Below are 57,671 nucleotides of genomic sequence, written 5' to 3'. Positions count from 1 at the left end.
CACAATTTAACTATCAATTTATGAACAAGACAATTTTAATAACAGGGTCCTCATCGGGGATTGGTAAGGCGGCGGCAAAACACTTTGCCGGCCAGGGCTGGAATGTTATAGCCACAATGCGGGAATTAAATGAAGATTCCGAGCTGGAAACCTATGAAAATATACTTCGAACCAAGCTTGATGTACAAGATCAGCAAACGGTCAGTTCTTCTTTTAAAGAAGGTATAGCCAGATTTGGTTCCATTGATCTACTCTTAAATAACGCAGGGTATGGGGAGTTTGGTCTATTTGAGGCATCTACGCAAGAGGATATTCACACACAGTTTGATGTCAACGTATTTGGTGTTATGCGTACTATTCGCGAGGTACTGCCACATTTTCGTGAGCGAGGATCTGGCATGATCATCAACGTTAGCTCGGGTGCGGGCCGTTTTACCCTTCCTCTAATATCGCTTTATGCTGCTTCGAAATTTGCTTTGGAGGGATTCTCCGAGGCACTATATTTTGAGCTCTCGGCACTAAATATTAAATTAAAGATAATAGAACCGGGAGGGGCATCGACAAACTTCAGCAATGTAACAGCGGAGAAGTCCAGTAAAAGGCCTCAGTTTCCTGACTACGATAATTTTAGCCAGGCTGCGGGAATGATGTTTAACGATCTTCATCAGATGGAGCTGGTCTCAGCTGAAGAAGTTGCAGCAGTAATCTTTCAGGCCGCAACGGACGGAGCAGACACCCTTAGATATGTGGTAGGCAATGAAGATTTCACTACCCGCATTAATGCACGGCAGCAATTGCCCGATGAAGAATACTTAAAATCGGTTAAGGATGGTTACCTGAAATATCTTCAATAGAATACAGCGGATATCAGAATTGCCCTTGTCTACTAATTTTGACAAGGGCTTTTTTTGCTCTGTATGCTGAGAATGAATTAATTTAATGTGGCGTTTGTCAGCAGATGTCTAGCATTAGCAGGCAGGTAAATTACATTCCCAAACATAAAAACTGATTGCACGCTGATAATTAATGGGCATCGGTCACAATGTTTGCGTTTTTCTTGAACTTTTGAAGGTAAAGCAATGGAATAGAGCATAACATTATCAACCCTGCCACCCAGTACGCATCATTATAAGTTAGCAATAAGGTTTGTTTGCTTAAGGTTCCTTCTATAACTTTCATGGCCATGAGTTTGGCGTCGATTTCAGAAGCCCCTTTGGAAGTGAAATTATGCACAAGACTGTGTAATCGCTCAACAAAATCCGGGTTATATTCACTAATATTTATTAGAAAATTGCTTCTGTGAAATCCTTGACGGATATGAATCAATGTGGTCAGTGAGGCGATGCCAAAGGATCCTCCCAATTGTCTTGCCATATTGTTCAAGCCCGATCCCTGACCAATTTCAGTACCGGACAGATCCTGCATTGCAAGAGTTGTCAATGGTACAAACAACAAAGCCATTCCAGTTCCTCTAATGACCAAGGGCCAAAAGAAATCACCAGTTCCCGATGATAAAGTTGACCTGCTCATCATCCAGCAGAACACGAAGAACAGAAACATCCCCCCGGTAGCAATAAATTGGGCAGGAAATCCCTTTTTCAGAATAATACCCACAAACGGCATTGTCAGTATTGTACAGATTCCCCCGGCAATAAACAGCTTTCCAGTCTGTAAAGGCGTAAAATCCAGCAACGTTTCAGCAAATATCGGAAAGACAAATACCGAACCGTATAAGCCAAAACCCAGTACAAAAGATGTGAACATCCCAATTGAAAAACTCCGCTTTTTCATAATCAGAAAATTCACAATTGGATGGTCGGTGCTCGTTTCTCTCCATATAAACAGAAGTATGCCAAAAACAGATAAAATTGCAAGCGCAACAATATATGGGGTAGAGAACCAGTCTTCACTTTCACCCTTTTCCAATAAAGTCTGCAGACTTCCAACAGCAACTGCAAGCAACCCGATACCCCACCAATCGACAGGCTGTCCTTTTCCATCTTTTGGCGTAGCCCGTATAAATGTCAAGGTGAGGTATGCCGCGAGTATCCCTACAGGGATATTAACGTAGAAAATCCATGGCCACGAACTAATCTCTAAAATATATCCCCCTATAGTAGGTCCAACCGTTGGGCCAACAACGGCACCCAAGCCAAACAGTGCTGTAGCAATACCTACGTCTTCTCGTGGCCAGCTTTCTATCAATATGGCCTGTGCGGTAGAGATCAGCCCACCGCCTGCCAGGCCTTGGATAATTCTGAAAAGAACCAGTTCGCCAAGAGATGTGGCATTGCCACATAAAAATGAAACCAGGGTAAATACAATGATCGAAGTCAAAAAATAATTCTTCCTCCCAAACCGGTTTCCCAGCCATCCCGACATAGGCAGTACAATAACGTTAGCTACGGCATAGCCTGTCGATAACCAGGCGACATCCTCAAGTGTTGCGCCCAGATTTCCCTGTATCTGGGGTATAGCAACATTGACAATAGTTGTATCGATTAACTCCAGCAGTGAGGCGGTAATCACTGTAAAAGTTATCACCCATTTTTTTAAACCTGTTTCAGCCATTTTTCTATTTATTAATGATTACCGATGCTTTAACACTCATGCCCGGGCGCAACTTTGCCAGAAATTCTTTGGTGGTCTTTATTTTAATTTTTACTGGAATGCGCTGTACGACTTTGACAAAGTTGCCAGTAGCGTTGTCCGGCGGGAGTAAGGAACCTTTGGCGCCCGTTAAGGGAGAAAAATTATAAACTTCACCTTGGATTCTATTGTCCGGATAGGCATCTACCAAAACTTCTACCTTACAACCGATCGATATTTTCTCAAGTTGTGTTTCTTTAAAGTTGGCCGTTACGAAAAGACTTCCATCATTAACTATAGAAAACAATGATTGTCCTGCTTGTACAAGCTGACCAGTCTGGACATTCTTTTTAGAAACAATACCCGATGAGGGTGCTTTTATATTGGTATAGGATAATTGAAGCTTTGCAAAATTAATATCGTTCTGCCGCTGGCTAATCTCGTTACTGCTAACGGCCAGTTGAGAATTTGTAGTGCCGACCTCCTTGACTGTAGCATCATACTTGTCGCGTGCGGCCTGATAAATTGCCTGGACTGATTGGCTTGAAGCTTCCGCTGATTCTTTATCCGCCTTTGCCTGATCAAACGCCTGCCGGGTTATTGATCCGTCTTTAACCAGGTTTTCATATCTGTTATAATTTTTTCGCGCCAAACCTGCTTTCACGATTGCAGCTTTAACATTTGATCGGGCAGCATCTACATCCGCTTCTGCGGTATTGGTATTTGCTCTAGTGGCTTCGATCTGCGATTTTGAAACCCCGACCCCAGCCGTTGCGCCTTTTCGACCGGATTGCGCCTGAGCCAATTTCAATTCGTAATCATCATCATCCAGCTTTACTAGTATTTGCCCTTGGACAACGTGCGTGTTTTCTTCGAAATTGATATGTTCTACATAGCCGCCAACCCGGGCAATAACAGGGCTGACCTCTCCGTCAATCTGGGCATCATCTGTATCAACGTGTTTACTGTAGTATCTCCATTCGGTTACAGCAAATACTATCCCGATTAATAGTAATATCCCTAGAAGGATGGGCACTACCTTGCTTGATTTTTTAGTTTCACTTGTCATCATTTCGTGGATTGGGTTATTGTTCCTGTTGATTTAAGAAGCGCATAATATGCCAAGCCCGCATCTGCTTTGGCGATTTCCAGACTTATTTTTGCCTGGTAGAGTATGGATTCTGCATCGATACGATCCGTAACAGAAGCAACATTGTTTTTATATTTGGAGGCCAATAATTTGTCGTTTTCAATCGTCTGTACAACGGAGGTTTCTAAAACCTGTATCTTGTTTACTGCGGTCAGATAGTTTTGATACTGCCGGTTTACATCGGATTTTATCTTATCGCTTTCAAGATCCTTTTGAATGGCTATAGTTTTTTGCTCAATTCCTGCTTTTGACACTTTGTTTTTATTTGTGTAAATGCTCGCGATATTCCATGAGAGTGACGCCCCAAGTGTGAGCGGGACTATATACCTGTTCATCATCGGGATAAGACTTGCTGAAGGATTGAAGTAATACAAATTTGCATTTAGGGCTAGGCGAGGCAACGCGTTTGCCTTGATACTTTTTACCTTTAAGCCGGCCACTCTATTTTGAACCGCCATTTGCTTTAGTTCTTTACGGTTTGCGATGGCCAAAGCGATATATTCATTTAGTGTAACAGGCTGAATCAATTCTCGTCCCGGATCGCTAACCATGATTTCTGTTTCTTGCGGAAGACCCAGTAAAATTGCCAGATTATAATTGATTATCGCACGGTTGCTTTCCATATCAAGTTGTTCCAGGACAAGGTTTGCCTTTCTGAGTTTGAAACGCAGAACGTCATTTTTGGTTACAAGGCCCTGCTCAAAAAAACGTTCCGCCTGACTTACCTGGCTCTTCAGAGATTCCAGATTCTGATCAACAACTTTTAAGCTTTGAACCAATTTATATAAGGAATAGTATGTGTTAATTATCGCATAGCTAACCTCCTCTAAATCCATATCTGCATTCAGCCGCGCAACTTCTATCAGCAATCGCGTCGATTCTTTAGCGTACTTAAGCTTGCCGCCTCCGTAAAGGACTTCTTTAAGTAAAACAGTCCCGAAGATGGCATCGGTCCTTTTTGGTAACTGGTATGCAGAAAAATTTTCGCCCCAGTTAAATTCACCGCTAAGAATCTCATTATGGGTATACATCAATCCTGCTGTTGCGGTGGGCAGGATTTGATCTTTGACAATTTCCAAACGGGCTACTGCCTGCTTGATCTCATTTTGTGAGAGCTTTAAGTTTTTACTATTTGCTACTCCAAGTTCAATGGCCGATTTTATCTCTATCTCTATTATACCTTGTGCAAATAGGACAGGTGACATCATTAAAATTGTGAGAAGTAATATGATTAGTTTGAATATCATTTTGTATAATTTAAATCAGTCATTGTTGTTCATATATTATTTCTCCTAATTGATGTCGGCCGCCAAATGCTGATTTTCTAATAAATGCATCCTAACCGATAATCTCTAAATTCTATATCGCTCTCGTTTATCTATTAAATTATCATCATTAGTTTCACCAACGTGAAAATGTTTGCTCAATAGACCTAATCACAATATCATTCCATTTTTAATTATCTGTAAATCAATAATTTAAATAAGTTTTAAAAAAACTTAGATGTGATATATCACTGTTTTAAAGTCCTTTATTGAAATTTCAAACACAGTAAATTGCTTCGGCCATGAATTACTGAGTTCTGGCTAACAGAGGTAAGTTGAGCTGATATTTTGTCTATGGTAATCCTTCATGTTGTCAAAAATTTACTTTCCCTGATGAACCGTTTTAATATCAACCGCACGTAATCCCAGTGCAGTCATCTTTATCTCAAAGTAAACCTTCAATCCGGTCGATAAGTCTTCAGGAGCAAGGAGCAAGTCAAATAAAATATCTTGGTCATGTTCATCTATTATCTTCCCTTTATTGAGAAAAGGATTTATCGCTACTATTTTTCCTGTCCTGTGCATATTTCATCCTCTATTAAGTTCGTTATTAATCTATTTATTGAATTCTACCATTGTTGAAATTTTTTAGTTGATGAGAATTACCTTCAAAATTTTTTCTTTTCTAAGCCGCTAATAAAACTGTACATTTTCGTGATTTTTTTGTCTGTGTAAGATTACAATTGGCCTGCCCTTATTAACTAGCTGACTATTAATTAACTAAGTATGGACCTGTGCATTTACTCACAACGGTATTTCGCGAAAAATTTAAGATTTGGTGATATCTAATTACATGAAGGATTTTAGTAATTTGACTCTATGAACTTTTTGGGGATTTCACCCTCTCGCTGGATCCAACTCGGTTACCCTAGCCAGTGTTCGAAATTTTACCGGGAACAACAAAATCAGTTCTTTTATAAACTAATGGTTGTTTGCCTTCCTGCATACCTGTTTTATTCCAAATCTGAATCCTATAGATGTGAGATAATATTTCTTATACTAAAATAAATTGTGTTGTAGCATTTGGTTTGGAATGTACGTTTCAGGTGTAATGAAAATCCTGACTGCTGCACTCCTAGCAATACTTTGCCTTGGGGGATGTAAGAAAATAAAAGTTCAACAAATTGAATCGTGACCTAATTGCCGACAAATTGACATCCTGTCCTTTGAAGGGATGTAATTACGTTTACTCTAATTGGGCAGATCTGCAGGGAGATTCATATAACCTGGAGACCGGTAAGTTCCGCTTGTTCAGATTGGGATTAATGGAAAATGATTTGAAATATATTTTTTTCATAAAGGCGCCTATGCAGGGAGTAGCCTTTAAACTGGATAAGGCTGATCTTATCGATGGAATGGGAATATGGCAAGCCCAGTTCAGTTCATGTCGGATATTTAACCTTCGCCCCTCTAGTGGCACGGTGAGGGGAGCACGTGTGATAACGGATGATCACTCAACAGTTGAAAGATGGGTTGTGGAGGTCAAAATAGTTCTATCAGATGGTGGGGGCATAGAAAAAAAACTTGATGTTAAACAGATTTTTTATCCGGATTCATACAACTCTGATCCCTATAAAGAGTATCGTTGTAAAATGATCCCTCGTTAAGAATGCAGCTGTAACGTATTACTTCGACAGATATGGTCGGTTTTATGGGAAAGGCAGGTACTTTAAAAATCTGGAGTTGATGGATTTTATTCAAAACACAATTGAAAAAGTAGAATAATCTTCCCTTCCAAAGTAAATTATCAGATGAATATTAAGGCTCTAAACATAGCTTGCTTCAACTGAATCCTGAAGCATTTCTGCCGATGTAAATTAGCAGATGATAGCGTTAATTTAGAGCCTATTACCGCTATTTAATGTATTTAAAAGTAACTACATTCAGGGCTTTAATTCCGCTCACCGCACTTGAATTATACGAAACTGTATATTTTTTTCCAACCTCCAGTTGATAGGCATTTAACAAGTCCAAATTAGCTGAAATTGTATCCTTTGGCTTTACAACCAAATAACTCTCAGCGGGAGGGGGCATAATTCTTTTTGCCATCGGGCCTTTATAAGCAACTTCAATTCCATTCTCATCCCTTATATCTAGATATTTACTCATCAGGGGTTCAAAAGGGGTGTGCCATTTACAAAAGGATTTTTCGGCAGAATGTTCATTATGAACAGTAAATTGTAATTTTGGCTGCTCCCCCGTCTTGGTAACGTCATTGATTTTTAGAACAACAAAGAGGGAATCGCTCGGAATTCCGGAAGCACCTTCTCCTTTAGGATTGTAAACTTTTTGGTTACAGCTTGCAATTACGATCAGTACGGCAGGAAGGATAAATTTTAGTTTTAGCATTTATTGTAATTTTTTATATAAACGCGTGGCAATAGTTAAATGCTACAACGTATTTTTAACCTCTACATTTACAGTGTTATAAAATCATTTCTGGTAATTCCTGTATCAGTACTTAGTAAATATCTAGACTAGTGGCAACTGTACTGTACGGGTAATTTCATTTTCCTGCCCTTGCTTGTTTGGTCCAATTAGCAATCACAATGCAACTGGTTCATCTCTTTGGTCAAGTCTTTATCTGCATCTTTCAATAAATCATTAAATAAATGCGATATATCATGACCAAATCAAAGTTTTTATATAATTAACTTGCTGGTTAACAGGTTTCTGCTTCTGGTCTTAGTTTTGATTTAAACATCAATAAAAATTTAATATTTGTCCTTTGGCTACTTCAAGGAAAAATTATAGGAGAAAACGGACAACTAATTCATCAATTTAAATTGAGACTTATGTTCAGGCAAAATCAGTGGATCCTTTATATTTTACTGGTACTTTCAGTGGGATTCAGTACCAATTCAAGACTCTCTGGCTCAGAGGGCTTTGCGGTTGTTGAGCTATTTACCTCTGAAGGCTGTTCGAGCTGTCCTCCTGCAGACGAATTAATCGCAAAGATCCATAAAGAGTATACAGGGAGGCCTGTTTACATACTCGGTTATCACGTAGATTATTGGGACAGGCTTGGATGGAAAGATAAGTTTAGCAATGTTAGCTTCTCGAAAAGACAGCATCAGTATGCACACTGGCTAAACCTGAGTAGCGTCTACACACCCCAGATTGTAGTCAACGGAACCAGAGAATTCATTGGATCGGAAGAAAGTACCTTGCGCAGTACGTTACAAGAGGCTTTATCCCAGCCATCTGGTAATCAATTGGAGCTTTCTTTGAAACAACAAACAGCAAAGGGCATAACCTTAACTTATCATACAGTTCAGCAAACAAAAAATGAAAATCTGGTTATCGCAATTGTAAATCCCTACGCAGTAAATAAGATTGAGCGTGGGGAAAATCAAGGACGTACCCTTAGCCATATACAAATTGTTACCTATCTGGAGACCTTCAACATCGGAAATAAAGTACAGGGTGATATCAATCTACTGGTTGACAATTCCAAAAAAGATCAGCAAATAGTCGCATTTCTGCAAAATACGCTTTCAGGACAAATATCCTCGGCAAGCAATATAGACTTGAAGGCTTTCTAACGGGAGTAATGGTGGAGATTTCGCTGAAATTGACCACCCCGTTTCGGTTTAAACTGACCACCTGTTCCGCGGGAAACTGACCACCGGATTTCGGACCAAATTGACCAGTCCGAACGATCGGCAAATGTTATAGTCGGTGGTATTCTGCACCCTTGCCCCTTTGATGGTTTCTTTAATGTCCGTTATGATCCTTGCAAAGGCTGCCTTTATATTGGTGATCGATGTTTCTCGGTCTTCGCTTGGTAAGTACAAGAGATCGATATCCACAGATAATCTTGGGAATGGGCGATAGAAAAGGTTGATCGCCGTTCCGCCCTTTAGGGCAAAGCAGGCTTCTTTGTCGATAATTGGCAAAAGCCTAACTAACAGGCGTACCTGTTGGGAATATTCCTCTTTTTTACTCATAGCTTTCTGGGATGGTGATCTGGTAATTCTTGTCAAGCTTTCCGCCTTCTACGATGACACGGTTGCCCGAACCAAAATCCAGTGCCGCTTTGTCCAGCTTGGAAAGCCAGGGATGGTTGTGCCTTTCGGAAAGATAGAAGAATAGACGACGCACTTTCATGTTTTTGCACAGTTCCAGTAGTTTTTGCATTGATCTAGGTGGTAATGTATTCAATCCCTGCATCAGTTCATCAGCATGTTCAAAGGATATAGTATGTGGTACCTGATAGAGCACTTCAAGTATCGCCCAAGCCGCAGACCTTTTGGCGTTTCTCCAGGGGTAGGTCGTAATGAAGTTGTCGAGCTGGGCTGCGTGCTCCTTTGTGAAGCCTGCACCGAGGATCCCTCCCTTACTGTGCTTTTTAAAGGAAGCTTGTTTTGAGACGATATTTATCCAGACCGGGACGTTATCAAGCCCATATAGGTGAATAGTCCTGCGTTCGGAAAGTGATAGGTAGTGCGACAGCTTTTGAAGTTCCAGCGATGAGATCCCACCCACGATAAAGTCTGAACCATGAACGCTTTGTAGGAAATACACGACATCGCCCCATTCTACATCGGCACCTTCACGCTTATATATGCCATTTTTTATGGTTTCCAATTGCTTGCTCTTGACAGAATTGTCTATAGCATGGGAAGATAGATTCTGCAATCTCAGCCAATTACGGCTGGTCAGCGCCCCTTCTGGCACGAGCCTGTACAATTCTTTTCTTCTTTGTGGATCTATGGCCATGTTTACGACGACGTTAGTTATCGGCGTTCATCGCCGATAACTCAGAATAGTATAAATAACTAAGAGGTATTTTATTTAAGGTAATAATGTTGATAATTTACTGACAACTAAAGCTAATTTTATTAGTAATTTAGTATTCTTAAAAGATGTAAGGGAGTACAATAAAAGATGAAAATTGTAGCTCATAATGATACATTTCAAATTAAATAAATGCACATTTGAGCCAGTGAATCATCAAGATGTTCGTAATTCGAACCACCTGTAAATCAATATCTTACAAAGTAATCCGGCACCCGAACATTTCGGAATGATTCTGGTTTTGATACTTCAATCAATCAACTAACCTACAGTGTTTTACAAAAACTCATCAGTTTTCGACTCACCAAATTTAACCATTCAGAATGGTCGAAAGTGAGTGTTAACGTGTTATAAAAACCAAAAGCCCTGAAAATCAGAGATTTGCGCGGCAATGTTCTGGTTTGAATCTAAGGAAGTGGTCCCGACGATAAAAAATTCGCCTTTTGAACATATTTAAAGTGAGTCATAATGACCCAAAATAAAGCATTTTGATTCAATTAAGTTTCCCTTTTTTTTACCCTAAAATTTAGATCTTATTTGTAAATTTAGCTATAGGGCCATAATAAGAAAACGCTATGTTAAACGTGAATCTGTCAGATGGTTTTATCTCACTCCAATTGAAATTTACATCTTCATCATATCTACTTAAAAAAATCATATCACCCTCTATATCTCTTTTTATATATGCGAAGGTTGCTAATACAGTTTTAAGTTGACCTTGAAAGTCACGAACTTCACCATCATCTTTAAGCCAATAACCCTGAGCCATGCCTTTTATTTTAGGGTCGACTTTTGCTTTCTTTAATTCTTCGAACATTTCTTTGGCCAATTTAACTTCACCAGTAACATATAAATATCTCGCATACCAGAATTTAGGGATATATCTGCTGTCACCCATAGTGAACGATCTTTTTAAATAATATAAAATATTATCAAAATTTAACTCATTTTGTTTAATCAAAAAATTTGCCATTTGATAGTTTAAATCCCTATCTCCTGGCTTTCCTTTGAGAGCCTCTTGGATAGTATCAATTGATTTGCTGACATCAATGCCCTCTCTATCATATAAATTACTTAACCTTATGGCCAAATAAGGTGATGACTTATTTATAGAGAATGCTTTTTCTAAAAGTTTTAGCGCATTGGGAGAATCATTAAGGAGCTCTTGAAAACGAGACTCTGCCTCAATAAGATAGTCGTGGTTTGGGAATCTATCATTTCCTCTTTGAATAAATTTTTCTACTTCCTTAACTAACCTTTCTATCGATGCCGTATCCTCATCTTCCTTCTCTAATACAAGCTGCAACCTGAAAGTCAAAACTTTGACAATGGTATGGTAAGGATAAATATTTGGAGGGAAGTTCTTAATGATATTCTCACAGATTTCTTTGCTTGTATTCAGGTATTTGAAAGCTTCAATTTCGTTCTTAGCTAACTTTGCCTTTGCAAGAAATATCTCAGCCTGCGTATGTAATATTATGGCATTCTTGGGCTCAAGTTCATTTGCTTTTTTTATGAATCTTTCAGCTAAATATATATCCCCGCCAGATGATTTAAATTCATAAATAGCACGCTGTTGAAGGAGTTTTGCTTCATTACTGTTATACTTTTCAGATAAATCATAAATATTCCTTACCAACTCTGCATCGGGTAAAGTATCAATTAAGTTTTGTGCGTTAGTTATAGATAAAAATAGTGATCTATCGCTATCATAATCTATATTAAGTTCTGAAATTATTCTTATATATTCATCATACCTATTTTGAGGATTAAGTAGAATATGTTCAAAAATAATTTCTGCAATCCTCGGATGACGAGTTTTATAGACATAATCATTTATTCGATAATTACGTTCGTCAAAAACTATGAATTCTAATGGCTTAAAGAATTTTTCTCTAAAATCCTCAAAGTTTATATCATGCATCCTAGATATTAGTCCAGCTCGTGCGTACGTACCTAATCTACTAAAAATACAAACTGTTAGATATAGAGACTGAGCAATTGGATCCGAAATATTATTATATTCATCTAAGATAATAGTTTCAAATGGCTTCCCTTCAGTTGCCTCATATAATGCAACTAATAGTTCTTTCCCAGCCGTTTCTTCAAATGCTCTTTCCTTTTCACTCTGTGTTTTAGTCTTTAAATTATTTAACGAGTCGTGAAGCTCAAGAAGAACCAAAAGATCTTTAATTTCCCTAGAGTCTAGATATGTGATTTTGAAATTTCTTGTCAAATAAGGATACAAAGCCTTACAATCAGTATTCCATATATTAGTCCTCTCAGTTCCTACAATAGTCAAGGGAATTTTGTCCTTTCTAGCTTTTTCTAATATGTTTTTGATAGCAATGTCACTCTTATGAATATTATCAACTAGGATAAAAACTCTAAGTTTTAGAAGTGTATATATTTCATATACAGATTCATAATTTAAAACACCATCTTCTTTAAGATAAAAACATAACTTGTTATGATTTATTGCTGCATTAAAAAAAAGCCTTTTCGCAAAAATACTTTTCCCAGAACCAGCAAAGCCTTCAACAAGGTAGAAATTTTGATTTTCTGAATCATGATTTTCATTTAGAAAAACTTCAGATAAAATTAGATTTAAGTCTTTTCGCAAAACATCCAACTCATCAATTATTGGATCCCATTGATAGCTATAACCTTTGTAAAACTCTTTAGGATTTGTGTTGAGGCTAATCATATACGAGCCTATCAACTCATAATCAAGTTTCAAAGATAAAATTAAAGAGTCGGTTGGTTTAATTCCAATATTTATTGGCGTGAATAGGGAAAATAATGGGCTAACTGCATTTTCAAAATGTACATTATTTCGGTCTTTATCAGGAATAAGTTCAACTAATTTATCCATAAACTCTTTTAAATTAGATAAAATTGGTGTGATCTTTCTTGACTGCCACATTCTAATTTCTGCATCTCTGAGTTTCGGCACTACCAAATAAGATCGAGCTCGATTATCTCCAAGTTCAGTGTAGATTTGGTTTAAATACGTTCTTATATCTAAGTCTGCCAAGCTATAACCAACAAAAATAATTGTGTAATTTTTAGCATCTTCAAGAAAGTGTTTGAAAAGTCTATCCCTATTTTTACTATGGTTTATATACTGATCAGGCGTGAGAATTAGGGGTAAATCAGCATTATTAATTTCACTTAGGCATCCATGAAGCTTAAAGTAAGGAAGAGTGGTCTCAGGATCCGTGATAATTTCTTTCTCATTTGTATTCTGAATTATCGGATTTAATTGTTGAACCGAACTAATATTCTCTCTAAAAGAATCTTCTATAAGAAAATCATAATTAGTGGTATAAATTGAGCGCCATCGAAAATTTGTAATTAGTTTGTGTTGAGAATTGGGTTTGAATTGTATGAAAATTTCATATATGAACTCTTGAACCTCACGTAAACTTGTTTCAGAAATAGCCAATTCTGAAATAACCTGAAGTGGTTGACCATAATACGTTTCATCCAAAAATTTTTCCGCTATTAAATCTGAGAGTTCTTGCCCTCTCGGAACCAATTTATGTAGATCGCTTAAAGCATCAAAAGAGGCTCCCGCCCCTAAAAACAAAATAACATTACCAGCTGATATTTGGTCTATTAATGGCTTGGGGATTATTGTATCCATAAATTCTCGGGAGTGTTAACGTAAATTTAAAAGTCTTAAGGTATACAATTTTAGGAACAATTTTTAATCCACACATTAGATTCTATAACTATATTCACATTAGACTACATTTCATTTTTTAACAACCCGAAAAATTGTTTTTAGCAGAACAATAAATTTATATGCAAAGCAAAATTATTGCCCGAGAGCAATGATAAGTTTAAACCTGGAACTTACCCTGAATTAAACTACAATCGATCGCCTCGGCAAAGAAAACGCCACTAAAACGGGAAAATTAATTCTGAGTCAATCCTCATTTTTATTTCAAATGAATTAGATTAGTTCTATGAGAGATAAGATTTGTGCTATATAATTCTTCTTCCTGTCTGATTATGATCTTTAGGAAAAGCATCAGGCAACTGAACCAAAAATTAATGAGCTAGCAACTTTTGGATTGCTCCTAATCAACTTGGCACTTGCGATTATTCAACTCAGTAGCTTCAAACCTCGTTGTTCAAGTGGTGCTCTTGATCATTGATTCGTAATTACCCATAACACTACATCAAGGATTGGTCTTGCTCACTCTTATGTTAAACATCAGGTTCTCTTTCAAATAGGCTTTTGGCCATTGTTCATTGTCATCAATACATTAATATACAATATTCCTATATACCTGTTAATAAGAGTCCTTTACCCTCAGCGGGTAAAGTACAGTAACTCTGATTTCGAATTTCGAACACTGGCTGTATATCAGCCAGAATATTCTCACATAATGCGAAGTTTTCATCAAGCTCCAAGAGAAAAATATTTTTATTCGTACAGAAAAAAGTTTTCTTTGGACAAGTAGGAACTGCTTTGATTAAGTGAAAAAGCATTGGATGAAAACAAGCTTCTTTGGGATGATTAAGTTATTTCCCAACCTAATAAATAAAATCTTGTTCTTCAAAGGTTGAACTCTGATAATCAAACATTTGTTTTTATTATTCTTTGAAAGAATCACTTGTTGAAGATAGAATTCTTGGAAGCTTTGATATTCAGGGGTTGTTTTCTTTTTGCTCAGAAGATGTTTTGAACAAGATATAGCAATTACCCTTATTCAGATAGCCTGATGCTTAATTGAACACAAGGAAGCGAAACACAAGGAGACATATCACTACATTATACACCAACATCCAACTCCTTTCACCCCCTCACCCCTCTTTCCTCTCTAACTGGGGTTAAAATAATCTGTTTTTTAGTAAAGCTTTCTTCAAACTATTTGACCTTGGGCAAAAGAACGATACCTCCAAGGTAAGCCACTTGAGCTTTAAACTTAATTCCTTTGATAAAGCAGGTTTTTGATTTTGTCAGTTCATTTGTTTCTTTTAAAACTGCTTGGCAACCATGACCAGCGGACGTAGTGTTGATAAATTGCAATGCTCTTCCCTTACTGTCAACCGCTTTTAAAACACATTTATCACAAGCATAATCTGGATAGCGGGTTGAATGTTTAACATATCTACTACAAGCCGGACAGTGTTGTTGTTTTGGGTATTCTTTTTTTATATTCATTCTCTAGTAGGATGGTTTTAACATGAAAATTTTGTCCGAGAGCTACTTTTTGTTTTTAGTCAGCTCGATAACCATTAGTGATCAGCTTCCTTTGCCTAAGGCAAGGAAAAGCATCAAAAAAGCTTAATTCTTTATTTCAGAATCAGGCTAATTTTTTCTTTTGGTTTATTAATTCATTAAACTGGTATTTTCCTTGATCCATTCGTTGACCTCAGTCACATCAAAGAATTTTGCGCCAGCTGGATCTAAATGGTAGGGTAGACCCAAAGCGATTCTTCTGTTCAGTGTCGACCTGCTCCAACGGTACATCTTTTCCATGTCTTCATGCCTCAACAACGACATTGGCGCATTAGCATTTTGTTGGTTACCATAACTTGTTGGTTGATTCTTTGAACAATTAAACTCTTGCGAAACTTTTAAGAATTCTAGCTCTGCATTTATCCACAAGGCTGGGTTAAACCTTCGGCGATCTTGGTCATACTCAAATTGAAACGCGTCATAATGTCCTTGGTCAACAGGCCGTTCGATTTGAACCACCAATTTTTTAGCATAGTGCAGAAATAAAATTTTATGCTCAGTTTCTTGGATATTTATTATGGTTTCCTCAAGAAAAATAATCAAATCTTCATTGAGGTTTAAAGACTTGATCTTGGCCTTAAGAATTTCATCATTTGACATCTGGAGTGTTTTTAGAATTATAGGATCTAGATTTGCGGTAATTTTCATTGTTGTTGAATTAGCATTTACATGGTTAGTGATTAGTTCCAAAGCACATGGGTTTACACCGTTTAATTTTGTATTAATTACTTAGCCCACATGTTTGTTGACATGGTGATATTTTTCGTTGAGGTTGTTCATTGAGTCAAAGAGATTCCCTACAATACTCTTAGCATAGATCATTGTCTGCTCAATTTTCTGATGGCCCAAAAGGTCCTTAACATATAAAATTGGGGTGTTCATTTCTACCAAATTGGAAGCAAAGCTATGACGGGCACAGTGGAAACTGATACTTTTCTTTATCCCTGCCAACATCATAATTTCTTTTAAATTGCGATTTACAACTTGATTTGCCTGTTGAGGAAGTGCTTTTAGACTATCTGTTTTAATGGTTAGTTTCGAGTATTTATTAAGAATATCTTTAGCTTTTGAAATCAGTGGAACTAATAGTGGTTTTTCTGTTTTTATGATCTTTATTTCGATCCGATCTGGGTTTTGCTTGATATTGCCCCAGGTTAAGTTCACTACGTCAGAGTAGCGGAGGCCTGTAAAACAGCTGAAAAGAAATAAATCCTTTGATTTTTGCAAGAAAGTATTGTCTTTTGAGATCTGAAGATCATCAATGGCATTTACTTCATCAATCGTTAAAAACATCCTCGTCCCTTTAGTGCTTCTTACTTTAAAGTGTTCATACGGAGATTTGTCCATAAAGCCTTTGCTGATCGACTCTTTGATCATGTGCTTTAAGCACTTGTGCTTGACAAAGCATCCATTTGTTGCATTATTTCTTTCCTTGCGCAAATACAAATCAAACTTCTGAATGCAGTCATAGGTAAGGTCACCAAAATTCAGCTTGTTATTAAAATGCCTTAATATGTTCAAGGTCGATTTATAAGATTTAATTGTGGCTGGCTTTTTTTCATATTCCCAAAGCCTTAATTGCTCTTCCCAAAACCCAAAAAGTGTTACTTCCGCATTGCCTTTGAAATAACCGATCGCAATATTTAGGGTTGTTGGTTTGCCTAATGATTGTTGATGAAGCATAAACATTTCCCAGTTGCTAATTTTGCTGTTGATGTAAGCTGACAACGCCGTGTTAAACGCATCTGTTTTCTTAACACAATTAGCTTTTGTGTCCTAAAATTCAGGTTGCAAAGATTTTCCTGATGAGATTCGCATTGTGTATGGGCCAACCCGTATTGAGAAGTGTATTGGGCAAGAACCATCCAATTTTTTCTTATCCAACCTAAGCACAGGTTTAATACTATAAGTGAGTTTCATTGTATTTGTTATTAGGCTGGAAAGTTCCAGCGAGTTTTTTGTTTTCTAAAATTTTATTGTATAAATATTTTATAATCAGACAATTGAATAACATTAATTTTTAGATTTTACCCTACTTATTAATACATTCAGGGCCCTAACGTTCCCTTGCTTGACTTTTTTCAGCAGCTTACGTTCAGCAAAGGCTTGCATAGACTTATAAAGTTTTAAAACTTTTCTCTTAAAATTTTCATCGGTTTTTAACCAAATCAACGTCCTTGACTTCGACAGGCTTCATCTATGTTACAGATACTGACTCCAGAATTCCTTTCAAATACAAGGTAGCCTATTCAACAGATGAGAACGGGAATTACCTTTCAAAATATAAAGTTCTTATCTATGGTGATTACAAATTTGATGTTATCGCAAAACATATAAAATCTGAGAACAAGGTTATAGTTGAAGTACACCAAGCTGGGGGTGGAATTTTAAGTTTGGTTAGTAAACAAGAAACAACTTATTCAACCCCATCAACATCAGGCTTTGGATCCAAAGGTGTTGGTCAAATTCTTGGTGGAAATCGGGTGCCAAATCAAATAGCGGTAAAGTTTTTGGCCAAATCTTTCGCCTATGTAAAAGTTATTGACGTATTGGGATATCATGGTAATGATGGAGCGGAATATTACGCATTTAACTAGAAATCTTATTTCATATAACACAAAAATCCGCCCTATTACTTTACCTATAGAGCGGATTTCTTACGAAATAGGGTTTCTAGTTACCACTAATTGCATTTAATTCTAGTCCTAATTCGACTATAGCTGTTTAGTATACTATGTCATCTCAAGATTAGAAATGTTATCCGATTTAGTATGAAGAATTTTCCTAAATCACCAAGACCAATTAGCAGGCTTATTGTAAAAGGGCGATTCCCGATCTGTATATTTGGTGGAAACATCAAATAGATCTAATTTATTATATAAAACCTAATCAAGCATCATGGCAACAAATCTGGAACAATTCAGAAAGGTTATTTTTTTGCTTATAAATTTACAAGGTTCAGTAAACATCAAAGAAATTTATAAAGCAGCTTTAGCGGAACTACAATTTGATGAACATGACCTTTCCTATACCAAAGTCAATGATGTAGAAACCAGCGAACAGAATTGGAAACGGAATTTGCGAAATGCGCTTCAGGGTTTGAAGGACCGAGGTGAATTAGTCAACTCTCCCAAAGGCGTTTGGCGCTTACCGTCAAAAGGTACTATAGAATTGCTTGATGCGGAGATCGCATGGGAACTAATTATAGAAAATGCAAAAAATGCCCTACTTTATAATACAAATTGGGAATCTGTTAAACAAGGTCAGCTTTATAATATTGAGGCTGTGGAGCATAACAAAATATTAATCAGAAGGAATTCGAAAGATACATTAGAGCAACTTTACAAACGTGATGTGATTCGTGGTATTCAATCACTTAATGCAGCAGGAGGGACAATAGGTCGTCGAGGTATGAATTATACTGTCGCGAAAGAAGTAACTATGGTATTCTTACATCCGGATTTAATATGGGCTAACGATTTCGAGACAATTCAGGTGCATTCGATAACTTCAGGAGCTCTAAATACATTCGTAAAGCAATTTGAAGAGGCAAATGATGATGATATTAATAGCTTTCAACAAATTGCCCGACGAGTGCGAAAGGGACAATCGAAACTAAGAAAAAATCTTTTGATTGCCTATCAAGCACAATGCTGCATCTCAAAAACTGGGCCGGAGAATGTCTTGCAGGCAGCCCACATTGATCCTCATTCGGAGAGTGGAAGCAACATCTCGACGAATGGCATTCTTCTTAGATCTGATTTACATGACCTTTTTGATGATGGTCTCTTAGCTATTGAACCAGAGTCTTTAATTGTTAGAATTCATCCCACCCTTGCCAACACGGACTATTACAAATTTGATGGAACTAGATTATCGGAGAGAATCGATATTCTTAAACCAAATAAAATTTGCCTTCAAAGAAGATGGTTAAAACACAATTGGACTTCGTGATAATTTTTAAACACAGCATTTTAATATATCACAAAATCGTACATTAGGTAATCTTTTAACGACAACGATAAACCAAATGCAAACTAATTACGATTGGCTACTAAAAAAAACCCCCAGATCTGTGAGAAATCTTCATTTATGGGAGCAAAACCCTCGCTTAGATCCTGAGAACACTTACACTCATTTAAAGGAATTTGCAGAAGAAATGACGATTGAGGACTCTGATAGGAGAGATTTTATAGGTTTAGCAAGATCAATTGTAAAAAAGGGCTTTATTCCTGCAGACCCTATAGTTATTTGGCAAAATCCCGACAATAAAAAGTTTTTTGTAGCAGAAGGAAATAGGCGTATATGTGTACTAAAACTACTGCAAGAGCCTCATAAGTCCCCAAAAGGCATCAAAAATGCTTTCACGAAGTTATCAAAGGAAATCGATTTGACAACTATAGAAAAGATTCATGTTTCTATAGCACCGACATTTGAAGATGCTGAATGGTATATTTCCCAACGAAATAGTATTACCTCTCTTCAAAAAAGATGGCAACGAGAACAACAACAACGGTGGGTAGCAGAATTATATGATAAATATGAAGGAGATATCAATATCATTCGTGCCCAGGCCGGAGTCGACGAAAATGATTTAGAAAGTATTTTGCGCACGTTAAAACTTAAAGGCCTTGTTAAGGAGGTTGAAGACAAGTTGACAGATGTCGAATATACGCAAGCATCATCTCATCGCTTCCCAATTTCATCTCTAGAGAGATTTTTTAATAGTAAGCGAGTGAAAGATGATTGGGGACTTGAATTTGACGGTGTTGAAATCCGAATTCTAAGTAAAAAAGATAGTTTCTTAAATGCATATGCGGCATTAATTAAGCGAATGCTACTGCCGAGAGGAAATGATAGCAGGATAGATTCTCGATCAATTACTGAAAAACTAGACCAAATTTTAGATACTCTTCCAAAAGTCGAATCTGCCAATAATGAAGATCAGACTGTAACGAGTGAATCAAAAGCATCCTTAGAGAAAAATGAACAGACAGTCCTTGAAAACCCAGCATCGGTGGAGGATGAGCCTGCTCAGTTAGTGAAACACTCTAAGAAAGATTTAAAAAACGATCCGAATCGGTCTCGGCTTATTTTAGAATGCTACCAACTACATACTGACAATTATCGATTAGCCGACCTGTTCGATGAATTGAAGACAATCCCCTTAAAATATAGAAACGCAGTTGCGGCGTCCATAAGAATTTTTTTAGATCTTGCGGTATTGACTTATATAGAAACCGAAAGTTTGGAAGCACCGATGCAGGCTAAATATAAAGTGGCTTTACGTCAAATTACTTTAAGTAAAAGGCTTGAGTTTTTGAAAGATAAATTAAATCAAAAATCATCATCTATCACTCAAAAACTTCTTAATACGGAGAATGAATTAAGTCTTGATGTATTGAATGGATATATACATAACCATGATTCTCATTTCTTAGACTTGCCATTTCTAAATAAATTTTGGGACTTCCTATTTCCCTTATTCCAGGAACTTCTAGATATAAAAGAAATTTAAGTATACTAATTTAGAATTGCAGAACACCAAGTTTTGATATCGCCCATTAATGCATCGTCAATGTTCTCAGGCAGGTAATCAAGTATCCTAAACCGATCAAAAACCAGCCCTGCTTCATTGGCTCTAACCCTCCATATCTTTAGAGGAAAATACTGAGCACAAAAAAACATTCGTAATGGAGTCATTACAGGCTGTATAGTAAACCAATTTCTACAGAAAGCATCGACATTTAGTTCAGATAATCTATCTTCCCATGAAGTACCTGTCTTGCACTGTCCAAATGCTATAATTTTAGATGGCATTTTATCTGTGAAGCCTTTCCAAATCACAACATCAACATTATCATCTTGAGGCCTAAACCCCTCATTTGCAATAATTGTTCCCCCTTCCCCTATACGCTGGGATAGTTGAGCTAGCTTTTCGCGGAAACCCCCTATATCACTGCGACTTGTTCCTAAAATATCCGATTCGGTATTCTCTCCAAAGAATTTTTTGGCCACTGTTGCTGAAAGCATCTCAAATACCTGCGTACCGTCAATATTGTTCTGTATCTTTTGCTTCGTCATATTTAAGCGAGTAGACAACAAGAGAAACCTATAAATCCAGTTGAGATCTTGATCATCAGCATCGTATTGCAGTATGTAACCATTTTGAATAGCTGAAAACGGATATTTTGACCCCGATATGTTCTGTCGCCTATTTATTTCTATACTGATCTCATCTGCCTTATCATTGAATTGATCAGTTGTGTCAATAATCCCACTAGTCACAGTTTCATCGGAAACCATTAGTGGAGCCTTCACGACATCATGCAAGGAAATACTTCCATTAATCAAAGCCAAATATTCAGCATAATCAGCCCATTCTTGGGCACTACTTCTAAGGGTCGGGATTCCGTCTGGAAGTTTAAACATAGCTAATTATCTTCGTCAAACAGCCTCTTTTTTGGAGCACTTTCCCCCTGCGTCATTTTCCACTTCTTCTCCATAATATCATAAAGGTCGTCAGCAATGCTGGCTACAGATGCACTCAATCGTAGAAGCGCTTCATCTTTACCATCAAACCCTTCAGTTTGATAGGAATGGGCCTTTTGTAATGCCCGCTTAGCTTCTAGAAGACTTTGTTCAAAGGTTTCATCTTTCGGCTGGCTAATCTCATACGCAACAATTAGTGGAACTCTATCTCTCAAAGCATAGGTCGCCTCTTTATTTCTAACCACTGCTTCAAGTCGACGTAAGTCTGGGTTTTGAGATTGTATTACTGGCTCCTCCTCCCTTTTTTTACTACCAAACATCCATAAAAGAAGTTCCCCTAAATTATCTTCCTTTTCAGCCGGCACAGGGTTTTTCACCTCTTCAGAGACATCCTTTATTCCGATAAAATCTTTGATGCCTTCATATGATAATCCAGTATAGAGGTGTGAAAAATAAAGTCTAGGTGCGTTTATATCTGTTCGGTCAAATTTACCGATGTGTTCAGCTTGTTCGATTACTTGAAGTCCTTGATACAGCTTCTGTACTGTTTTATGCGTGTCACCAATTTGAGAAGCAATTTCCTCCAAAGTAATGTCGTATTCGTTTTTGATTAACGAAATATACTGAGCTTTTGCATAACTTCCCCACTTTGCAGGGCCATTGATATGTTTGAACCCGATAAATTTCCATGCATCTTTACGTTCATTAACAAAAATGACAGGAATTGATTCAAGGGCAGCTTTGATCTTTTCTGAGACGAATAGATTATTTTTGTTTATACCAATATAATCTGCCAACTCCGGATTCAAGATGCATTTAACCGCTGCTAATCGTCTATTTCCTTCAATGACTATTGAATGTCCCTCTTCTCGAACGGCAATCAATGGTTCATGTTCAAAAAATCCACTTGCCTTTATAGACAGAACTATTTCTTCAACGCCCATCACATTCCACAGTATTTTTATGATCTCTCTTTCAGAAAGCTCATTACCTAAACTAAATTCGGCTATACGGGGATTTTGAGTATCAAAGATCAGATCCCTTGGATTGACTTGCGTTATTACTTGATTCATAGGATCAAATTAAAATTAAATCACTATTTCTACTGTTTACCTGGATTTTTTCAATTAATTCTAGCGGAGGTGAAAATACTAATAATTCACTACCAAACTTTTTACTTTGAAGCGTATAGTTTAAATCGAATGTAGACATTCTATATTCACTATATAACTTTTTTATAGGATCGACATTATCATAAGAAATTAGCCATCGTATGTTATTGTCTATATCTGCTACTGCATTAGCTAAAGTCTGATGGTTAAAGTGGTCATAATTATTCAAGTACAACATTTTACCCTTATTATAATATGGAGGATCTAGATAAATAAATAAGTCATCTGTGTTTGGATGATACCTTCCTAAATCCCGAATAATTGCAACTGCATCTTCATTAGTGAGAGTGATACGCTCTGCATTTTCAGCTATTCTCCTGATTCGTGATATAAGATCAGATTTATTAAATCTAACATCAATTTTATAATTGCCAGTTTGATCCTGACCACCGATAGGTCCAGCTTTATATATAATTCCCGATCTATTGGTGCGATTTAAGAAAAATGTAGAGAATCCTAAATCAATAATATTAGCATCACGCCCGCTGAGGTAAACAGCTTTTTGAAGATGCCATTCAGAGATTGTAATTGGCGTATTTTCCAATCGGAGTATAAATTCTTCTGAGTGATTTAAGATTGCATACCAAAATGCATAGATGCTATAATCAGCATCATTGATATGAATTTGTCGAAAGGTTCCAGTAAACAACAAGTTGAGTGCGGCACCTGCTCCACCAGCATAAAGCTCACAATATATCCCACCTTGAAGGCCGTTTTGAATCGCAAGCTTAGTAATAAACCCAGATAAGCATGACTTTCCACCTGGATATCTTAATGGACTATGGTTGTGCGAACTACTCAAAATAGCATAATTAATGGATTGGCCAGCAAATATAATAAAGAAATTTTAGTAAAAGTCATCTCAACTTTTACTAACACACATATATTTCATGCTAATGTGAATTTTTACTTATACATTCACTTCTTAATTGATCAAAGTTTCAATTAGAACGGCAGATCAATAATCTTCAAATTTAATAGCCCCTTTTCTAGCCCCACTGAACAAAAAAGCCAGCAGTTATACGTAACTACTGGCGAAAGGAGTGGTCCCGACGAGACTCGAACCTTGTCATTGATATTTATGAATGTTCATCAAAACGGATTAAAGGCTCGGCCAAAGTCAACGTATGCGATTCACAAGTTTCTGACAAAATCGGATAAACGCTTATCGAGTCTTATCGGGCTATGGATTATTTTATACTCATTTAAAGGTGGAGTTGAGCGCATACAAATTTAACTGTTCCGAGATTGCGATTGCCATCAATCTTAATTTGACGTGATTGAACAATACTAGATATAAAGCTCATACTCAAACGACAAATGGAACCAGTGTTTAAATTGATGATTTCTTCTTGGGTTGATTGATAATTTAACTGTTGAGCTTTACATTGATGCTCACAACAAAGTATTCATTCTGCATGCCGTATTTCAAGCTAGCCTTGTCCCCGTAAGCAATCATCAAACGTTGTTTTATATTGGAGAGACCGGTGTTTTGGCTTGGGATAAGTTTTGACCTGCCAGGGATATTTTTTGAGTTGATGGATAATATTTCCTTAAATACGTAAATGCTCAACACTGCTTGGTGCTCAGGATCATGAATGATGCCATGTTTAAAGATGTTTTCTACCATCGTGATTAGAACTAATGGGATGAACATTGTTTTTTTTACGTTTGGACCAATCTCAAGTGTAAACGAAAGTGTTTCATCAGAGCGACTTTGATGTAATTCTATTAATTTATATATCTGTTCTATTTCTTCTTTAAGTGGAACCGTTTCTGACCGAAATTCACAATTGATGCTGTAACGCATCACCTCTGAGAGTGACATAATTGCCTCAGCGGCTCTCGGTGCAGATTGGATTGTGTCTGTATAGATGAAGTTTAAGGTATTAAACAGTAAGTGTGGATTGATTTGGGCTTTCAGGTATGAATTTCGCGCGTGAGCGAGTTGAACTTGGGTGTCCCTTTCAGCAATGAGACTTTCCCACCTTTTTTTTTCTGCGATTTCTCGTCTTTTGACTTGTTCAAGGTGTAAAATAAAAAGGTAATGAAATCCTGCAAAGCCCATGATTGGTAACGCCCGCCACAATACCCCAAGCACGTAACTCGGTTTTAATCTCACTTTTTCCTGGTTGTAAACGGTGATGTGTCCGAAAAAATTCGAGTCGATGTAATAATTGATCATCAAATAGCCCACAAAAGTGAGAATGAGCATTAAGGGAAGTTTCCAAAGCCAGGAAATCTCACTAGTAAAAGCTATCGGGTAAATTTTCAAAGAACAGAAATAAAATAGAAGGATATTTATGGTGTAATGTGTAGCATAACTCACCGGTCTGCCAAATTTCCCCGTTGCCCATCCAACGATGAAAATCTCTGAAAACATATATAATACCCAGGCTAGGAAATGAATTCTGTATCGGTAAAGAAGTTTTAAAGTAAGCCTCATCATATAATTTTTATCTTTCGTCCCTTAAGTGGAATTCTTTTTTAATCCGTACTTTCGCGCTTGTAAACCATGCTAGTTTAATTGTAATTATTATGCAAAACCAATACACGAAGCTGAAGAAAAAAACAGTTTTTATCTTCAGAGCAGTCAAAGACCGAAATCCCACAAGTACTGATCCGACCACAAGTAGTCTTACCATTACTGTCACCAGTACCGGTGCTCATTAGATTATGACCTTCTAAATCCGGCCGGTTAGAAATGTTCTATCTTCTAAAAACTTCAATAGTTCTGCTTTGTACGCATTTCCCATCTGTACCTGTACGCCTTCGCCAAGGTTTATTGTATTACCAACTATTTTCTGAATTTTTGTGACGTTAATAACGTGTGAGCGGTGAACTCTGCAAAAAAGATCTTTCCTAAATATTTTTTCAATTTCCTTTAAGGTTAGATATACCAGCGTTCCTTTTTCACTGGTAACCATATTCACATAATTTCTGGCGCTTTCAAAGTATAATATTTCCTGCTTATTAACCCTGCTGAGTTTACCCCTTTCACCTGTTTTGAAAAAAGCAATGTCGCTTCCAGGATGTGAACATTTATCAAGTTCATTTTCGATCACAGAGATGACAGTCTGTGTAAACGTGGCTAATTTGATTGGTTTTATGAGATATCGGTTTGCCCTACCATCAAATGCATGACAGACTAAACAAAGACAACAGCTTGTTATTACGACCCAATCAAAAAATTGTTTACAATACACAGCAAAATGATGAAAGAAACAGTCTGCATCTTAAACTGGTAAATCAAGTTCTACTTTTAAGCGAAACCAACTGGATTGCGGATACCCTGGTATTCAGAAAAGAAAAACTTAAGGATCTGGCCCTTAAAATGGAGATAAAGTACGATGTAAAAATTGATATCCAAAGCGAAGCATTAAAGGAAAAGCGCTTTAGCGGGATATTTATAAACGAGACCATTGAACAGGCAATAACTTCGCTTAAGTTGTCCTACCCGCTGAACTGTACAATCAATAAAAGGTTGGTTGTGATTAAGGAGCAGCAATGAGAAAAGCGATAATGCTTCTTGCGCTGATATGGATAGCAGGTACCGGCATTTCAGCTCAGGAAAGAAAATTGAACTTGACATTACGTCAGCAACCGATTAAAGAGCTCTTTAAACAAATCGAAAAGCATTGCGGTTATGGTTTTATTTACAGTGATGAAGTTGTAAAAGATACGATGCTGGTGTCCCTGAAGGTAAAAGACATGGCTGTTTCCAGCGTACTTGGAATGGTTCTTAGCGATCATAAATTGGTTTTTAATCTGATTTCCGAAAAACTGATTGCAGTTGGTCATCAAGGTGATCTGATCAAAAGCGGTGAAGTTTTAAGGCCCGCAATCTTTGGAACAGTAAAAGAGAAAAATGGAATAGCCATTCCTTTTGTATCCATAACTTTGCTCGCCTCAGCTGATATTATTGAAAAAACATTGAGTGATGATAATGGCCAGTACCAGCTTAATGCGACTCTTCAATCGGGACATTGTTATCGGCTACTCGTGAGCGCCGTCGGTTATAAGTCACTCGAAATTTCCTTTACCCTCGCAGATAAAGCTAAATTACAGCACCTGGTGATGTCTGAAGCTGCACAAACCTTGCAAACCGTTACTGTGGTCAATACTAAGCCACTCATCGAAAGAAAAACTGACCGGTACATCGTGAATGTGGAGAACGGTTCATTAGCTCAAGGGTTATCAGCATTCGAGGTATTACAAAAATCCCCTGGAATTTGGGTAAACCAGGATGGCAGCATCAGGATTAAGGGAAATCAGTCAGTAATGGTGATGATCAACGACATCGTTCAACGCATGTCGCAGGATGATTTAGTAGAATACCTGAAGTCACTCAGGTCTGAAGACATCAGTAAAATCGAAGTGATATATAACCCGCCGGCAGAATTCGAGGCCGCAGGAACAGGAGGAATCGTTTATATTGTGCTTAAGAAAGCCCGAAAAGATGGTCTGAACGGATCCCTGAATGCAAGGTATCAAAAACAGGGCAAAGGGTCGCTGATAAGTGGTGGAAGTTCCCTGGCTTACAAGATAAAAAGGCTTTATCTATCCGCTAATGGCGCCTACACGAATGATACAAATTTTTCTTATGGTGAAGAAACCTTCTCCTACCCCGATGCCAGCATCTTTAGCAATACGACAGTTCGCAGCAACAAAATTTCGAGATATCAATATCGTTTCAGTGCGGCCTACGACATTTCGATAAATCAATCGCTGGCGATACAAAATACAGGTTCAGAAAACCAGCCTTCGCAACTGTTTTTAACTGATATCATCTACCGGAATATCACGAGCAGACCGGGTTACGCACGTGCAGATTGGGATAGGGCAATTAACTTCAATAGCACCACAGTTAACTATATCTGGAAGCTAGACAGCCTCGGTTCTTCCTTAAAGGTGATTGGAGACTATTCCAGAAACGCTAAAGATGAGCAGAACCAGCTTTTGACAACTTACAGTTCCCCGGCAAGCAGTATGCAGTCCAGAACCATGACGCCCAGCAGCACAGGAATTTATGCCGGCCAAATTGATTATACCAAGAACTGGAAAAATAAACTTGAACTCAGAGGTGGGATAAAATACAGTGCGATTCACAGAGACAATGAAAGCATTAGCGAAAACTTCAACCAAGGCCTGTGGATAAATAACGCGTTAATCAGTAATCAGTTTCTTTATAAAGAGCAGCTGGGCATGCTCTATACAACGCTTGAAAAAACGATTGGCCCAAATAGTCTTAAGATCGGACTAAGGGCTGAGCAAACCCTTTCTAACGGAATTTCAGTTACGTCGGGTGATGCTTTTAAAAGAAAATATCTGAGCCTGTTTCCTTCAGTATATTTGATGAGATTGCTGAATGAGGGTAAAGGTTCATCGCTTTTTTTCAACTACTCCAGAAGGCTTCAGCGGCCATCTTTTAATGACCTTAACCCTTACCGGCTGCAAGTTCACGACTATATGATTTTAACCGGAAATCCTGACTTATTGCCACAGTATTCGCATAACTTTCAGGTGGGTTATAATTTTTTGAGCCATTACAATTTTGATTTATATTATTCTTCAACCTCGAATCTGATTGCTTTGCTGGCAAACACAATTGCTAATAACGTTGTCGAATACAAATCATTTAATTTTAAAGCAGGTAAGGAATACGGGCTGAATATAAATGCCTCACCGCAAATTTCAAATGCCTGGAAGAGCAGCTATAGCCTTTCCCTTTACCGGGCTTCAACTTCCGCAAATGATATAGGCAATACAAAAACTACCTTGGCGGTAAAATCTATGCAGACCATAAGTTTAAAAAAAGTACCGACGCTGGATGTCATCGCGGAGTATAAATCCCCATCGGTTTCCGGTAATACCAGGCTCGGACATATGTTCTATCTTGATCTGATGCTTTCACAAAAAATACTTAAAGATAAAGCTACCTTGCGAGTTTATCTCTCCGATGTATTCAATACAGTCCGGGAGACGGAATTTTCGGTTAACAACGGCACGGTAATCGATTTTTATCAAAAGCGACAAACCCGGAACATCAGTCTGTCCTTCAGTTATAACTTCAGCCTCGGCAGCAAGTTTAATCAGAACAACATTGAGCAAAGCAATAAGGAAGAAAACAAAAGGATGGGTAACTAATAATATTAAGCGCACTGGATATGACTGCTAGAAAATATCAACATACACTAATTACGCTTGCATTATTTGTCGTTATGAATTTACCGGCAAATGCGCAGCAAGTCACATTAAAGCTAGAGAGAAGGCCTGTTATAGAACTGTTCAAACAAATACAGATTCAAACCGGCTACTCCATCGTATACAGTAATGAGATTTTTTCAGATTCGATGTTGGTATCAATAGATGCAAATAGGATAAATGTCAATAAATTGCTGGATACCGTCCTTGCTTCCAAAAATCTGTTTTCTCAAACACTTTCACAGTCCTTGATCGTGATTAGAAGCAGGGAGATGGGGCAGCAAAAATTTCAATCCAATCAAGTGATCATCTCAGGCAAAGTTATGAGGGCCGGTGAACATGGAGTTCCATTTGTAACAGTTTCTCTTCTGAATAACGGAAGGCTCGTAAGTGGAACCATTGCGGATGAAAATGGATATTTCAAATTTGGCTATCCCTTGAAAACAAATACTGGTTTTACGCTGAAGCTGACTTCCCTGGGATATGAAGACCTGATTTTAAAATTCCCGGCGGATAAGTATCCTTTGGCGATACAAGATTTTGGAAAGATCAGACTTGAATCTCAATCTAAAAATCTACAATCGGTACAGGTCAATGGAAATCAAAGGGTCATTGAAATGAATGATGGAAATCTTGTTTTTAATGTTTCTAAAAGCATCAGCGCACAAGGCACAAATGCACTTGAACTACTAGCCCGCGCTCCAGGTGTTAGCGTTTCCAGTGATAATTCCATCTCGCTCAATGGTAAAGCGGGGGCCTCTGTCTTAATTGATGGGAAGATGACTTATTTATCCAACCGGGAAGTTGCAGAACTGCTTAAAACAATGTCGTCTTCTAACATTAGATCGATTGAAATCATCAATAGCCCTGGAGCCAAATACGATGCGGCAGGTTCGGCTGGAATTATCAATGTGAGGACTTTGAAATCTACTGTAGACGGATTAAACATTAGCATGACTACAGGAATAAACTATGGCGTATATTTCAGAAACAGTCAGGATTTCTCTGTCAATTACAGAAAGAACAGGTTTAATCTGTATGGCTCGTACAGTCATTTTTTGGGTTATTATTCTTACATATACGGGGGAGACCGGGTTCAGGAGGGCAAATTTTTTAACAGTTTCACAGACGACATCGATAAAAGAAATAAAATCGGATCGAGGGTTGGTGCAGATTTTATTATCAATAAAAAAAGTACAGTAGGCATTTTATTGAATGGCAATTTTCTTTTTGGCGGAGGAATAACCGATACTAAAACCGATATTGGCCTTGCCTCGACCAAGGTCGTGGAGCAGACCTTGACTGCAGTAAACGACTACTATGCTCAGGGAACCCAGCGTTACAATCTAAATGCGAATTATAAATATGAAGATACGCTGGGCAGAATCCTGAACATTGATGCCGACTATGGAACTTTCACCAAAAGGGCAGGAAACCTTCAGTCGAACAGGTACACGCTGATTGACAACACCGTAATAAGTGACAATCTATACCGCTCTTTAAATGGGATTGATATTAATCTGGGCGCCATAAAACTTGACTATACCACTAACCTTTGGAAAGGAAAACTGGAGACAGGGGTAAAATATTCAGCCGTAACATCAGCAAACGACTCCAGGTTTCTGGAAGTTCAGCAGGCAGCTGAAATACTGGATCCCACCCGGTCAAATAGATTTTCATACAGCGAAAACATCAGCAGCGGATATTTTAATTATAAAAAACAGGTAGGAAAATGGCAGCTCCAAGGCGGATTGCGCGTAGAACATTCGGCCTCTACAGGTAAACTGGAAGAGATATCTACTATTGCGGGAAATCAGCAGCGCATTGACCGGAACTATACCAATCTTTTTCCATTCTTTTCAGCGGGCGTGACGGCCTCCCCTTCGAATAGTTTATCTTTTAGTTATTCTAAAAGAATAGACCGGCCGGCCTATCAAAATCTGAATCCTTTTATCTATTTATTGGATGAACTCTCTTTTTGGCAGGGAAATCCATTCTTGAAACCCCAGATTAGCCATCGGGGCGTAATACAGTATGTACATAAGAGTACCATTATGGGCTTAAGCTACACGTATACGAATGATTTCAGCGTGGAAGTAACTGATACCATCGGGCCATCGAAAATTGTGATGATACCACGAAATCTGGGCAGTCAACAGCATCTCGCACTAACGCTGACTCAGTCGTTAAAGCCTGCAAGTTGGTGGGACATCACCTTTAACGGAACGCTTTTCAGGCTATGTAATAAAGTTAACTTTGGCAACGGACGAAATCTTGACCTCAAGCAAAATGCTGCAAGAATAAGTCTTCAGCAAACCTTTCAACTCCCGAAAGGTTTCGTTGCAGAACTCATGGGATTTTATAATTCCAGACGACTCATCGGAGCGAACCAGTTTTTTGAACCCAACAGCCAGATAGACCTAGGGCTTCAGCGAAGCTTCCTGCAAAAGAATGGCACTCTAAGAATTGTCTATAGTGACACTTTCAAAGGAAGCCAGGCTGATTCCTTTCAAAGTGTAGGGGATTTTACGATTCGGAACTACAGCTATTTCGAAACAAGGCAACTGAAACTGAGTTTTAGCTACAAATTTTCAACTGGAAACTCCAAAGGCCCAAGAGCAAGAACCTCTGCTTTAGAAAATGAAAGCGGGCGCATTAAATAAAGATTCGCTTCAGGCAATCCCGAAATAAAATTTTTCAAATTACCGGTTTTAAATTAGCTCATCTCATCTTCTCCGGGATTATCATCAGATTATGGCCCAAGATGATATTGAAAAGTTTCATGTGCGGAATGCAGAGAAACTTCATTCTAACGCTGAGAAGCATTCTAGAACTGCCAGTAGATTGTTTTGCTAAGAAAAGGGGCATGAAGCCTCTTTCTTCCAATATTTCCAGGGGCGCTGCGCTCATAACCCGAGTTAATCCTAGCGCATACTATTTCTGGTGCGCTGGCTTACGACAGATCTAACGCGTCTTTGTGATTCTGCAAATAGACTCCACGCTGGAAGGGTTTTCGATATTAATCCGTTTGATTCATATCGCATGGCGATGGAAGATTAATTAAATAATTTCTGGGGCTTTCAATAAGTGGTAGTCTTATTGTCTTTTTGATATTTTATGTTTTATCCTACTCAGCGTTTCAGGTGCTATGCCTAGATAGGAAGCGATGAAGTTTTGCGGGATTCGGTCGATTATCTGCTGATTTGATTCAACGAATTCAAGATATCTTTCACTCGCTGGATAAGTAACGGAATTTCGAAGTCTGCGTTCCTTGGTTACAATACTATTCTGATATAAAATTCTGAAATACCTGTCCATTTTGGGTACCCGGAGGGTCAGCGCTTCATAGTTTTCACGGGAAATTAACAGCAAGCTGGCATCTTCTATGGCGTCAATATAGGATACGGATGCAATGCCGGTTAAAAAGCTGCTAAAATCAGATAACCACCAGCCTTCCCAGCCAAACAGGCTAATGTGTTCGATTCCTTTTTCATCGATATGGTAAGTTTTCAGTAAACCACTACACACAAATGCCATGTGCCTGCAAACTTCACTCTCGCTTAACAGATACTGTTTTTTTAACAAAAATTTCGGCGTAAAATGTCGATAGATGTCTTCTCTTTCTTGATCGGTAAGCGATACTTTTTGCTCAATGTGTCTAAATAAAACCTCAAAACCGTTCATGGACTTCGTCTGTATAATTTGTAAATCATTTTGCCAGTGAAAATGAATTTACCTTTTTTGCTCCCTTGACATACATCAAGTGTATTTAATTGTCGGAGCGATAAATTTGCACAAATAAAATAATAATAATATGAAAAGAATAGCATTAGTTGTTGGAGCAAGCGGTATCACGGGAGGAAATCTGGCAGAAAAGCTAATCGAACAGGGGTGGAAAACCTATGGCCTGTCCAGAAATCCGGACCGGGCAAATCCCGGACTCATACCTGTTGCGGCAGACCTGCTCGATGTCGAAAGTTTACAAGCCGGCCTTGACGACATTATGCCAACCCATGTTTTTATTACAACCTGGATGCGCAACGATACGGAGCGTGAAAATGTGCGGGTGAATGCCTTGATGGTTAAAAACCTGCTGAGTGTGCTCTCTGCGAAAAAAACAGTGAAACATGTAGCTTTGGTAACCGGACTCAAACATTATCTTGGCCCATTTGAAGCTTATGCAAAAGAAGGTTTTCTTCCTGAAACCCCATTGAGAGAGGAACACCCGCGGCTTAATGTAGAAAATTTTTATTACGCTCAGGAAGATGAGCTTTACGCAGGAGCAGCAAGAGATGGTTATACCTGGAGTGTGCACCGGCCACATACAGTTATTGGCAAGGCTGTTGGCAACGCAATGAATATGGGAACCACACTTGCCGCTTACGCCACTATCTGTAAGGAAACCGGCAGGGCCTTTAGCTGGCCTGGTTCTAAAGCACAATGGGAGGGAGTATCGGATGTAACAGATGCAAGGATTTTGGCAGCCCATTTAATTTGGGCTTCGACCACAGATGCAGCAAAAAATCAGGCCTACAACGTGGTAAACGGAGACGTATTTCGTTGGAACCGGCTTTGGAAGAAAATTGCCGATTATTTCGAGATTGTAAGTGTTGGTTTTAACAATGAAATAAATCCACTGGAAGTTCAAATGGTTGATGATTCAGTGCAATGGACGGCAATTGCCAGCAAATACGATCTGATAGAAGCCAATCTGGGTCGTTTGGCCTCAGCCTGGCACACGGATTTGGATTTGGGCAGGCCGATAGAAGTGATGACGAGCATGTCCAAAAGTAGAAAACTTGGTTTTTTGGATTATCAGGATACAGAAGAAACGTTTTTTAGTCTGTTTAATGCCTTGCGTGAAGCGAGATTGATTCCATAAAGAAAAGATATGCTTAGCAAGGACAGATGAACCTCGATAAGCCGTAGCCATAAAAACTCTTGAATGTATCTATAAGGTATTTTGTATTCACCGGCACGAATTTAAAATAAGGCTTTAATCGTGGCGTTGACAAATTTGGAGACATTTAATCACTCCACCTGGAATTTAGCCCGAAAGTATTTTTTTTGGTTGTGTATATGTAAACTAAGGCAGTGGATAACCAGTTTATTCGCAGGATGAAATATCCGTATATTTAGGTCTTAATGATTATTTTTTATTTTGCGTATAAAGTAGACTGTAATAAAATAGATTTAGATTAGACGTCGGTCAACAGGTATTTTAATTACATCAATTATGTTAACAAGATCATGATATCCGGGGAATAGAGGATCCAAAAGTATATTATACTCCGATCGATTGACTGCCGACTTAACCTTAATTCCCAGTAATTTATGTTTGGAAAATAGTTGATCTCCTAATATTTTACATGCTAAATTATCGGTATCGAGCCAGTCTTTTTGATAGTCAGAGTCGGGAATTAGATATATCAAATCTTCGTTGGTAATTCTAATTTCCATAATATATAAATCCTCTGGAATTTCCTCCATATCAAAATGCACAAGGTTTTCCAAAAATGCCAAGGATGAGTTTTCGGAGCTGTAAAGTACATAAGTTCCTTTATCATTCCATCGTCCACCTGCTCGGAAGGCCCCGATTCCGGACAAGTATTTAATCCTTTTTTCGGATTTTACAATTCTGTAGACATGCATCTATGAGTAGACACCTTCCTCTATGCGTGTCAAGACATCTTCGACCATACCTATTCCTGTTGGTGTGGAAAAAAGAGATAAGGGGGTTTCGCCGTGAAGTGCATTGTTGGGTTTAGAAAGCCATCTTTGAACTTTTTCCTTATCGTCAAATACTTGATAAGTATGCTCCAAAACCCTTGCGACTTCGATGACAAGGGATGATGTTCTTGTATCAAATTTATCGTCAGCTTGTTTTCTTTCTAGCGTTTTTATTGATAAATTCAATATATCTTCCACAAATTTTCTTTTGGACATTCCTGTAAAACTGATTACTGATTCCGCCGAAGCCTTACTTATGCCCGCCTTTGAGAGTAAGATAAGGTCGTAATAATTTTTTATCGGAATAGCTAGCGATAATGCCCCACCCAGTAGGTCACTTATCCTTGGCTTGTATGTTTTTTTTCGTGAATCAAATTCATGTTACGACATTTTTATTAAAATTAGGTTTTTTTATCGCAAAATACAGCTTTTAAATTGTTAATAATATTGAATTTTATTGATTGGCTTATTTCGTTCGTTTTTTGAGACTAAGTCTATGCTTTAGATTTTTGGTCTATCATTTATATCTTTATGGCAGCTGTAGAGTAATTGATCACTATTTATCATATCCTAAACAAGATAAGCTGTTTCTCTTTTACTTTGGGATAAAACCATAAAACTTTGAATTTTGCCGACAAGGGGGTTGGGTGAAATATGCTCAGTTAAAAAATCGTTATACGCAAACATATCATTTATTACAATTTTTAGCATAAAATCAAAATTTCCAGTAATGTGATAACACTCCATAACCTCTGCATGCAAAGCCATTTCTGCCTTGAAGCTTGCAATTGAATCCTGCCCATGATTCCTCAGTTGTACAAGTGGAAAGGCAGTGAAAATGCTTCTGAGTTTTTCAACATCAACAAGTACAACACACCTGTCAATAAAGCCATCTTTTTTTAGATTTTTAATGCGCTCAACAATATTAGATTTGCTTCGCTTGAGTATTGATGCTAATTCTTTGTAGGTCGTCTCGCCGTCCTTTTGTATTATGTTTAAAATACCACTATCAATTTCGTCTAATTTATATGCTGACATTGCTAAGGAAAGGTTAATATTTGGTTGCGCAAAGGTATTTAAAATTTGAGATTTTCCTGAGCTTTACTTAAGCTTTTATTTGGTTAACCGATTGATAGTGTAATATTTACAATTACCTCGTGTTCAGGATTTTTAGCAGGAAATTAAATTTCTAATCTCCTGCGGATTGATACCATCGGCAGTATTTAATTAGGGGTACTGCCGGTTTAAAAGTATTTTAGACCAATTTTTTAACGAGGGTTCCGACAGGAAATTATCATTCTGAAATTTGCTCCTGAAATCAGTAGATATATGGAGATGCAAAAACAAATTAGCAAGCTGCAACATTGTAATAATTGTGAAAAAGGAAATGATATTCCGCTCTCAGACAGCGTTATTCTGACCTGCGCATGTGGAGGGGAATTCAAGGCCGGAATCCACAGCCTTCAGGTTTTGCTTCGTGAAATCCTGCACGTTCCTTTGAACTTCCATGTGTTGCTCGTCGACAGCCGCAAGTCAGCTCACAGGAGCATTTTCTCAATACTGAATTTCTCAAAAGACATCAAGGGGGGATTTTTGGAAACAGGTAATAGGTCTTCTGCAACAATCAGCCAGGCGAGGAAAATTTTTGATGTCGAAGTCATTGGTTCCTCCAGAGAATCTGCTTTTTCATATATTCCTCAATGTGACTGGATACCATTCGATATTTCTTTTCTGCACATAACCTCCACCGAAGATCTACAGGCTAACAGGATTCCAAAATTCCCAAAGGTTTCCCTGCCGGTTATATGTGACCGCTCCGCTGACTTATTCACTAACTTTATTTCATTCGATAAATTTGATTTGATTTATGCCCATGGCGGTGAAGGGATTATCCCTGAAAACCTGTCCATTGTACTCATCAGGGACTCCCTCCAGGCCACCACTCCTTCTTCAATCTTCAATAGCCCGATTGGTACGGAGGATAGCGGCTGCTCAGAGACAAAATTTGAAGATTTAGCTTCGCTAACCCGTAGCCTTCATGGACTTAAACAGAATGGTGGCGTGAGGGCAAATGCATCACGCCTGTACGCGCTGTCAAAATCCCTGTATCTGGAAATCGAAAGAAACAGACAATTTCAGGCTGTTATCAATCCGAGAGATCGCTCAATGCAGGCGATCAGATTTTATGTTACTAGGCCGGAAAATGAATTGCTTTTTGGATTGTTGCTGGACAAAAGGAATTTAAACATTCTTCAACGCTCGCCACATGGGGACTTTCTGATTTTACTTAACCAGTGCAAAGAAGAAGAAATCCTCGGACTGCTCGAAACAATGCAGGAATTTGAGCGAAAGCCTGAAGTTCAAAGCTTATAGCATTAATGATATGGAACCAAAACAAACTTTAGCAGTTCTCCTGCTCATCCTTTACGTGCTTTCGTATTCACTAGATAAAATCGTTTTGTATCGCCAAAGGAAGCAAAGGGAAAAAGGTGGGGATGGTAAATGGTTGTAGCACACTGCGGGTTGCGAAAAAGAACTTGATTTGAAAGTTAAATAGTTTAGTTAATATCAAGTTCGGCCGGTGGATGCCGGCCGTTTTGATGAACTTGATAACGCTTACCTAAAAGCCAAAATGTTGGGGTTTGTCGACTGTGTCAACGCTGTAGCTTTAGTACTTTGTACAGCACTAAGATCGTCGATGATTAAGCGTTTATTATTACTGAAACTTCAGGGTTATTCAACTGGACTGAAAACAGCAAGCTGCAGCGAAAATTCCTTGCTTGGAACCATAGCCGGATTTAACAATTCATTCAACTTGGAGTTAAGTACCCAAATCCGGTTGGCGTCTGCAACTGCAGTAGAAGGCTGTGCAAAACGATCTTCACCAGAGGTTGCCGCTTTCACCGTCGCGGTCTGCCAGTCATCGGTGCTGGCTATCCGGAATATTTTATTTACGCCTTTATTCTGAACCAGAATGAGTTCGCCTTGATCGAACAGTAGCCCGTCTGCGCCGGGAAAGAGGTTTTTGATTGCAACTTTTGAGATTTTTTTTGGATCAGCGAGGTCTACCTTGAGTATCGACCCGTTGCTGTTATTGACTGTTATCAGGTAACCGGCAGTATGGTAGGCAATACCGTTGAGGCCTATGTCACCGGACTTAAACAATTCACTTTCTGCAAACACACTGGCTTCACCCTTCGCGTCAATCTTATAAATCACCGGCGAATAAGAATCCGTAATATAAAGGTTTCCTGAATTGTCCATAGTCAAATCATTAATGAAGTGATTGCCAGGATAAAGTTCAGCAAGGTTGACGTCCATTGTCTTTTTTTTCGTTACAAGGCTTACGGCGATTAGCCTCCCCATTTTTTTTAGGGTTGCTGCTGAACTGAATTCACTATAGCTCGGATTTGGGTCACTCAGGCAAATCAACAGCCGTTTTGCACTTGCATCTACCTTCATTCCAAAGCTGGAAATCAAATCTTTATCTTTATAGAATTCCTTGTAGTTACCAGATTGGTCTAAAGTTCCAATTGCCCCGGTCTTTACCGAACTGAGGTAAAAAGTTTTGTTCGCCTTATCAAACGCAACGCCTTCAGGATAGAGCAGCGGAGTTTTGAAGGTAATTCTTGGTGTTTGGGCCAGAACCTTAGTGATAGCACCAAGGAGAAAAAAAGCAATAAATAGTCTTTTCATCATTTTATATTTTTTGTTTTTACCGAATAAATAACCCCGCTCTCGTCATCAGAAATATATACAGTTCCAAGATTAGAAACCGCCAGTCCTGCAGGCCTGCCAAATCGCGTTTTGCCATCGGTACTCAAAAAACCCGAGAAAAAATCTTCGACACCGGTCGGCTTACCGTTCTCAAAAATAATACGTTGCACTTTATAACCTTCGGGGTTTTTACGGTTCCACGAGCCATGCCAGCATACCAGGGCATCGTCCTGAAAATCTTTTGGAAAGTTTTTCGCTGCGGGTAAGAATTTAAAGTCAATCGGTGCTGAATGTGCAGGAAATTCCATTACCGATGGCTCTGTACTTTTAGCATATGCCGCTTTTGTGGTACCGATAGGATCTTCCCGGGTTTCATCAACGACCTGTTTAGCAAAAACCCTTGGCCACCCGTAATCCTTATCCTGGCTAATTCTGTTAAGTTCTTCGGGCGGAAATTCATCACTTCGCCAGTCTGTACCGTTATCAATGCCCCAGATTTCCTTTGTGCTTGGTTGCCAGTCGAAGCCGATAGTGTTACGCAGGCCGCGGGCATAAATTTTACGGGATTTGAAATCAGGTGAAACCTGCAACAGTGTCGCATGTTCGGCATTCGTCTCGGCGCAGTCATTACAGCTGCTTCCTACGCTTATGTAAAGCAAATTATCAGGACCAAAGGCAATGACACGGTTATCGTGCTGGCTTCCTTCGGGTAAATCCTTAATCAATGTGGTAGTATCGCTTAAACTGCCGTCTGCATTGATGCGGCCTCTTTTCAAATCGGTGGAAGAGCATAAATACAGGAAGCCATCATGGATGGTGATCCCATGTACGCCTAAAAACTGCGACCACACCGTTTTAAGGCTTTCCATTCGGCCATCGCCGTCCATATCCTGTAAAAGTAGCACATCACCAACGTCTCTTCGTGTAACATAAAGACCACCGGAGTTATTTACAGCCATCATCCTTGGCTTCCCAAGTCCTTCCGCTACCGCGCTAACATCAAAACCCGCAGGAACTTTTAACCGGGAAACTAGTTTTTCATTAAAATCTTCATGGGCAGGATAAAAGGTGTTTACGCTAACGGTTGTGGGAACTTTTGCAGGCAGGCCTTTTTGAGCATGCACCAGATTCAGGCTGAAGAGTAATGCTATACCGCCAACCAGGAGCTTTTTTTTCATAGAGTTTATTAAAGCCAACACCATCGAAGGAAAAAAAGTTTGAAAAAATATTGTTCAGCAGCCGGGAACTTTTAGCAACACACACTCCCATAATTCATCGTCCTCTACAAATGCCTAAAATCTATCAGTCGGCTGTCATGCTTTAGTTGTGTTAATAAAACAGCTCTGTAACAGAAAATACCAAACCATTAAAAATCGTTGGTGTTTCCTTATCGTACTTATTATCACCATTGGCGCATATTTTATTAATATATGGACGAAGAACAGATGAAGCAGGTTTATACCGATTTCAAACAAAACGTGAACATGAGCCCCTCAGAACTGGAACTTTGGCTTGATACAAAGGAGTCGAAATCGGTGGGATGGGATAGTGGCGATGGTGAATCTATCGGGCACAAATCTGGAAAGAAAATCATAGAGATAAAGCATAAGAAGAAAGAACAGCTTAGCCCAGGCGATTACAAGCACATGCAGAAGGTTGTAGGTTATATAAAAAGACACTTGGCTCAGCGGCCAGATGGTAACTTAAATGAAACCGACTGGAATTACTCGCTAAAGAACTGGGGGCACGATTTTAAAAAAGAGAAATAAGATCTACCCATTAGGGAGAAAGCTCAAAGCAGATAAACTATCAACACAATAGAGGTCATGAAAGCACTAATCATTAACTGTACGCTTAAACGCAGTCAAGATTTTTCAAATACCGGAGCGCTGGCGAACCGGGCCTTGGAAATTTTCAAGGAACAAAACGTAGAAACCGAAATCATTCGTTTAAATGATTATAATATAAAGACCGGAAATTCTTCTGATGAAGGTGGGGGCGATGAATGGCCATTGATTCTGGAGAAAATTAAAAAATGCCAGATTTTTATCATTGCTGCCCCCATTTGGATGGGACATCTTGCTTCAAACGCCCAAAAAGTAATTGAGCGTTTAGACGCAATTTTTCGGGACAAAAGCCTAAGTGATGAGACTAACGGGCAATACATGCCATACGGGAAGGTCGGAGGCTGTTTAATTACCGGAAATGAAGACGGCGCCCATAGCTGTGCGGCTCAGGTGCTTTGGGCCTTACAGGAGGTGGGATTTACGATACCGCCAAATGTCAACGCGTATTGGGTTGGCAAAGCTGGCGGCGAAAAGGATTATGTGGAAGCCGGCGGCGAACGCTATCTGTACACAAACCGAACCTTAAGGTACATGGTTGCTAATTTAAGCTGGTTTGCAAATTTGTTATTAAACAACCCAATTGCTACCAATTTATTGGAGGAAGGGAGGAAAGCCGAAAGCGAAAGTGATAAAGCTTAGTAAATCCTGCCCAATTTTTAAATCGTGCCGGTATAAGTTTTTAAAATTTGGTCGAGAGCATGAGTTGAAATACATTGGTTTTGGAATTACGTTCCATTTCTTTTTGGTACCAAAACATATAACTAAAATCCACATCCAGATTTTTACTGAAACGGAATCCTAATCCAGAACTGACGCGGTTCTGGTCGAAAATGTTATTGTTTACCTTTTCCTTGTGCTGCACGTTCATAAAGATTTCATTTTGAATTTTGGCATAAAATCCTTTGCTAAAACTCGTGTCGGCAATCAGTGGTACTTGCAGACTTAAAAACAGGCGTGCCCTTTGAGAGAAATCCACTAGCTTATCCTCGCGGATAAAACGCTGCTCAAGCCGAAACCTGGCGTCAATTTCTGCATTGCCCCATGCTGAATTTAAGAGGTATTGTTCATATATCCGGTGCTCCGGGGAGAAGGTTGGAACATCATTTTCAAAATTCCAGTCTGCTTTATACGCATAACCTAGCGCAACAGAATGCTTTTTTGAAAGATTGTAGCTAAAAGCTCCCCTCAAAAGCAAGGTATTTACATAGTCAAACCGATCTGCTGAGCGAATCTGAATATCGTAAATAAAGTCGAGTTTTTCGCTTATTTGTTTACTGTTACTCAAGAAAAACCATCCGGCGTTTTCAGGCCGCTGTGCTCTTAAACTCCCCATGGAGCAAAAACACAGCATCATCATTAAGAATATGACCTTAATTGACATAAATTTTTGATATTGGATAGCGACTATCTAATCAACACTGAAACTGGGTTAAAGGTTCTTGCTCCGGTTAGCAATTTTAGCCTCAGGACTCTAGTCTCAAATGGTCTTAATGAGCCTCCATGATTCTACATGTATTGGTTTATTATCCTTTACAATAAGTATATGCTCATCACTCCAGCTTGATTACCGATATATAGCATATCACAGTTATGGAAATAATATTCGTGGTATAAATATTCAGGAAATATCTCTAAAGTACAATTGAGAAGGTAATGTCATAACTGAAGTTCTATAAATACACCATCAGGGCTTTCCGGCTCGAAAACAGTGATAACTTTATTGGAAACCAGCTGTTTCAAAACGAGCGTTAGGTCGTCCGGCGCCAGACCACAATCTTTTGATATTTGATTAAGGCTGAATAATGCCCTTGTAGAATCTTTTAATTCCTCAGTTAGGTATAGCCTCACTCTTTCCGTGTCATTCATATCGCGATATACTTAATTCAATAATATTGTGCTGAACCAAGGTATTACAATAACAGTCTTAGGCGATTTTTCGAACTTTAACAGCCTTAGTCTCGAGATAGTCATGTTTGATCTCAAAACTCACAGCATTATAGGTGTAGAGTTTTCCAACCGTTTCCCGCAATTCAAATTTGATGACCATGTTACCGTATTTGATGAACCCATTTCCAGATACCCTGTTCAGTATCGTAATAACCCCGTGTTCCATATCTTAACTACATCATTGATTGTCAATTGTTTTAGAAATAAAATAGCAGTGAAACATCTATATCTTCACCGAGGTTTTATTAAACTTTTCCGTATGCACCATATTAGCTCAAGAAAGTGAGATGAAAAACAATAAAAAAAGCAGATGCAACCAATTGCACCTGCTTTAAACGCCTAAAACCAAACTAAGAATCCTAAGTTAGTATCTTTCAGGTTTGAAAAGCAATAGAACAGTTATCATTATTGATACATAAGCCATTAAGAGTTGAGTTACTGGAAAGCAAGGTTTCCCTCTGAAGCCAGCTTCTTAGCTTATGTGCTGATATGTATCAGGTAATCATATAAGTAGTTTCGAAATCATTTCAAAGAGAATATTTCTAAAATCACCGGTGCTATTTAAACGCATATTCCGTAAGATGATGAGGGTGCGAAAACAGATATATTCTGCCCAAAAACTACTTTACATTTGCCCTGCATCAACCTGGTATCCGGATGCAACGTTTTAATATTTTTTAATTTGAAAAAGCATGATTACAATACAACAGATGCATCCTGTTAATGTACGCGTGCCTGCGCCTTACCACTAGATTTTCGTCAATGAAAAGAGCTCGAAACACAAACGGAAGAATTTTTGAGAATAAATCTATTGTTACCGAGCCGCAGAATATTAATGTCGACTATCGCCTAACGATTTTGCAGCACTTGATTATTAATGTATATTAGCTATAAATCATCATATGGGAAAATCTGGACAACTTTTAGAAGACAGCTTACTGATTATCTGGAATAATAGAGATTCGGCCGAAAGGCTTAAGGCCATGGAGCAGATCTACCATCAGGACATCAGGTTCTTCGAAAATGATTCCGGTAACCCTATTGTTGGATTTGAAGCTATCAATAACCTTATCACCCGGCTGCAATCAGGATGGGCGCCTGAATTTGTTTTTGAATTGTCAAAACCCAGCCAAACTAATCATAATGTTCAAGTGGTGGCCTGGAGACTTGGCGCTCCCGCTGATATGGCAGTTGCAAGTGGAATGGACGTTGCTATCATAGAGCATGAGAAAATAAGAGCACTTCATCTATATCTCGATTAGTGAAGTGAAGGCTCAGGCTTAGCGTCTTGGTACAGTTCACTTAAAATAAGCTAATGCCTACGGGTAGCTTCCATCCTTCAAGTTGGTCCCGAAAAAGCGGATACATTTTGCTGCCAGCTTAAGGCGCGGGGAAAGATGTAGCAACCAGAAAAACTAGTTCGAAGACAGGAGTTTTTGTTTTTGTTCCCCGATAGACTTTTCTGCTGCAAAAGAATTAAGTCCTGTTCATGAATCAAGATATAGCTTACTGCAACAGTTTGTGACAGCCCTTCATTTGTCAGCGAATTTTAGCATCAATTTCTTATCATATGATAAGACGGCGTTTATTCAAACCGCGTTCCTTTATCTTTTGAATAAATGTTTTAAGATGAAGCGAAAAGGAAGAGTAACTCACCTGAACTTTTCTGACAGGAGCGGGCAGCTGCTTGATGAAAATGATCAGGATATAAGATTTCATTCTTATGGCGAAGAACTGTGCTTAGCTATTTTTGACGAGGTTGAGTTTGAAATAGAACTAACGGAGAAAGGTTTGCGTGCGGTCAGAATGACGGTAAAAGCCAATCATTTAAAACATTGAAAATTTTGTCGGTTTGACGCTTAATAGCGCACAGTTATCTTGACGGATTCCAGTGAAGACAGATAAGCAAATTGTTCGAAGCCGGAACAAGTCAGTCACGACCGAATTTCAGAGCGACATTTATAATTCGATTTAAATTATATTAGCCTGAGCGCAAGGCTAGCACCATCCTCAATCCAAAGACAGATCAATCAGGAAAGATTGATGGATTTTACGAACAACAGTGAGACATCCGCTATAACTGTCATCTATTTTTAACCCAAATTCACTTTGGTTTCCCCAGTCTGGGTATGGACTTCTGCTTTTACGCCTGACCATTCCATAAGAGAATAACTCATGAAGTCCGTAAAGATAATTTCTTGAAATCTTGCCAAAACACCATATTGTTAAACCGGTGCCTTAACTCCGAGGTCATTATTGCCGTTTTTCACTAGGCATAAACTAACAACTCATTAATTGGTGTTCTAAGAGATTAAATTACAGCTTGTTAAACCCCAAATTAATTAGGGTAGTACTAAAATCGGTTTAGTCCTAGGTTAGCAGTTTTTTATTGTAGCTTAATTCAGTCCAAAAATTCTTATCGCGCTGCATCATCGATAGTTTTAATTCAATGAAAGTGAAATAACTGATTTTCAGCTATTTCGATAAGGATCTTTGACATTTGGGAATGAAGCATTATTCCGCGAAGAGCGGAAAATCCTGCGAAGTGGAGATGACATATCAAAACGAAAACGCAGGGGCAGGCGACGGCCCGGTCTGTACAGACTGACGTGAGTAATTCCGTATTACCTTTTTACATGCATGGTTCTTCTGTGTTTTGCTAAAGGTGCGAGGGGGCCGAAAGGCCCTTTTTTTGTGCATTGATTTTTGGCTTTTTGTTTAAGTAATGCAAAATATAGAAGACTAAGTAAAATGTGTGCGATAGTATTTTCTCTTTACCGATATATGTATTTTGTTTTACAAAAAGCGTTTAGCCCGTTCGCATTTTTTTTGCCGGTCATCGGCAACTGATAAAAATAATGTCTAACTCTTTTTTATTCAGTGGATTAGAAAAACATTTTATAAGTGTTAATAGGTGCAACGGAAATCCGTTGAAGCTTGAAAGCCTAAGTGGAGGACATATCAAAACCAAGGTACTGATGGAATAAAGCCTGGTCATAAGACAGCGGAAATTCTTTAAAACCTGTTGGAGGTAATCGCATCCATTGATATCCATTAAAAATCTGGTTATATACTTAGTTATCGATATTCAGGACCATTTGGCTAACCAGAGGAGCCGACTTGTTTTCAATTATCGCAGTCAACAGGATTCTTTTGGCATTGAGCCTCTTATCACAAATATTAGCGGTTTTCGGATTTTAATATTTTGAGTAGGGCAGGCAAAATGTTGTCTGTGGCGAGCTGGTAGCCCGCGGCTAGCGGATGTACACCATCTGGCATATTCAGCGCCCGATTTCCGGCCACGCCACTTAAAAAAGACGGGACAAGTACAATTGAATTTGCTTTAGAGAGGTTTTGGAAAATACTTCCAAAGCCCGAACTAGGGCCGACATGTGCCCAGTAAGGCAGCTGCAGGCCTAAGAGTAGTATCGCTGACTGTGGATAGGCTTTTTTGACAGTAGTAATAATCGTTTGTAAATTAGACTCGACTTCCCTTACGCTATGGCCACGCAGGAAATCGTTCGCGCCAAGTTCGAGTACAAAAACAGCGATATCACCGACAAGTATGCTTGGGAGCCTGTCAATTGCTGTACGTGTCGTATCACCACTAATGCCCGCATTTGACACTTCAAAATCCATCCCTAAGTGTTTTAGCCTATGGCTGATTAAAGCAGGAATTGATTCCTTTCCAGGGTCCCTTAAGCCGTAACCAGCAGTCAGACTGTCCCCGAAAAAAACTATCTTTTTCATATAAACTAAACCACTGATCGATGGCAATAGTTTGTCTGAGTGGAGTCAATCTGATGGCGTGGACTGAAAAGTTATGGGATTTTCAAGTGGTTGCAGACAAGGTAAATCTTTACTGCTTGTTTCATCGATTATATGGAGGACAAGACAAATAACATCAAAGGATAAAAAGATATTGCACAAGCGCGCAGTTTAACGATGGCCTTGCATCTGCACGGATAGTATAGGTTTGTACGTTTAGGATCCGCAGGCCGGCCCGTGATACTTAATTCATTGCTGCTTATGGCGTAGATGCTGCTAGTCGTCAAGTTTTCTTCGCCAGCGCCAGAGACAAACTCGTAGCGTTTCATTTTTTTAAATTTTGCTGTTCGTTTTCATTTATGCTCGCTCAAAATAAAAATTCAATTAGCACACGCATCTGCTTTAGTATCGGTTATCAGAAATAGACAGTAATAAACATTATAGCTGTAGAAATGGTTAGATAATCAACCGACCTGTATATATTATTTTAAATTCTATAAAAATTGAACAAGCGCCCCAGCTATTTGAGTTTCGATAAATCATCCTACTTCTGGAAACCGGGTGTGGATTACCGCGCTCACCCTGAGCATTACCGGGTAGGGAAGGGTGAACAGGGGGTTCTGATTTGTGAGCCTTACAAAAGTGAGATTGGCATAAACTGGCGTTTCAAAACTAAAGCTATTGCGCTGGAAAGTGCTCAGAAAATCTTTGCGCAGTTTTTATCTTATCTGGATAAGGATGAATTTGTCGGCGCGGACATGGCGCGGAAGTACCTCCAGATGGGTTACACCCGGGCCCGGCGGTATGCGAACTACAGGGGCGGCCGAAAATATGACCCCGCTAAAGATTATGCACAATTCGAATTCGGTACCGGTGAAGAGGAAAAGGCAGAGGCGGCCAAAATCTTTCATGGTTTTTGGAAACAAGCAGAAGCAACTGAAAAGTATGCGGCATTGAAGAAAAGCTGGAAACAGAATAGAGGTTAAAATTAAAGCTGTCTATCCCGGGTCTTTAAATACCCAAATCCCACCCGTTACCTATCCACTACAACTTTTTGCGTATCTCACTTGGAAACTTCAACGATTGTTGCCTGTGCAGCAGCCTGATACGGCATTTCCGAATCGGCTTTTTGCAATCCGATATATGATAAATTGATATACCCGGCGTTCAGACAGATCTTTTACTCCGAGACATTTAAAGCGATTTCTTAGGCACGGGAATTAAAGGCTAAATATATTGCTGCTAAGCTATAGGCGAATTTGGTCTTATCTATTTTACTTTTACAGAACAGATTTCTTATTGGGCCGTACTCAGGCTAGAGTTTCATAAGGTCTGCAAAACATGGCATTTAGACCAGACATTTTTCTTCAGTTTAAGCGCTATTCATCCCTCATGGAAAGCGGTAGCAGCGACAGCGCGCAAATCGGCTGTTTTTTTACATCTATGAATGATGCACTATGGGGTGAAAGCAAAAAACGATCGTAAAGTTTAAATAACTTCAACAGGATGGGATGGCAGGCCTTTGAATGTCCAGTTGATAGATACCACCCTGAGTATTCCGAAACGCATAAGAACTGGTCATGCTTTGAAAAATGGGCCACTTTTTTTAACCCTGTTCTCGGTCAAATAATAAATTTTATGGAAAAGAAATATTACGATATTGCCCAGTTAAGAGCGCAGGTTTCAATAACCCAGTTTTTAACCGACCTCGGCTTTACTCCGGCGAAAAGGTCTGCCGGTGAAACATTTTATCATTCAATGATTCGTGAGGGCGATTTCACACCGTCGTTCTGCGTAAATGAAAAAATGGGTCTCTGGTTTGATCATGGCCTTGGCAAAGGCGGAAATCTTTTTGACCTTGCAATGGCCATGTGGCCGGAGCTCAGTTTTCAGGAAGTGCTCCACAAAATAGCAGGCAGATTAGCAGATGTCTCCATCTTATCAGGCAGTCTGAAGCCGCTTCCCGCTGAGAATAGCCCGGTAAAAGATTCCTGGCACAAGATTACTTCAATAACTGAGCTGGGAGGAAACAAGTCGCTAATGGAGTATCTTGATTTCAGGGGAATCAAGGACATAGCCAGAGATTATCTGAAAGAAGTTCGATACGAGGTAACCCTCAAGGAGGGTAAGCAGAAAACTTTCTGTGCTGCAGGGTGGCCAAATGAAAAGGGCGGCTGGGAAATTAGGAGCGCTTCTTTCAAAGGCTGTCTTGGGAAGAAAGGGATTAGCCTTATTGAAGGAGCCTCTTCCAAACTGAGTCTTTTTGAGGGATTTATGGACTTTCTGAGCTGGCGAAAGACTAATCCCTCGTATGCTGACACCGTTATCGTGCTCAATTCTGTGGTGAACCTGAAAGAGGTTTTACCCATCGCTGCACATTATGCTGCAGTTGACGTTTTCTTTGACAACGATGTTTCGGGAAAAAAGGCCAGCGCGGAACTCATCAGTGCAATCCCTTACGCGAGGGACCAGGCTACTGCTTATCTGGATTACAAGGATTATAATGAGAAATATATGTCGGAGCACCCGCGGCCCTGGAAAGAGCGGTCAGAGATACTTACTTCGCAACTTTATAAGCCTATCAGTGGCAAACGTTGAGTGGTAAGATAATATTAACGGAGTTAAACAGGGAAACCATGGATAAAAAAATCAACAGCCACTGCATCAGAATGTATTTTAATGATGAGGAATATGCCCTGCTTAGCGAACACGAAAAGGTGCTGGGTATCACCAAGCAGCAACTGGTCCGAAAGGTACTCTTGGACAAGGCTAAATCCACCATCATCAATGCAAGGGAACTGCTCGTGTTCTTCGATGATATAGGTAAGAAATTATCTGGTGCTAATGCGCTGATATACCAACACTTTTCCAATCGCGCCGGCACTGCTGTTATTGATGAAAAGATTGAAGAAAACTTTGAAGCCATAGTTAAAGACTATCTCAACGTTCAGAAAAGCCTCGAGCAAGCCATCCGGCTTCTTTTATCAAAGATGAAAACCTGAAAATATGTTTGCCCGTTTTCTACCTAAATCCAATGATTTTTCAGCAGTGCTTTATAACTTCGACAAAGTACATGACGGTGATGCCCTTTTGCTGGAAACTGCCAATTTCGGCTTCTGGGTGTTTTCGGGCGATGACTTCAACTTGAAGATCAGTGATGCAAAAAATCCTGCTACGCTGGTCCTTGCAAATGATCCTAATACCCAAAACATCAACTCCGCCTGCTATTCAGTCGTACTGAACCGGCTTACCAGGTTAATTAATACAAAAGGTAATCTGCCAAGTGCGCTCATCCTGGACGAACTACCCACCATATTCGTCCATCGGATTGAAAACCTGATAGCAACTGCCAGAAGTAATAAGGTCGCGGTACTCATGGGACTGCAGGAATTGCCTCAGTTTCAGCAGCAATATGGCAAGGAAGTATCGGGAACCATCACTTCGGTTGTTGGAAATGTACTGGCCGGCTCGGTGCGCAACAAGGAAACTTTGGACTGGCTCGAACGGCTTTTCGGAAAGGTCAAGCAGCAGGGAGAAAGCCTTTCTATTGACCGGGCCAAATTGTCCCTTTCGATAAATGAAAAGCTGGAGCCGCTAATACCGGCTGGAAAAATTGCTTCGCTGAAAGCCGGTGAACTCGTGGGTATGCTGGCGGGAGATGCGGTAGAAAGCTATACAGGAAAGTTTGAAACCTCGGCCATTCACTGCCGGGTGAATCAGGACATGAAAAAGCTAGCCCTGGAAGAAGCCGGCTATACCCCGCTACCCATATTTTACGACTTCGGCGGTAAAAAGCCGGAAATTCTGCTTAGAAATTTTAATAAAATTAATGCCGACGTGGCTGCAATCGCCGATAAATTTTCTTGAGCAATCAGATGACTTGCTCAGCCCTTTCTCGTCTAGTTGTTTATCGTGACGGAACGCACATCTGTTCAAAGATGTGGCAACTCAGGCAGTTTTCAAGGATAAACTCTTCAACTATTTTAACAATCAAAAATCATGGAAGAACTTTCAGGAATGCTGGTTATGGTAAATCCCGAACTCAGCGACAACTGGCCCTCAAGAGGCCTAATCGGCTTCATCGCCTCAATAGACGAAAAAAGGCAGGCCGTTATGGTCGGATTTGGCTCACTCGAAATGTATGCCTTCCCGCCCGAAGCGCTTATGGTCATACGCGCTAAGCAAGATTTGTATAAAGTGCTGATGGACCAGCCCTCCGGTATGGAGACAGCAGATTTCAAGGTGTTGATGCGTGTAAATCTGCTCCAGGAATCGGGTAGTCAGAAAGATATACTGAAAGCGCTCGAGATGTTAAAGGAAAGTCCAGGGGCTAGAAGCAGTGGAATGGAAACCCTTCAGAACGTACTCGATTTAAAAAACACCCAAAGTGCAAATCAGTCATTTCTCTCCAGATGATGGGCTATTTATCAAGCCTCAGCGCAGTGATTGTCATCTTAGGACTAGCCCCCAGAAGCTTTGGGCAGCGCTATTTTACCTCGCCGTTGAACAGTTTGTATATGAATCAGGCATTTGGATGGCGAATTCATCCGCTCAATGGTGCACTGAATTTTCATGATGGCGTAGATCTCAAAGCAGACTTCCAGCCAGTGTTCAGCATTGCTGACGGCGAGGTTGTCCGGGTAAACATCAATGCGGTTTCAGGAAAGTTCATTGTCATCCGCCATGGCAAGCTATTGAGTCATTACGCGCACCTTTCCCGGATAATAGTCAGCAGTAAGGATACTGTCTTGAGGGGGCAGCTCATCGGTGTGTCTGGAGCTAGCGGCAGAACAACCGGGCCGCACCTGCATTTTGCTTTAAGCTACTGCGGAGTCAAGCTTGATGCCCTGAAATTTCTGAAGGCGCTCGATGCCGTAAACCCCGGACGCTTAACTGATGCAAATTCCGATAAGTGATAATAACACTCAAGATGGAAACAGATAAGAAACCATTAAAACCGTAATCGATGAATGCGCTTGAACCGTTTTTGCCCTAGCGGCTTACCCGTGCCGCTTACTGCCATACCTAAGTGCCAAAACACGGGTAGCTTTAACTTACAGGAAAGGATTGTTCCATGAAAAAAGAAACTAAAGACCTGCATGTTCAGGTTGCCGAAGGGCTAATAAAAGCATTACAGGCTGGCACTGCCCCATGGCAGCGGCCCTGGAGCACCGAAGGTCTGCTGATTCCAAGACTTCCTTATAATGCGATCAGCGGCAAACGCTATCAGGGAATTAATGTATTAAGCCTGCTGCTTTCGGGCCGCGAAGATCCAAGGTGGCTAACCTTCAAACAGGCTGAAGCGGCAGGTTTCAGGGTTAAGTCAGGTGAAAAAGGAACGCTCATCCAGTTCGTTAAAACTGTTCAGCGCGTTACCAAAAGAGATTCCGGCGGGCAGATAATCTTGGATGATAATCATAAGGTGGTAACCGAAGATCGGCCATTGACTAAGGCCATTATTTCAAACGCCTGGGTTTTCAATGCAGCACAAATACAGGGCCTCGGGGCACTTGTATCATTGGCTGCCGCCAGTAAAAAATGGGAGCCATTAGAGCGGGCCGAGGGACTCATCAAAAATTCCGGGGCAACCATTCGCCATCTCGCTGGTGATGAGGCTTATTATGATCTCAGAACGGACTCAATTACCATTCCTGAGCATTCGCAGTTTGATGCTTCCGATAAGTACTATGCAACCTTGCTGCATGAACTCGGTCACTGGACCGGCCATTCTTCGCGACTGGACCGGAGCCTTTTCAACTTCCCAGGTTCCCCGGGTTATGCCAGGGAAGAGCTACGCGCAGAAATCGCCTCCATGATGCTTGGCGATGCGCTGGGGATTGGACACGACCCCGGTCAGCATAGCGCATACGTAGCGGCCTGGATACAGTTGCTCACTGACAGCCCTTTCGAAATTCATAAAGCAGCTACAGATGCGGAGAAAATTACAGCATTTCTGCTCAGTTTTGACAATAAGCTAGCGCAGGACCTTGAAAACCCCATTCAGCAAGCCTGGAATCCTCAAAAATCCGCAGTTAGAAAATTCCTCACCACTGGCGACGAAATCTTCTATAAAGACAAACATTACCAAATCACCGGCCATTTGAAACAGGGGCGTATAAAAGTGTTCGAGGAAGGTAGCGGAACGCACTTTATAGTTTCCAGAACGGATAAGCTCTACACTTCGCTTTTAGATTGCAAACTGGATGCCTCGTTTTGTCCGGGGCCTTTATTGACAGCAACTGAACAAAGCACCGGCAGTGAAGAAAATCAACATTTACCTAACCTAAAAAGATGAATTATGAATTATTTATTCAGTCAAAATGACCTGCCCTTTCAGGCAATGGAAGCCCTTGGGCTTTCAACTGATGATGATGTATTACTGGAAAGCACGGATTTCAAGGCTTTGCTCGCAGGGCGCCGAACCGGACTGCTAACCTTAAGTGGCCTGAGCACGGAATACTTCCAGATAGAACGGCTTGATGCCCGCCTTTCATTACAGCGAAACTTAAAAGGTGAGGTTGAACTCAGGCTTCACCCGATATATAAAAATGTTCAGGGCCATTCCTTACTTAGCGGCCAGGAGGTATCGCTTTTAAGCTCATCTAAAGAGGATTTTCTTCAAAAGGGGTTCCAGGATTCCACTGGTGGAACATCGCTGATGATTTTTGAATACGATGCGTTGACCAGAGACTTTATCACCTATTTCCCAGAGGAAGTACAGGTGCCTGATTTTGTGAATGGCTACGCGCTGTCACCAGCGCAGCAGTCCGGATTCAAGCGTGGAGAGGCATTGGAACTGGAGGATGGAACGAGGTTGCAGCACCGCGCCAGTGAATCGAAAGGAATCCTTTCCAACAGGGCAGCGCTCGTTTTGTCTGTCGTGGTCGACGGAGGTCAGTCTTACTTTCTAATTAGGGGTATCCGGGCAATAAAGGGCGAAGAAGGACAGCAGGTCGATTACAACACCCCGGGCTATAAGCAGGCTTTCGCCGAGATGCAGCGCAGTCTTCAACTGGACACCCCGGCCCGGACAGGCTATGGCCTGGGTTTCAAAGATGAAACCCAACAAAGCAGAGGACTGGGTCCCGCCCAGTCCAGATGATAAACTCCGCTTACCTCAGCCCGCTGGTCAAGGCTTTTTTTCATCCCGGAGTTTCCGGGCACATGGGAATCCTTAAAACCAGCCATGATTATCTGCCCGCGGCTACAGTCAATCTTTTCTTTGCGCATGCTGCAGATGAGTTGCTCTGTCTGTGCCATTTCTACCCAGAGTGGATCCGGATCAATGGTCAATCCGCTTTTGCAACGATCGGCTGTGAGAAAAGTCGCGACCGCTTCAATGAAATCAGAACGACTTTCCCGAATGCGAAGATCTACACTGTGTTTGCTAATGATCTGACAGGAAAGGTCTGGGATTGCCAACTTTCTTTATGGCAATGTGGATTGGAAGCTGATTTCATGATTAGAGGAACACAGCTCGAAGTGATATTAGGTGCGAAGAAGTTGTCCATTCCCTCGGAAAGCTTTTCCCTCAACCGTTTTTTTAAGTGCATCGGAAAATTTCAGACCAGTCCAGCCCTCAAACCCCGTGGCGGCTACCGGAATTTTACCGAAAAATTCTGCGCCAGATATCCATGCTAATGATTGTTCACCCCAGGTACCTACGTTTTCGTAGTCTTATAAACCAATTTTTAACCCTAAATAACATATTATGAATGAATCAAATCTAGAGTATCTGAAAAAATCACTCGATTACCTCGGTTTTGGTACCAGACTAAACGAAGTTCTCGAATCTCCAATCCGAAGAGAACTGCCTAAATTCTCGTTGGGGATATCCCAGCATTATAGCCCTCCGGGATTTCGTGGCATGCCTTCAGGAGTTAAAGACCATATGCGCTTTGAACTGAACTTTAGCAAGTCCAATGAATCGGACATGTTCTTTTTAAATAGCTATCAGGCAGTGCTGAGCAAATATGATGGCGCTGTGCCTGTGACACAGGTTTTCGACTTAGAACGGGATCACCGGATGACTGCCTTGCAGGCTTACCGGCTACTTTCAGGCTTTTCCTTCGAAAAAGAAATCTCTTTGAAAACTGCAGGCGAAAACTCCCAACCGGAAAAAAGGCCCGTTTGGTTAAAACTTAATCTCGGTGTTACTGACAGCTACGGTAACCACCCTTTGCACCACTTCTACCCCGAGTATAATTTTGATCTGGAAAAGAGCCTGGAGAAATACCCATTCTACCTTGCAGGGGAAGACAGAAAAGAAAAGCTCATAAAGGAGCTGAAGAACGGAGGACTGTCAGAACTCGAAATGATGATGGATGGAAAACCACTGAGTGTTTTTGTATCCGCTGAGCCACAATTTAAAACCTTGAACATTTATAGCAGAGACATGACTAGAATTTCGGATGCTCAAATCTTTTCACAAGCGCAAAGCGGACCAGCGCCGCAACAAGGTGTAGAACAATCCATGCTCAGCTCGGTGGCAACATCCGGGGATAAGCCATGGAAACAGGATGAGGGTGTCGCCTTTACGCCTAAGCCTGGACGTTAGGCGCTTGAGGTTTCGCTTAAATTATGTGCTCAACGAGTAAGTATTTATTGAATTTGGGTTACAGATGATTTAAAACCCCAGAGATTATGGCTATCGTTTGATAGTAAAGACGAAGTTCCTGATTTAATCTTTGCCGAGTAGAGAGCCTGATTGCATTTAAGGTAGATACATTCAGAGATGCATTGCTGCCATTCACTCAACGATTTATTTCCTTAAAAGTCGAAAGCCTGCCGGATGTCACAAGATATCCAGCAGGCTTTTGTATTTGCTGCGCTAATTAATTTGCAGTACGCTGATGCTTGGTGATTTTAGTTACTAGTAATTGGTTATCAACAGAGAGTTTTCCGTTTCCTTCAATGATGAAGATAAGCAATCCAACCAGTACGGAAATTGATAACCATAGCTCTGAATAGGGCCTGAGAATAATCGGCGATAAATTAATAAAGAAAACAGCCCCGATGAGTATAGGCAGGTTTACCAGGCAAAAAGTACGGGTATACGTTCCAATCGCAATGGCTACACCACCAAGGATGTGGACCACGATGATAAAATGGGCGATCATACTAATGCCAACTGCGGTGCCCAGGTGCGCGTTATGCATTAAGGTACTGAAAGCGCCAATATTCAGGTAAAAGGCAATGCCTTTCCAGATTAATACAAGTCCTAAAATTATTCTTAAAAAATCCAACCAGACAGGGTGATGACGATCACCCCAATTCTGCATTCTCTTTAACGTGCTCATATCTTTATAATTGGTTATAAGCAATATACGAAAAAATCAAATGCAATTATCGATTAACAGAAAATTAACATCTGGTCTGAGGTTTAGCTGCATAAAGTAAATTATTCACCTCCGTTTATGTCGGTAATAAGCTGTTTAGGCCATTTTAAGAATGGTATGCTCTGCTGCTCTGTTTTTTATTCTGCTCAGAGTTTCCAGGCGCATACCAAGGTAACTTGCCAGGTAACGTTGTGGTATCCTGCTCAGGTTCATTCCACTTTGTTCCAAACGCAGGTAACGCCCAAGCGCGGTTGGAATTCTGGCAAGTGTAGAGCGCTCGGTAGCGGCATAATAGTGGATGGCCAGCAGCTTTCTAGCAATAATGCCCGCTTCGGGATAAGCTCCATAAAGGAAATTGGTGAGGCTGTAAGGGATTCTGATTAGTTCACAATCTTCGATTGCCTGAATGTATTCCACCGAATATTTAGATTTTTCTTCGGGATTTCTCGCCGCCTCAATAAATTGCTGCTCAAAGCCGAACCAGGTGCTGATGTCTTTATTGTCTTCCTTTATGAAGCCACGAACAACACCCTTTAACAAGAAGAATATAGAATTGTTGCTGTCTGCAGGGGAAAGCACGAACTTAGATTTTTTAATGGAGAAATGACTGCAGTCTTTCTCATAGTGTCTGATAAATTCTTGAGAAAGTGGATGAAACTGCCCAAGATAATTCAGGAGCGGATTTAAATAGCTTTCGCGTTCGGCTTCGTTTTTAATCATTACAGGAAATAACTTAGAGTGATCAGATGCAGCAGTTTCGCACGTGATGTGTTTTGAAACTGAATCTTTTTCAAAGTTATTCGCCGAGGTAGGAGCTGAGCTGATTTTGGGGTCCAATCATGTCAAACGATTCAACGGTTTGAGAAAATCTATCCCTTGAATGCCTCAGGCGCTCAATTCCTGCGAAATGTAGACAGTTGGCATAACACCCTTTTCTTTTTTAAATGCATTATAAAATGTAGCCTGATTTTTAAAACCTGCATTTTGTGCAATCGCCAGGATCGTCATTTTGGCTTTCATCAACGGATATCGATCTAAGAAATGATTTACACGGTAGCCATTTATCCAGTCACGGAAATTTTTACCTAAGTGATTGTTGATTACGAACGAGCAATGGTGCACGGGTATGTTGGTTTTGCTTGCTAAATCGATAATTTGTAAATCGGCATTTAAAAACAGATAATCCGATTCCATTGCGTTTTTGAGCAGTCCAACATAAGCCTCCAGCTGAGCATCGGTAATCCTGATTCGCTTAAAGGAAATTGGCAGAATCCTGGTGTCGTTATCTGGAAAAGCTGCTTTGTTTTTTCTCATCTCCTCGGCAGTTTCCGGCGGCAATAATGGGCGCTCGTGACCCAGAGTCAGATTTCTTTTCCAGTCAATAGCAACCATGAGTGCGCCATAAAATATCTGAGGCTTATGTAAGGCGTAAAGCAACACCACCAAAAGCGCTATACAGTTCAGAAAAATAAAAATCGGATTGTATAGCGGAATGTTTAGGCTGCTCAAGACGATTCGGGATAAACCCATGAGCTGGAAAAAAGTCGCTACCTTCAGTATAAAAAGCATCCAGTTGCGTTCAGAATTATTATCAGCAACTTTCAGAAGGATTTTCGATTTTACAACGGCTCCCCAGGCGAGTATCAGGTAAGTGATGGTTAGCAACGTTCTAAAACCCGAATGGAAATAGGGCGGCAGCAGCCCGCTTCTTGTGCTTATTGACCAATAGCCGTATTCATTAAACTGTTTTATAAGTAATTGCCAGTCCAGGTTTGTGCTACCAGGCCAGGGGAAAACATGCACCAGCGCCAAGAATGCTGGTATAAAATGAATCCAGTCTGTCTTTTTCAGCGATCTGTCTTTTTTCAGGAAACCGGTAATGTACAGGTAAAAGCATGCGGGCGCCGCAAAATATAAAGGTGTAAAGCTTTGGAAGAGTATGAATGACAGTTTCTGCTGGTTAGTACCCATTAAAAGCGACACCAATATATGCCCCGAACGCGTAAATAAAAGCAAAGAAAGTAGCCTGTTCTGTATCCGGTTTTCACTTTTTGCCAGAAATAAGTGTATCGAAAATAAAAAAAGAAAAAAGCAAGTAATACTAACTAAAAAGTTTAAGACTGACATGGCTAAATTTGGGATGATGTGTAATGATAGAGACTTGAAAGCGGCTTTAAAACTCAGTACACCCAGAGCGCGATTGTCCCAGAATGATGATTTTTGAGCTTATCCGTATCAAACCCAGACTTTAGAACTGGAGAAATTGCCACACCTGTATAGCGTCACATCAGGGAAAATATTTAAGATAGAAGAAAAACTACCCCAATCGAATCTT

The 57,671-nt window shown here is 39.7% G+C and carries 54 protein-coding genes; 25 read left to right on the top strand and 29 right to left on the bottom strand.

Annotation, left to right across the window (positions count from 1 at the left end; all coding sequences use genetic code 11):
• Nucleotides 1–20 precede the first annotated feature (20 nt).
• Nucleotides 21–854: an SDR family oxidoreductase gene (locus tag ASG14_RS13415; protein ID WP_056871551.1), complete on the top strand. Its 834-nt coding sequence runs from the start codon at nucleotides 21–23 to the stop codon at nucleotides 852–854.
• 169 nt (nucleotides 855–1,023) lie between these two features.
• On the opposite strand, the gene ASG14_RS13410 is transcribed toward ASG14_RS13415, so the two are convergent.
• The 4 genes from ASG14_RS13410 to ASG14_RS13395 all read right to left on the bottom strand — a co-directional run bounded on the left by ASG14_RS13410 (nucleotide 1,024) and on the right by ASG14_RS13395 (nucleotide 5,589).
• Nucleotides 1,024–2,571, bottom strand: a complete 1,548-nt coding sequence (locus ASG14_RS13410) for a DHA2 family efflux MFS transporter permease subunit (protein WP_056871550.1) — start codon at nucleotides 2,569–2,571, stop codon at nucleotides 1,024–1,026.
• Between the two features lie 4 nt (nucleotides 2,572–2,575).
• Nucleotides 2,576–3,661 carry an HlyD family secretion protein gene (locus ASG14_RS13405; RefSeq protein ID WP_235528581.1) on the bottom strand — a complete coding sequence of 362 codons (1,086 nt, stop codon included), beginning with the start codon at nucleotides 3,659–3,661 and terminating at the stop codon, nucleotides 2,576–2,578.
• Entirely contained in the window at nucleotides 3,658–4,986 is a 1,329-nt protein-coding gene (locus tag ASG14_RS13400) for a TolC family protein (protein ID WP_056871548.1), read from the bottom strand. Before ASG14_RS13400 ends, ASG14_RS13405 begins: the two co-directional genes overlap by 4 nt.
• 399 nt (nucleotides 4,987–5,385) lie before the next feature.
• On the bottom strand, nucleotides 5,386–5,589 hold the full coding sequence (locus ASG14_RS13395) for a hypothetical protein (RefSeq protein WP_056871547.1): 204 nt from the start codon (nucleotides 5,587–5,589) through the stop codon (nucleotides 5,386–5,388).
• 740 nt (nucleotides 5,590–6,329) lie between these two features.
• Between ASG14_RS13395 and ASG14_RS13390 the strand changes: the two genes are divergently transcribed.
• Nucleotides 6,330–6,671, top strand: a complete 342-nt coding sequence (locus ASG14_RS13390) for a hypothetical protein (RefSeq protein ID WP_157274928.1) — start codon at nucleotides 6,330–6,332, stop codon at nucleotides 6,669–6,671.
• A gap of 247 nt (nucleotides 6,672–6,918) precedes the next feature.
• Here the strand turns inward: ASG14_RS13390 and ASG14_RS13385 are convergent, their stop codons facing one another.
• Nucleotides 6,919–7,413, bottom strand: coding sequence for a hypothetical protein (locus ASG14_RS13385; RefSeq protein WP_056871545.1), 495 nt, complete (start codon nucleotides 7,411–7,413; stop codon nucleotides 6,919–6,921).
• Between the two features lie 446 nt (nucleotides 7,414–7,859).
• Between ASG14_RS13385 and ASG14_RS13380 the strand changes: the two genes are divergently transcribed.
• Nucleotides 7,860–8,609 (top strand): thioredoxin family protein, encoded by a 750-nt coding sequence (locus ASG14_RS13380; RefSeq protein WP_056871544.1) that lies wholly within the window; start codon nucleotides 7,860–7,862, stop codon nucleotides 8,607–8,609.
• 48 nt (nucleotides 8,610–8,657) lie between these two features.
• Here the strand turns inward: ASG14_RS13380 and ASG14_RS13375 are convergent, their stop codons facing one another.
• The 6 genes from ASG14_RS13375 to ASG14_RS13345 form a co-directional block, all read right to left on the bottom strand.
• Nucleotides 8,658–9,014, bottom strand: a complete 357-nt coding sequence (locus ASG14_RS13375; protein ID WP_056871543.1) for a nucleotidyl transferase AbiEii/AbiGii toxin family protein — start codon at nucleotides 9,012–9,014, stop codon at nucleotides 8,658–8,660.
• Complete coding sequence (locus ASG14_RS13370; RefSeq protein WP_056871542.1) at nucleotides 9,007–9,786, bottom strand: type IV toxin-antitoxin system AbiEi family antitoxin domain-containing protein; 780 nt, start codon at nucleotides 9,784–9,786, stop codon at nucleotides 9,007–9,009. The genes ASG14_RS13375 and ASG14_RS13370 overlap by 8 nt, the downstream gene beginning before the upstream one ends.
• A gap of 604 nt (nucleotides 9,787–10,390) precedes the next feature.
• Nucleotides 10,391–13,513, bottom strand: coding sequence for an SIR2 family protein (locus ASG14_RS13365; RefSeq protein WP_056871541.1), 3,123 nt, complete (start codon nucleotides 13,511–13,513; stop codon nucleotides 10,391–10,393).
• Nucleotides 13,514–14,746: 1,233 nt separating this feature from the next.
• On the bottom strand, nucleotides 14,747–15,043 hold the full coding sequence (locus ASG14_RS13355; protein ID WP_056871539.1) for a hypothetical protein: 297 nt from the start codon (nucleotides 15,041–15,043) through the stop codon (nucleotides 14,747–14,749).
• A 168-nt stretch (nucleotides 15,044–15,211) separates the two neighbouring features.
• On the bottom strand, nucleotides 15,212–15,769 hold the full coding sequence (locus tag ASG14_RS13350; RefSeq protein WP_056871538.1) for a hypothetical protein: 558 nt from the start codon (nucleotides 15,767–15,769) through the stop codon (nucleotides 15,212–15,214).
• Nucleotides 15,770–15,850: 81 nt separating this feature from the next.
• Nucleotides 15,851–16,810 (bottom strand): site-specific integrase, encoded by a 960-nt coding sequence (locus tag ASG14_RS13345; protein WP_162238741.1) that lies wholly within the window; start codon nucleotides 16,808–16,810, stop codon nucleotides 15,851–15,853.
• Between the two features lie 488 nt (nucleotides 16,811–17,298).
• Between ASG14_RS13345 and ASG14_RS13340 the strand changes: the two genes are divergently transcribed.
• The 3 genes from ASG14_RS13340 to ASG14_RS13330 all read left to right on the top strand — a co-directional run bounded on the left by ASG14_RS13340 (nucleotide 17,299) and on the right by ASG14_RS13330 (nucleotide 20,639).
• Complete coding sequence (locus ASG14_RS13340) at nucleotides 17,299–17,718, top strand: hypothetical protein (RefSeq protein WP_056871536.1); 420 nt, start codon at nucleotides 17,299–17,301, stop codon at nucleotides 17,716–17,718.
• Nucleotides 17,719–18,019: 301 nt separating this feature from the next.
• Nucleotides 18,020–19,075 carry an HNH endonuclease gene (locus tag ASG14_RS13335; RefSeq protein ID WP_056871535.1) on the top strand — a complete coding sequence of 352 codons (1,056 nt, stop codon included), beginning with the start codon at nucleotides 18,020–18,022 and terminating at the stop codon, nucleotides 19,073–19,075.
• Nucleotides 19,076–19,151: 76 nt separating this feature from the next.
• Nucleotides 19,152–20,639 (top strand): hypothetical protein, encoded by a 1,488-nt coding sequence (locus tag ASG14_RS13330; protein WP_056871534.1) that lies wholly within the window; start codon nucleotides 19,152–19,154, stop codon nucleotides 20,637–20,639.
• A gap of 5 nt (nucleotides 20,640–20,644) precedes the next feature.
• On the opposite strand, the gene ASG14_RS13325 is transcribed toward ASG14_RS13330, so the two are convergent.
• The 5 genes from ASG14_RS13325 to ASG14_RS13305 form a co-directional block, all read right to left on the bottom strand.
• Nucleotides 20,645–21,553 (bottom strand): hypothetical protein, encoded by a 909-nt coding sequence (locus ASG14_RS13325; RefSeq protein WP_056871533.1) that lies wholly within the window; start codon nucleotides 21,551–21,553, stop codon nucleotides 20,645–20,647.
• Between the two features lie 2 nt (nucleotides 21,554–21,555).
• The gene (locus ASG14_RS13320; protein WP_056871532.1) at nucleotides 21,556–22,686 is read right to left on the bottom strand and encodes a ParB N-terminal domain-containing protein; all 1,131 of its coding nucleotides are present in this window, start codon (nucleotides 22,684–22,686) and stop codon (nucleotides 21,556–21,558) included.
• Nucleotides 22,687–22,690: 4 nt separating this feature from the next.
• Nucleotides 22,691–23,587 (bottom strand): DNA adenine methylase, encoded by an 897-nt coding sequence (locus ASG14_RS13315; protein ID WP_056871531.1) that lies wholly within the window; start codon nucleotides 23,585–23,587, stop codon nucleotides 22,691–22,693.
• A gap of 567 nt (nucleotides 23,588–24,154) precedes the next feature.
• The gene (locus tag ASG14_RS13310) at nucleotides 24,155–25,234 is read right to left on the bottom strand and encodes a sensor histidine kinase (protein WP_082491557.1); all 1,080 of its coding nucleotides are present in this window, start codon (nucleotides 25,232–25,234) and stop codon (nucleotides 24,155–24,157) included.
• Nucleotides 25,235–25,469: 235 nt separating this feature from the next.
• Nucleotides 25,470–25,850 carry a LytTR family DNA-binding domain-containing protein gene (locus tag ASG14_RS13305; protein WP_056871529.1) on the bottom strand — a complete coding sequence of 127 codons (381 nt, stop codon included), beginning with the start codon at nucleotides 25,848–25,850 and terminating at the stop codon, nucleotides 25,470–25,472.
• 71 nt (nucleotides 25,851–25,921) lie between these two features.
• Between ASG14_RS13305 and ASG14_RS13300 the strand changes: the two genes are divergently transcribed.
• From ASG14_RS13300 to ASG14_RS13290, 3 genes are read left to right on the top strand one after another with little or no spacing between them, the layout of a single operon-like run.
• Entirely contained in the window at nucleotides 25,922–26,296 is a 375-nt protein-coding gene (locus ASG14_RS13300) for a FecR domain-containing protein (protein WP_056871528.1), read from the top strand.
• Nucleotides 26,293–28,932: an outer membrane beta-barrel protein gene (locus tag ASG14_RS13295; protein ID WP_056871527.1), complete on the top strand. Its 2,640-nt coding sequence runs from the start codon at nucleotides 26,293–26,295 to the stop codon at nucleotides 28,930–28,932. Before ASG14_RS13300 ends, ASG14_RS13295 begins: the two co-directional genes overlap by 4 nt.
• Nucleotides 28,933–28,952: 20 nt before the next feature.
• Nucleotides 28,953–31,652 carry an outer membrane beta-barrel protein gene (locus ASG14_RS13290; RefSeq protein ID WP_082491555.1) on the top strand — a complete coding sequence of 900 codons (2,700 nt, stop codon included), beginning with the start codon at nucleotides 28,953–28,955 and terminating at the stop codon, nucleotides 31,650–31,652.
• 433 nt (nucleotides 31,653–32,085) lie between these two features.
• Here ASG14_RS13290 and ASG14_RS13285 read toward each other — a convergent pair whose 3' ends face one another.
• Entirely contained in the window at nucleotides 32,086–32,673 is a 588-nt protein-coding gene (locus ASG14_RS13285) for a Crp/Fnr family transcriptional regulator (protein ID WP_056871525.1), read from the bottom strand.
• 130 nt (nucleotides 32,674–32,803) lie between these two features.
• Between ASG14_RS13285 and ASG14_RS13280 the strand changes: the two genes are divergently transcribed.
• Entirely contained in the window at nucleotides 32,804–33,871 is a 1,068-nt protein-coding gene (locus ASG14_RS13280; RefSeq protein ID WP_056871524.1) for an SDR family oxidoreductase, read from the top strand.
• A gap of 311 nt (nucleotides 33,872–34,182) precedes the next feature.
• On the opposite strand, the gene ASG14_RS13275 is transcribed toward ASG14_RS13280, so the two are convergent.
• The 3 genes from ASG14_RS13275 to ASG14_RS13265 all read right to left on the bottom strand — a co-directional run bounded on the left by ASG14_RS13275 (nucleotide 34,183) and on the right by ASG14_RS13265 (nucleotide 35,757).
• On the bottom strand, nucleotides 34,183–34,641 hold the full coding sequence (locus ASG14_RS13275) for an RES family NAD+ phosphorylase (protein ID WP_056871523.1): 459 nt from the start codon (nucleotides 34,639–34,641) through the stop codon (nucleotides 34,183–34,185).
• Nucleotides 34,642–35,019, bottom strand: coding sequence for an antitoxin Xre/MbcA/ParS toxin-binding domain-containing protein (locus ASG14_RS13270; protein WP_255352801.1), 378 nt, complete (start codon nucleotides 35,017–35,019; stop codon nucleotides 34,642–34,644).
• A 270-nt stretch (nucleotides 35,020–35,289) separates the two neighbouring features.
• Nucleotides 35,290–35,757 carry an Lrp/AsnC family transcriptional regulator gene (locus ASG14_RS13265; RefSeq protein WP_056871521.1) on the bottom strand — a complete coding sequence of 156 codons (468 nt, stop codon included), beginning with the start codon at nucleotides 35,755–35,757 and terminating at the stop codon, nucleotides 35,290–35,292.
• Between the two features lie 291 nt (nucleotides 35,758–36,048).
• Between ASG14_RS13265 and ASG14_RS13260 the strand changes: the two genes are divergently transcribed.
• Nucleotides 36,049–37,092 carry a hypothetical protein gene (locus tag ASG14_RS13260; RefSeq protein WP_056871520.1) on the top strand — a complete coding sequence of 348 codons (1,044 nt, stop codon included), beginning with the start codon at nucleotides 36,049–36,051 and terminating at the stop codon, nucleotides 37,090–37,092.
• Nucleotides 37,093–37,452: 360 nt separating this feature from the next.
• On the opposite strand, the gene ASG14_RS13255 is transcribed toward ASG14_RS13260, so the two are convergent.
• Both ASG14_RS13255 and ASG14_RS13250 read right to left on the bottom strand, forming a co-directional pair.
• The gene (locus ASG14_RS13255) at nucleotides 37,453–38,418 is read right to left on the bottom strand and encodes an SMP-30/gluconolactonase/LRE family protein (RefSeq protein WP_200940340.1); all 966 of its coding nucleotides are present in this window, start codon (nucleotides 38,416–38,418) and stop codon (nucleotides 37,453–37,455) included.
• On the bottom strand, nucleotides 38,415–39,614 hold the full coding sequence (locus ASG14_RS13250; RefSeq protein WP_056871782.1) for a sorbosone dehydrogenase family protein: 1,200 nt from the start codon (nucleotides 39,612–39,614) through the stop codon (nucleotides 38,415–38,417). Before ASG14_RS13250 ends, ASG14_RS13255 begins: the two co-directional genes overlap by 4 nt.
• Before the next feature lie 252 nt (nucleotides 39,615–39,866).
• Here ASG14_RS13250 and ASG14_RS13245 point away from each other — a divergent pair, with 252 nt between their 5' ends.
• Both ASG14_RS13245 and ASG14_RS13240 read left to right on the top strand, forming a co-directional pair.
• Nucleotides 39,867–40,205 (top strand): DUF3140 domain-containing protein, encoded by a 339-nt coding sequence (locus ASG14_RS13245; RefSeq protein ID WP_056871518.1) that lies wholly within the window; start codon nucleotides 39,867–39,869, stop codon nucleotides 40,203–40,205.
• A gap of 57 nt (nucleotides 40,206–40,262) precedes the next feature.
• Nucleotides 40,263–40,922, top strand: coding sequence for a flavodoxin family protein (locus tag ASG14_RS13240; protein ID WP_056871517.1), 660 nt, complete (start codon nucleotides 40,263–40,265; stop codon nucleotides 40,920–40,922).
• Nucleotides 40,923–40,962: 40 nt separating this feature from the next.
• On the opposite strand, the gene ASG14_RS13235 is transcribed toward ASG14_RS13240, so the two are convergent.
• The 3 genes from ASG14_RS13235 to ASG14_RS13225 form a co-directional block, all read right to left on the bottom strand.
• Nucleotides 40,963–41,664: a DUF2490 domain-containing protein gene (locus ASG14_RS13235; protein WP_082491551.1), complete on the bottom strand. Its 702-nt coding sequence runs from the start codon at nucleotides 41,662–41,664 to the stop codon at nucleotides 40,963–40,965.
• Between the two features lie 275 nt (nucleotides 41,665–41,939).
• Nucleotides 41,940–42,149, bottom strand: a complete 210-nt coding sequence (locus tag ASG14_RS13230) for a hypothetical protein (protein WP_056871515.1) — start codon at nucleotides 42,147–42,149, stop codon at nucleotides 41,940–41,942.
• 58 nt (nucleotides 42,150–42,207) lie between these two features.
• Entirely contained in the window at nucleotides 42,208–42,396 is a 189-nt protein-coding gene (locus ASG14_RS13225; protein WP_056871514.1) for a hypothetical protein, read from the bottom strand.
• Between the two features lie 736 nt (nucleotides 42,397–43,132).
• Here ASG14_RS13225 and ASG14_RS13220 point away from each other — a divergent pair.
• Together ASG14_RS13220 and ASG14_RS13215 are read left to right on the top strand one after the other, a co-directional pair.
• On the top strand, nucleotides 43,133–43,492 hold the full coding sequence (locus ASG14_RS13220) for a hypothetical protein (RefSeq protein ID WP_056871513.1): 360 nt from the start codon (nucleotides 43,133–43,135) through the stop codon (nucleotides 43,490–43,492).
• Between the two features lie 367 nt (nucleotides 43,493–43,859).
• Nucleotides 43,860–44,069, top strand: a complete 210-nt coding sequence (locus ASG14_RS13215; protein ID WP_056871512.1) for a hypothetical protein — start codon at nucleotides 43,860–43,862, stop codon at nucleotides 44,067–44,069.
• A 1,341-nt stretch (nucleotides 44,070–45,410) separates the two neighbouring features.
• Here ASG14_RS13215 and ASG14_RS13210 read toward each other — a convergent pair.
• Nucleotides 45,411–45,980: a GDSL-type esterase/lipase family protein gene (locus tag ASG14_RS13210; RefSeq protein ID WP_056871511.1), complete on the bottom strand. Its 570-nt coding sequence runs from the start codon at nucleotides 45,978–45,980 to the stop codon at nucleotides 45,411–45,413.
• A gap of 521 nt (nucleotides 45,981–46,501) precedes the next feature.
• Here ASG14_RS13210 and ASG14_RS13205 point away from each other — a divergent pair.
• From ASG14_RS13205 to ASG14_RS13160, 10 genes are all read left to right on the top strand, one after another.
• Nucleotides 46,502–46,984, top strand: a complete 483-nt coding sequence (locus ASG14_RS13205; protein WP_056871510.1) for a DUF4385 domain-containing protein — start codon at nucleotides 46,502–46,504, stop codon at nucleotides 46,982–46,984.
• A gap of 652 nt (nucleotides 46,985–47,636) precedes the next feature.
• Entirely contained in the window at nucleotides 47,637–48,596 is a 960-nt protein-coding gene (locus ASG14_RS13200) for a toprim domain-containing protein (RefSeq protein ID WP_162238739.1), read from the top strand.
• 38 nt (nucleotides 48,597–48,634) lie between these two features.
• Nucleotides 48,635–49,000, top strand: a complete 366-nt coding sequence (locus ASG14_RS13195; RefSeq protein ID WP_157274927.1) for a hypothetical protein — start codon at nucleotides 48,635–48,637, stop codon at nucleotides 48,998–49,000.
• Between the two features lie 4 nt (nucleotides 49,001–49,004).
• Nucleotides 49,005–49,865, top strand: a complete 861-nt coding sequence (locus ASG14_RS13190; RefSeq protein WP_082491549.1) for a type IV secretory system conjugative DNA transfer family protein — start codon at nucleotides 49,005–49,007, stop codon at nucleotides 49,863–49,865.
• A 150-nt stretch (nucleotides 49,866–50,015) separates the two neighbouring features.
• Nucleotides 50,016–50,414: a hypothetical protein gene (locus tag ASG14_RS13185; protein ID WP_157274926.1), complete on the top strand. Its 399-nt coding sequence runs from the start codon at nucleotides 50,016–50,018 to the stop codon at nucleotides 50,412–50,414.
• Nucleotides 50,411–50,914: a M23 family metallopeptidase gene (locus ASG14_RS13180; RefSeq protein ID WP_082491547.1), complete on the top strand. Its 504-nt coding sequence runs from the start codon at nucleotides 50,411–50,413 to the stop codon at nucleotides 50,912–50,914. The genes ASG14_RS13185 and ASG14_RS13180 overlap by 4 nt, the downstream gene beginning before the upstream one ends.
• A gap of 158 nt (nucleotides 50,915–51,072) precedes the next feature.
• Nucleotides 51,073–52,293 carry an ArdC family protein gene (locus tag ASG14_RS13175; RefSeq protein ID WP_056871505.1) on the top strand — a complete coding sequence of 407 codons (1,221 nt, stop codon included), beginning with the start codon at nucleotides 51,073–51,075 and terminating at the stop codon, nucleotides 52,291–52,293.
• Between the two features lie 3 nt (nucleotides 52,294–52,296).
• Nucleotides 52,297–53,100, top strand: coding sequence for a DUF4099 domain-containing protein (locus ASG14_RS13170; protein WP_056871504.1), 804 nt, complete (start codon nucleotides 52,297–52,299; stop codon nucleotides 53,098–53,100).
• Nucleotides 53,097–53,639, top strand: a complete 543-nt coding sequence (locus tag ASG14_RS13165; RefSeq protein WP_157274925.1) for a hypothetical protein — start codon at nucleotides 53,097–53,099, stop codon at nucleotides 53,637–53,639. The genes ASG14_RS13170 and ASG14_RS13165 overlap by 4 nt, the downstream gene beginning before the upstream one ends.
• A 70-nt stretch (nucleotides 53,640–53,709) precedes the next feature.
• A complete protein-coding gene (locus ASG14_RS13160) occupies nucleotides 53,710–54,555 on the top strand; it encodes a hypothetical protein (protein ID WP_056871502.1) in 846 nt (281 codons plus the stop codon).
• A 277-nt stretch (nucleotides 54,556–54,832) separates the two neighbouring features.
• On the opposite strand, the gene ASG14_RS13155 is transcribed toward ASG14_RS13160, so the two are convergent.
• The 3 genes from ASG14_RS13155 to ASG14_RS13145 all read right to left on the bottom strand — a co-directional run bounded on the left by ASG14_RS13155 (nucleotide 54,833) and on the right by ASG14_RS13145 (nucleotide 57,307).
• On the bottom strand, nucleotides 54,833–55,297 hold the full coding sequence (locus ASG14_RS13155; protein ID WP_056871501.1) for a DoxX family protein: 465 nt from the start codon (nucleotides 55,295–55,297) through the stop codon (nucleotides 54,833–54,835).
• Nucleotides 55,298–55,432: 135 nt separating this feature from the next.
• Nucleotides 55,433–56,056 (bottom strand): Crp/Fnr family transcriptional regulator, encoded by a 624-nt coding sequence (locus ASG14_RS13150; protein WP_157274924.1) that lies wholly within the window; start codon nucleotides 56,054–56,056, stop codon nucleotides 55,433–55,435.
• 165 nt (nucleotides 56,057–56,221) lie between these two features.
• Nucleotides 56,222–57,307 (bottom strand): AraC family transcriptional regulator, encoded by a 1,086-nt coding sequence (locus ASG14_RS13145; protein ID WP_056871499.1) that lies wholly within the window; start codon nucleotides 57,305–57,307, stop codon nucleotides 56,222–56,224.
• Nucleotides 57,308–57,671: the final 364 nt, after the last annotated feature.

This window comes from Pedobacter sp. Leaf194 (assembly GCF_001423945.1).
Classification (GTDB): Bacteria; Bacteroidota; Bacteroidia; order Sphingobacteriales; family Sphingobacteriaceae; genus Pedobacter.
Note: the sequence above shows the minus strand (reverse complement) of the source record. Positions and strands in the feature narration are given on the sequence as shown.

Coding starts and splice junctions, on each gene's coding strand:
- ASG14_RS13345 (WP_162238741.1), bottom strand. CDS start 16,810: ATGTTTATGCTTCATCAACAATCATTAGGCAAACCAACAACCCTAAAT.
- ASG14_RS13190 (WP_082491549.1), top strand. CDS start 49,005: ATGTTTGCCCGTTTTCTACCTAAATCCAATGATTTTTCAGCAGTGCTT.
- ASG14_RS13405 (WP_235528581.1), bottom strand. CDS start 3,661: ATGATGACAAGTGAAACTAAAAAATCAAGCAAGGTAGTGCCCATCCTT.
- ASG14_RS13145 (WP_056871499.1), bottom strand. CDS start 57,307: ATGGGTACTAACCAGCAGAAACTGTCATTCATACTCTTCCAAAGCTTT.
- ASG14_RS13390 (WP_157274928.1), top strand. CDS start 6,330: ATGGAAAATGATTTGAAATATATTTTTTTCATAAAGGCGCCTATGCAG.
- ASG14_RS13285 (WP_056871525.1), bottom strand. CDS start 32,673: ATGAACGGTTTTGAGGTTTTATTTAGACACATTGAGCAAAAAGTATCG.
- ASG14_RS13200 (WP_162238739.1), top strand. CDS start 47,637: ATGGAAAAGAAATATTACGATATTGCCCAGTTAAGAGCGCAGGTTTCA.
- ASG14_RS13165 (WP_157274925.1), top strand. CDS start 53,097: ATGATAAACTCCGCTTACCTCAGCCCGCTGGTCAAGGCTTTTTTTCAT.
- ASG14_RS13380 (WP_056871544.1), top strand. CDS start 7,860: ATGTTCAGGCAAAATCAGTGGATCCTTTATATTTTACTGGTACTTTCA.
- ASG14_RS13250 (WP_056871782.1), bottom strand. CDS start 39,614: ATGAAAAAAAAGCTCCTGGTTGGCGGTATAGCATTACTCTTCAGCCTG.
- ASG14_RS13370 (WP_056871542.1), bottom strand. CDS start 9,786: ATGGCCATAGATCCACAAAGAAGAAAAGAATTGTACAGGCTCGTGCCA.
- ASG14_RS13160 (WP_056871502.1), top strand. CDS start 53,710: ATGAATGAATCAAATCTAGAGTATCTGAAAAAATCACTCGATTACCTC.
- ASG14_RS13245 (WP_056871518.1), top strand. CDS start 39,867: ATGGACGAAGAACAGATGAAGCAGGTTTATACCGATTTCAAACAAAAC.
- ASG14_RS13225 (WP_056871514.1), bottom strand. CDS start 42,396: ATGGAACACGGGGTTATTACGATACTGAACAGGGTATCTGGAAATGGG.
- ASG14_RS13260 (WP_056871520.1), top strand. CDS start 36,049: ATGGAGATGCAAAAACAAATTAGCAAGCTGCAACATTGTAATAATTGT.
- ASG14_RS13355 (WP_056871539.1), bottom strand. CDS start 15,043: ATGAATATAAAAAAAGAATACCCAAAACAACAACACTGTCCGGCTTGT.
- ASG14_RS13235 (WP_082491551.1), bottom strand. CDS start 41,664: ATGTCAATTAAGGTCATATTCTTAATGATGATGCTGTGTTTTTGCTCC.
- ASG14_RS13265 (WP_056871521.1), bottom strand. CDS start 35,757: ATGTCAGCATATAAATTAGACGAAATTGATAGTGGTATTTTAAACATA.
- ASG14_RS13300 (WP_056871528.1), top strand. CDS start 25,922: ATGCATGACAGACTAAACAAAGACAACAGCTTGTTATTACGACCCAAT.
- ASG14_RS13255 (WP_200940340.1), bottom strand. CDS start 38,418: ATGATGAAAAGACTATTTATTGCTTTTTTTCTCCTTGGTGCTATCACT.
- ASG14_RS13180 (WP_082491547.1), top strand. CDS start 50,411: ATGATGGGCTATTTATCAAGCCTCAGCGCAGTGATTGTCATCTTAGGA.
- ASG14_RS13170 (WP_056871504.1), top strand. CDS start 52,297: ATGAATTATTTATTCAGTCAAAATGACCTGCCCTTTCAGGCAATGGAA.
- ASG14_RS13325 (WP_056871533.1), bottom strand. CDS start 21,553: ATGTTTAAACTTCCAGACGGAATCCCGACCCTTAGAAGTAGTGCCCAA.
- ASG14_RS13155 (WP_056871501.1), bottom strand. CDS start 55,297: ATGAGCACGTTAAAGAGAATGCAGAATTGGGGTGATCGTCATCACCCT.
- ASG14_RS13400 (WP_056871548.1), bottom strand. CDS start 4,986: ATGATATTCAAACTAATCATATTACTTCTCACAATTTTAATGATGTCA.
- ASG14_RS13230 (WP_056871515.1), bottom strand. CDS start 42,149: ATGAATGACACGGAAAGAGTGAGGCTATACCTAACTGAGGAATTAAAA.
- ASG14_RS13185 (WP_157274926.1), top strand. CDS start 50,016: ATGCTGGTTATGGTAAATCCCGAACTCAGCGACAACTGGCCCTCAAGA.
- ASG14_RS13150 (WP_157274924.1), bottom strand. CDS start 56,056: ATGATTAAAAACGAAGCCGAACGCGAAAGCTATTTAAATCCGCTCCTG.
- ASG14_RS13195 (WP_157274927.1), top strand. CDS start 48,635: ATGGATAAAAAAATCAACAGCCACTGCATCAGAATGTATTTTAATGAT.
- ASG14_RS13375 (WP_056871543.1), bottom strand. CDS start 9,014: ATGAGTAAAAAAGAGGAATATTCCCAACAGGTACGCCTGTTAGTTAGG.
- ASG14_RS13210 (WP_056871511.1), bottom strand. CDS start 45,980: ATGAAAAAGATAGTTTTTTTCGGGGACAGTCTGACTGCTGGTTACGGC.
- ASG14_RS13280 (WP_056871524.1), top strand. CDS start 32,804: ATGAAAAGAATAGCATTAGTTGTTGGAGCAAGCGGTATCACGGGAGGA.
- ASG14_RS13410 (WP_056871550.1), bottom strand. CDS start 2,571: ATGGCTGAAACAGGTTTAAAAAAATGGGTGATAACTTTTACAGTGATT.
- ASG14_RS13215 (WP_056871512.1), top strand. CDS start 43,860: ATGAAGCGAAAAGGAAGAGTAACTCACCTGAACTTTTCTGACAGGAGC.
- ASG14_RS13415 (WP_056871551.1), top strand. CDS start 21: ATGAACAAGACAATTTTAATAACAGGGTCCTCATCGGGGATTGGTAAG.
- ASG14_RS13175 (WP_056871505.1), top strand. CDS start 51,073: ATGAAAAAAGAAACTAAAGACCTGCATGTTCAGGTTGCCGAAGGGCTA.
- ASG14_RS13310 (WP_082491557.1), bottom strand. CDS start 25,234: ATGATGAGGCTTACTTTAAAACTTCTTTACCGATACAGAATTCATTTC.
- ASG14_RS13385 (WP_056871545.1), bottom strand. CDS start 7,413: ATGCTAAAACTAAAATTTATCCTTCCTGCCGTACTGATCGTAATTGCA.
- ASG14_RS13365 (WP_056871541.1), bottom strand. CDS start 13,513: ATGGATACAATAATCCCCAAGCCATTAATAGACCAAATATCAGCTGGT.
- ASG14_RS13290 (WP_082491555.1), top strand. CDS start 28,953: ATGACTGCTAGAAAATATCAACATACACTAATTACGCTTGCATTATTT.
- ASG14_RS13335 (WP_056871535.1), top strand. CDS start 18,020: ATGGCAACAAATCTGGAACAATTCAGAAAGGTTATTTTTTTGCTTATA.
- ASG14_RS13320 (WP_056871532.1), bottom strand. CDS start 22,686: ATGAATCAAGTAATAACGCAAGTCAATCCAAGGGATCTGATCTTTGAT.
- ASG14_RS13330 (WP_056871534.1), top strand. CDS start 19,152: ATGCAAACTAATTACGATTGGCTACTAAAAAAAACCCCCAGATCTGTG.
- ASG14_RS13395 (WP_056871547.1), bottom strand. CDS start 5,589: ATGCACAGGACAGGAAAAATAGTAGCGATAAATCCTTTTCTCAATAAA.
- ASG14_RS13240 (WP_056871517.1), top strand. CDS start 40,263: ATGAAAGCACTAATCATTAACTGTACGCTTAAACGCAGTCAAGATTTT.
- ASG14_RS13220 (WP_056871513.1), top strand. CDS start 43,133: ATGGGAAAATCTGGACAACTTTTAGAAGACAGCTTACTGATTATCTGG.
- ASG14_RS13350 (WP_056871538.1), bottom strand. CDS start 15,769: ATGAAAATTACCGCAAATCTAGATCCTATAATTCTAAAAACACTCCAG.
- ASG14_RS13275 (WP_056871523.1), bottom strand. CDS start 34,641: ATGCATGTCTACAGAATTGTAAAATCCGAAAAAAGGATTAAATACTTG.
- ASG14_RS13295 (WP_056871527.1), top strand. CDS start 26,293: ATGAGAAAAGCGATAATGCTTCTTGCGCTGATATGGATAGCAGGTACC.